Below are 42995 nucleotides of genomic sequence, written 5' to 3'. Positions count from 1 at the left end.
GCCGCTGCGCCCGCCAGCACCGCACGGCGGCGCGGATCGAACGGTCGCGCGCTCACCGTGCGCCTCCGCGTGCCGCGGCCGGCAGCGTCGCGACGAGCGCGCGCCAGTCGTCGCGTTCGACCTTGCCGGGCTTGCGCTCGCCGAACAGCAGCGCGACGTGGTCGCCTTGCCGGTCGAACAGCTCGAGCGACGTGACGATGCCGTCGCTCGTCGGCTTCTTCACGACCCACGCGGCGGCGATCAGGTCCTCGCGCACGTGCAGGTTGAAGCCCGGGTCGAGCACGTTGATCCATGCGCCGACCTCGCACACGTTCGCGACGGGGCCCGTATGGATCTGGATCATCCCCGTGTTGCCGACGAACACCATGATCGGCTGGCCGCTCTGTGCCGCCTGCTGGAGCACGTGGCGCAGCGCGTGCGCGGTTTCGACCGGATACGCGTATTGCGGATCGGCGAGACGCAGCGCCTGCATGCGGCTCACGCCGAAGCGCCGCGTGATGCCGAAGAACTGGTGCGTGTCGGTCATCGCGTCCCACGCGGCGCGGAAGCCCGCGACGTCGATCTCGGTGTCGGCGCGCTCGGGCGTCTTCGGCGCGGCGGGCGCGACCTCGAGCCCCGGCTCCTGCGACGGCGCGCGCCAGCGCTCGACGAACGCGTCGTACGCGGCGTGGTCGCTGTGCGCGCGCAGGTACACCTTGTGGATCGCATGACCCTGCGCGTCGAAGAACTGCAGGCTCTTCAGCGGGCCGTGCGCGGTCTCGTCGCGCACCGCGAACGCCGATACCCAGTGACGATAGAAGATGCGCAGGTCGATATCGCCGAGCGCGAGGCCGACGGGGCCGTCATGGCTCATCTGCGCATACTCGCCGTCCTTCTCGTGGACGGCCGTGTCGTTGCGCGTGAGCGCCATCACGCGGCCGAGGCGCGGCATTTCCTCGAACATCGCCGGAAAGCGCGCGTCGAGCCGCACGACGTGCTCGCCGACGAATGCGGCGAGCGCCTCGCCTTCGCTGACGCCGAGCGCCTGCGCGACGTCGCGGTTGCGCAACTGGCGCTCGGTCTTGAGCTTGATGAATGCGTCGCGCAGCGCGGTGGCCGCGCGGGCCGGCGTGGCCGGTTGACCGGGAAGGGCGGATTGCATCATGTCGGACTCCTTCAAGTAACGGTTGGGGTGGCAGCGCGGGCGGCGCGCATCAGAAATCCACTTTCATGCTGACGGCGACCGTGCGTCCGGACGACGTATACGCATCGAGCACCTGCGAATCGGCCGCGATGCCGCGCACGTCCGACCAGTTCCAGTATTTGCGGTCGAACAGGTTGCGGATGCCGATCGTCGCGCTCACGTGCTTGTTGAAACGGTAGCCGCCGCGCAGGTCGACGACGAACGACGACGGTGGCGAGAAGCACGTCTTGTTCGAACAGTCGGACTTGTCGATGTCCTTGTCGCGTTTCGCGGCCTGGAACAGCAGGTCGGTCTGCACGTACCAGCGCTCGGTCGGCTCGTAGCGCACGCCGAACACGGCCGAGAACGGGTTGACGGTGTTGAGCGGCTGGCTCGCCGCACCGTCGTTCTGCGTCGAGCCCTTCGTGAACGCCATCGCCGTCTTCAGCGTGATGCCGTTCGGCATCACCCATTCGGCGCGGCCTTCGAGGCCGTGGATCCGCGCGTCGGCGAAGTTCACGTACTGGAACACGAACGGGTCGGTTGGCCGGCCGCTGCCGGCGATCGTCGTGCGCGAGATGAAGTTGCGGTAGCGGCCCGTGAACGCGGCCGCGCTATAGCGCACGACGCCGTAGCCGGTGCCGGCCTTGCCGCGCAGGCCGGCTTCGAACGTGTCGCTCGTCTCGGGCTTCAGGTTCGGGTTGCCGATCGACGTGTAGCCGTATACCGGGTTCGAGAAGCTGCTGTTCACCTGGTCGGGTGTCGGCGCGCGGAAGCCGTGCGCGTACTGCACGTACGGAATGACCGCGGGCGTGATCTCGTAGAGCACGGCGACACGCGGCGACAGTTCGTTCGCGCTCGTCGACACGGCCTTGCCGGTGAACAGCGGATCGTTCTCGGTGGGGCTCAGCCGGTAGGTGTCGAAGCGCAGGCCCGGCGTGACGAGCAGGCGGCCGTAGCCGATCTGGTCCTGCACGAACGCGCCGAACAGCGTGTAGTCGGTGTCGGGGAACGCCTTGTTCGGGAACGCTTCGCCGACGCCCGGCACCGTGCCGTCACGCAGGTTCGTCACGCGCGACACGCTGCCGTCGACCCCATACAGCAGCTTGTGCGCGAACGGGCCGGTCGCGAAGCCGCTCTCGGCGAACGCGGAGCCGCCGAACGTGCGCTCCTTGTACTGGTTGTCGCGCGAACGCGAAGGCGCCCTGCCGCGCGTCTCGAACGCGTACTGGTCCTGCTTCGCGTCCTGGTAGTAGAACTGCACGTGCGCGGTCTGGAACCAGCGGAACGCATCGTCGCGGAAATCGTAGTCGACGCTGAAGCGGTTGCGCTCGAGCCGGTCGTAGGTCGTGAGGCCGAGCGTGGTCGGCGGGCTGATCGCCGACAGCACGTCGGTGCTCACGCGGCGTTGCACCGTTTCGGCGGTGAACCTGATCGTGTCGCGCGTGGTCGGCGTCAGCACGAGCTTGCCGAGCAGCGATTCCGAATAGACGTCCTGCGGGTTCGACGTGGTGCGCAGCGTGCTCGCCGAGTTGTTGCTGCCGCGCGTGTCGACCTCGTGGCCGCGCCGCCCGTCGGCGATGATCATCCCCTGGAGGCGGTCGTTGCCGCCCGCGGCCGACACGGTCGCGCCGATGCTGCGGTCGGCCGAGTCGTAGCTCGGCCGGAACGAGAAGTAGTAGGGCTTGTTGTAGATCGACAGCAGGTCGCGCGGATCCTTCGTGATGAAGTTCACCGCGCCGGTCAGGCCGTCGCTGCCGTAAAGTGCCGAGGCCGGCCCGCGCAGGATCTCGATGCGCTTGAGCGTGTCGAGATCGGCGTAGTCGCCGCGCCCCGCTTCGAGCGGGCCGAATGAAAACGCGTTCGGCAGGCGGATGCCGTCTTCCATCAGCAGCACGCGATTGCCTTCGAGGCCGCGGATGTTGATGCTCGAATCGCCGTCGCGGCCGCCGCCGAGCGCGGCGCTGCCGGGCCGGTACGCGGTGCGCCGCACCGTGATGCCCGGTTCGTAGCGCAGCGCGTCCTTGATGTTGGTGGCCTGCTGTTCTTCCAGATCCTCGTCGGTGATCACCGAGACGGACGCCGCCGTGCGGCTCGCGGCCGTGGCGGTGCGGTTGGCGGTGACGGTGACGGGGTCGAGCAGCGCCGCATCGCCGCGCGTGGACGCGGCGACGAGGAGGGTTGAAGGCGGGGTGGCGCCTTGCGGCGACGAATCGGCGTGAGCCGGGGCGGCGGACAGGCCGAACGCGCCGAACAGTGCGGCACAGATCGGCCGCCGCGCCAGCGTATAGCAATGCACAGGTGGTCTCCCATTGACGATGACAAGCCCGAAGGCTGGCTGGGTGACGCGTTCACCTGGCTGGCCCGCCCGCGCACGGAAGGCGGCGAGCGGCGAATTGAAAGGCAACTGATAACTTTACCAGTGTAAATGAGAATTATTATCAATACAAGAACGCAAAGCGGCTCGTGTGGGTGAGCGCTCACCTGCGCGGCTCGGGCGAGCCGCGGCGGGAAATTCGGGAGAAACGCGCCGGTACGCTAGGCCAGCGCTTCGATGCGTATCAGCAGGTTGCGTGCATGCGAGATGAACGCGTCGTGCGTGGCACGATCGCCGTGGCTCTCGAGGCCCGCCTGTTCGGCGAACGCGACCTGTTCGGTGTACAGGTCGACGATCGCACGGCGTGCGTCAGGGGGAAGCGCGCGGATCATCGACACGATCAGCAGTTCCTGCGCGCGAAGCGTGCCGGACAGCGTCTGGACGTTCATGCTGGCCTCCTCGGACGATGCGGCGGCGAGCCGCTCTTTCCATACTAGGCGGTCGGCGTACGCTGCGCAGGCGCGGTGTTCGCGAGGCGGTAGCGGAATGCGATTCGATGCGGCAATCGAGGGTGCCGTTGCGCGACGCGAAACGCGCTGCGCGCGGCGGGGCACCGCGAATCGAAGCGTGCAGGGATTGCAGGGATGCGAATGGAATCAGCCGGCCGTCGTGGCGGCCTGCGCATCGCGCACGACCTGCGCGACGCGTTCGACGAACTCGACGTCGACGCTCGACAGCGCTTCGCGCTTGCCGTCGGGCATCTCGACCATCAGGCGATACGTGACGTCCTGCGTGGTCCACGCGAGATAGCCGACGACGGCGAGCATCACGCCGACGACGAGCGCGGCGCTCGATCCGGCGATGCCGCCGGCGACGGCGGCGGCCGCGCCGATCAGCGAGATCAGCGACGGCACGAGGCGGTTCTTCGGAATCTTGACGACATCGACCTGGCGGATGTCACGCAGCGCGAATACCTGCCCGGCGGCCGACAGGCCGTTGCGCGTGATCGTCACGCCGCGTTCGTTGAATGCGTTTTCCATCGTGTGTTGCGTGGACGAAAACGCGCAGCGTAGCAGGTTTCGTTGCTGCATCAAACGAGACCGACTGCCGCACGGTGCGTGCGGCGCGGCTGAAATGCGGGAAGCGGGTGGAGCGGGAAGGCGTTCAGAACTGCAGCCGGCCGTCGCCGTAAAGCCGGCCCGGCACGTGCGAGGCGACGACCTCGGCGATCTCTTCGTCGGTCGATTCGGCCGGCACGATCTGGCGCCGCGCGGGCGCGTCGAGATGCATCGTCCACTCGACGAGGCGATACGGCCGGCCCCACGGGCGCTGCATTTCGACCGATACGCGGCAGCTCTGGACCGGCATCGAATGTTGGCACGTCAGAATCGCGTGCAGATGGCTGAAAACGGTATCTTCGATCATCATGGCCTCCGATCCTGTCTTGTGGGCAATCGATGGCGGCGCCGTCGGCGGTTCAAAAAAAAAGCCGCCGATGCTCAGGCGGCCAACAGGGGGGGTGAGAGCATCCTCTCAGCCCAGAATTAAGCGAAACTTAAAAGCGCATAAAAAAGCGCCCCGCGTGGAGCGGGGCGCTTCTTGCCGTCGTGATCCGCGAGTTAAGCGGATGCTTTAGAACTTGTGACGGATACCGATACGTGCGGCGATCTGGTTCTTCGAACCCGTGCCCGACGTGTTGAAGTAGCTCGTGCTCGAGCCGATCTGCGCTTGCACGCCCTTGCCCGATGCCTGCTGGTACACGACCAGGCCGTACACGTCCGTACGCTTGCTGAGTGCGTAGTCGGCGATACCGTTGACCTGGTTCCAGTGCCACGAGTTGCCGTTCTGCGTTGCGTTCGTGTACGTGTAGCCGAGGCCGCCCGACAGCGCCGGCGTGAATGCGTACTTCGCGCCTGCTTCATACGCGTTGTAGAACGTGCCGCCCGCGCCCGAAACGGTCGAGAACTGCGTACGCGTCCACAGCAGCCATGCCGTTGCCGGGCCCCAGACGTAGCGGCCGCCGACGCCGTACGTGCGCAGGTCGCGGACGTTGCCGGTGCTGATGTTCGCGATCGTCGTCGAGAAGGCCGGCGTCGACTGGCTCGGGAAGCGGATGTCCGTGTAGGCTGCGCCGACCGACAGCGGGCCGTTCGCGTAGTTCAGGCCGAAGCTGTATGCGCGCGACGAGCCTGCCGTCGTCGTCGTGCCCGACGTCGTGGCCGGTGCGCCGGCGAAGTCCGTCGAGTTCGAGAAGCCGTACAACGCGCCGAACGTGAAGCCCGAGTAGTTCGCGCTCTGGAACTTCACGGCGTTGTTGATGCGGCTCGACGTGAGCTGGTCGATGTCGTTCACGTGGTACGCGTAGTTGCCACCGACCGTGTTGCCGCCCGTCGAGTAGTTCGAGCCGAGGATGTCGGTCGAGAACGAGTACTGGCGACCGAACGTGACCGTGCCGTATTGCGACTGGCTCAGGCCGACGTAAGCCTGGCGGCCGAAGATCGCGCCACCCTGGCCGATCGTGCCGTTACCGCTGTTGAAGCCGTTTTCGAGCACGAAGATCGCCTTCAGGCCGCCACCGAGGTCTTCGGTGCCGCGCAGGCCCCAACGGCTGCCCTGGGCAACGCCGTCGTCGTACTTGAACAGCTTGCCCGAGCCGCCGTTGGCGGTCTTGCTGTGGTTCACGTAGCTGATACCGGCATCGATGACACCGTACAGGGTCACGCTGCTTTGTGCGTGTGCCGTGCCGGCCGTTGCTGCCAGGGCGGCGATGGTCAACAGTTTCTTGTTCAAAGGATTCTCCGAGCGAATAAATGGCGTGTCCAGTTGCGGTTCCGGCGCTCTCTATGGGCGCTTTCACGTACCGGCGGCAACTTTATCGAGGGGCCACGTAATGAATATGACAGCGACTGTCATATGAAGAATGTGTGGCGTCGATGCGACACCGAATCATGCCCGGGTTGTATGGCGGGGGTTATACCGATTTCGGCAGAGAATCGATCCGGATCGGGAATATGCACATGAAATAAGCTTGGTTGGTGGCGTTCCGGCCCCATGCCACGATCCGTGTTCCAACCAACGACACGGGACAAGAGGACACCATGCGACGTTCATTCCTGACCGGCCTCGGCGCACTCGCCGCGGCGCTGGCATTCGCGGCGCCCGGTGCGCACGCCGACTCGCAAACGCTGAAGATCGGCACGATGAGCGGCCCCGACGCGCAGATCTGGACCGAGGTGACGAAGGTCGCCGCGCGCGAAGGCCTCGCGATCAAGGTCATCGAATTCAACGACTACGTGCAGCCGAACGCGGCGCTCGATTCCGGCGATCTCGACGCGAACGGCTTCCAGCACCAGCCGTTCCTCGACAGCCAGATCAAGCAGCGCGGCTACAGGATCGTCAACGTCGGGCTCACGTACACGGCGCCGATGGGCTTCTATTCGAAAAAGCTCAAGTCGCTGAAGGACTTGCCGGCGGGTGCGAAGGTCGGGATCCAGAACGATCCGTCGAACGGCAACCGCGCGCTGCTGCTGCTGCAGAAATACGGCGTGATCAAGCTGAAGGCGGGCGCCGGGACCAACGGCGTGAACGCGACGCCGCTCGACGTCGCCGAGAACCCGAAGAAGATCAAGATCGTCGAACTCGACGCCGCGCAGCTGCCGCGCGCGCTGCCCGATCTCGATGCCGCGTCGATCAACACCGACTACGCGGTGAAGGCCGGGCTCACGCCGGTGAAGGATGCGATCGCGATCGAGGACCTGCGCGGGCCGTACGCGAACCTGATCGCGGTGCGTGCGCAGGACAAGGACAAGCCGTGGGTGAAGAAGCTCGTCGCGGCCTATGAATCGGACGACGTGCGCAAGTTCATCGACCAGAAGTTCGGCGGCGCGATCATACCGGCGTTCTGAACGGTCACGTGTGCCGCCCGCCCGGCCGGAGGGATCGCCGGCATGCCGGAAAGCAAATCGCCCGCGCAAGCGGGCGATTTCGTTGGTGCGGGCGGGGGCGCGCGGGGGGGGCGTGATACGCGCCGCGACCCGGCGCGCGGGCCGGCCGCTCAGGCCGACAGCAGCGAACCGGTGCGGATCGCGGTCGCGCCGGCAATCCGCGCGACTTCCATGCCGGCCGTCGCGAAGCGCACGATCTGGCGCGCGTACAGCACGCCCGACACGCTGCTCTTCAGCGTGACGACGCGATCGGTCAGCGGATCGACGATGTCGGCCACGGCCTGGCCGGCCTCGATCATCGCGCCGACCGGCGTGCGGAACACGATCACGCCCGACACCGGTGCGACGAGCGGATCGGTGCCCGCGAGCGGCGTGGCCGGATGCGCGAGCGGCGGCAGCGGCGCCGGCGTGCCGTCGACGACACCGCGCTCGGTCAGGTATTCGACGATCGCCTGCGCGTCCTTTTCGGCGAATTCGTACGACACGTCGCGCTCGCTGCGCAGCTCGACCGTGACGGAAATCGCGCCGTTCGGGATCGGGAAGCGGTCGCCGAAGCGGTTGCGCAGATCCGACCAGCAGAAGCTGTGGATCTCGTCGAACGGGTTGCCGACCGAATTCAGCGCGAGCAGCGACGCCTGCGCGTCGAGATAGCGCGACAGCGGCTCGACGTCGGGCCACAGATCGGGATTCGTATAGAGGTGCATCACCGCATCGCTGTCGCAATGCAGGTCGAGCACGATATCGGCGTCGAACGACAGCTTCTGCAGTGCGAGGCGCTGCGAATCGAGCTCGGTGCGCGGCGTCTGTTCGTCGAGCGCTTCGCGCATCGCGGCGCGCACGGCGACGAGGTTGTGCTGCGCGTCGTTCGTGAGGCGGCTTTCGACGCGCGGCAGCACGAGCGCGGCGAGATCGTAGAAATTGCGGTTGAAGTTCTGCATCGAGCCGAGCTCGAAGCGGCCGAGGTGATCGCCGAACACGTGTTGCGACAGGCCGATCGGGTTCGGCACGGGCACGATGACGACTTCGCCGCGCAGCTTGCCGGCCGTCTCGAGCGCGGCGATCTTGCGGCGCAGCAGCGTGGCAACCAGCATGCCGGGCAGTTCGTCCGCATGCAGCGACGACTGGATATAGACCTTCTTGCCGCCGCGCGGGCCGTAGTGAAAGCTCGTGATCTGGCGTTCGGTACCGACGGCGGGGGAAATCAGCGGATGGGTCTGCGTTTGCATGATGGGGGAGTGCGGCGCAGCCGCGAATGATCCGGTGTGCGTGGAAGATCGATTGTACGTTGCCTTCCTCACCGCCATCAAACCGGCGCCGGAACGCGCTGATTTTCGTTGAGAATCATCAGGTTGATACGGAAAAAATAACGCTGCCGGCGCCCCGCGCACAAACGAAACGGGCTCCTTGCGGAGCCCGTTCGTGCCGAAGCGCTGCGTGCGCTTGCGTGGCGGCTTACTTGCCGTAGACGTCGAAATCGAAGTATTTCTTCGCGATCTTGTCGTACGTGCCGTCCTTGCGCATGCCGGCGATCGCGCCGTCGATCTTCGCCTTCAGGTCGGTGTCTTCCTTGCGCAGGCCGATGCCGGCGCCGTTGCCGAGCGTCTTCGGATCGTCGATGTCCTTGCCGGCGAAGTCGAAGTTCGCGCCGCGCGGGGTCTTCAGGAAGCCGATTTCAGCCTGCACCGCGTCCTGCAGCGCGCCGTCCAGACGGCCCGAGATCAGGTCGGCGTAGACCTGGTCCTGGTTCTGGTAAGGCACGACGTTCACGCCCTTCGAGGCCCAGTACGTCTTCGCATAGGTTTCCTGGATCGTGCCCTGCTCGACGCCGACCGACTTGCCCTTCAGCGATTCGGCCGTCGGCATCAGGCCGGTGCCCTTCTTCGTGACGAGGCGCGTCGGCGTGTTGAACAGCTTCGCCGAGAACGCGATCTGTTCCTGACGCGCCGGCGTCATCGACATCGACGACAGTACGCCGTCGAACTTGCGGGCCTTCAGCGCCGGAATCATCCCGTCGAAGTCGTTTTCGATCCACACGCACTTCGCGTTCATGCGGCGGCAGATTTCGTTGCCGAGGTCGACGTCGAACCCGACCACCTTGCCGTCAGCGCCTTTCGATTCGAAAGGCGGGTAGCTTGCGTCGACGCCGAACCGCACGGTCGACCAGTCCTTCGCATATGCGCCGCCGGCCGATACGGCGAGCAGGGCTACGGTCACAGCCGCAAGAATCTTTTTCACTCGGTGACTCCTCGTTTTGTTCGATGGGTGCGCGGTTGTGCCGCGCCGTAAGCCTTCGGCCCGCCGCGGCTTCGCGTCAGGCTGTCCGTTTCGCCCACCCGATGCGGGCGCGCGACGTGCGCAAGATTATCAAGACAAAATACCGGCAGGGCGCCTAGGACAAGCCCCGATACCGGGCCCGGCGGCAGCGCGTCACGTGCGCTGCCGTTTCAGACACATGAACGATTCAGCCGAGCGTTTCGTTGACCGCACGCTGCAGGCACGTGACGAATTGCGTGACGGCGGGCGTGGGCAGCAGGTCGCGCCGCGCGATGATCGACAGGTCGAAGCGCGGCATGCTTTCGTCGAGCTCGGCCGTGCGGATGCCGAGCGGCGCCACCATCGCGGCGAGCGGGCGCGTGAAGCAGCCGATCACGTCCGAGCGCGCGACGAGCCCGAGCGTCACCGCGAACGACATCGGCGAGCGCAGCAGGCGCTTCGGCAGCGGCAGCCCGTGCGCCTCGAACATCCCGACCATCACGCTGTGCGGAAACTGCTCGGCGCCGACGGTGACGATCCACTCGGCATCGAGCAATTCCTCTAACCGGCGTGCGTGCGCAAGCGGGTGGCCGTCGCGCATCACGACGGTGAATTCGGTCGACAGCAGCGGCGATTGCGTGAAATCGCGGTCGAGCGCGGGCACATGGTGCATTGCAGCGATGTCGAGCGTGCCGTTGCGCAACTGCGCGAGCGCGTCGGGCACCGTCACTTCCTCAAGATGCAGGCTCACGTTCGGCATCGACTGGCGGAATGCCGTCACCGCGCGCGGCAGCGCCGTCAGCGCGATCGACGGCATCGTGCCGACCGCGACGCGCCCCGACATCTCGCCTTTCACCTGCTCGACGGCCTCGACCGTGCGGCGGATGTCGCCGAGCAGCTGCTCGGCGCGCGGCAGCAGCGCATGGCCGCACGCGGTCAGCTCGACGCCGCGTACGCTGCGCGCGAGCAGCTCCGCATTGAGCGCCGTTTCGAGCTCGCGGATCGTATGCGTGATCGCGGGCTGCGTGACGCCGAGCTCGCGCGCGGCGGCGCGCAGGCTCTTGTGATGCGCGGCGGAGACGAACGCCTGGAGCTGCGCGATGTTCAGGGGATTGCGGATGCGGGTCATCGATCGGGTCCGGTTGGCGCGATGGTGTGGCGGGCGACGTGGTTGAGCAGTATTCGGTAGCGATCCTGACGGTTGCGTGCGCGGGGTTTTGCGCCGCCGGGATGAAGCATCGCGAGCCGACGCGCGGTGGGTGGCGGCGCGGCGACCATCATGCGCCGGTTCGTGCGCGGAACGCCTGACGATACCGCTGCGGCGACGTGCCGACGATGCGCGTGAACCGTTCGCGAAACGCGGTGACCGAACCGAACCCGGCCTCCGTCGCGACATGCTCGATCGACAGCGCCGTGACCTCCAGCAACTGCTGCGCATGCCTGACGCGCGCGGTCTGCAGCCATTGCCGCGGCGACGTGCCCGTCTGCTCCTGGAAGCGCCGCGTCAGCGTGCGCACGCTCGTCGACGCCTTGCGGGCCATCGCGTCGAGCGTGAGCGGCTTGCGCAGGTTGGCCTGCAGCCAGTCCATCAGGCCTTGCAGGCCATCGGTGCCGCTCGGCCATTCCGGCACGATGAACTGCGCCTGCCCGCCCTCGCGGACACGCGGCGCCACTGCGCAGCGCGCCGCGTCGACGGCGACCGCCGCGCCGTAGTCGGCCTGGATCATGTGCAGGCACAGATCGAGGCCGGCCGCCGCGCCGGCCGACGTCAGGATCTGCCCGTTGTCGACGAACAGCACGTTCGGGTCGACCTTCACGCGCGGATAGCGGCGCGCGAGTTCGGCGGCCGCGAGCCAGTGCGTCGTTGCGCGCAGGCCGTCGAGCAGCCCGGCTTCCGCGAGCACGAACGCGCCGCTGCAGATCGACGCGATCCGGCAACCGCGCGCGGCCGCCGCGCGCAGTGCGGCGATCACGTGGCGCGACGTGGGCGCGAGCGGCACGGACGTGCCGGGAACGACGATCGTATCGGCATCGGCGAGCGCGTCGAGGCGAAACGGGGGGCGCAGGTCGAACAGGTCGCCGGCGACACGCGCGTGCTCGCTGCACACGCGCACGCGGTACGGGTGCGCGACGTCGGGCGAGCGCACGCGCGCGAACGTGTCGCACGCCATGCCCAGATCGAACGGGACGACATCGGGCAGGGCGAGTACGGCGACCGTATGCATGGCGTTGAAGGGCGCGTGGCCAGAATCCGTTTAAAGATGTCATTTTAGCCAGTGGCCCGGAGCGGCACCACACGCGACAATCGTCACGGACCAATCTGGAGGCTGCCGATGCAACAAGACGATCGCAATGCGTTGCGGAACCTGCAATACCTGTCGTGGCTGGAGGCGACCACGCTCGTCGTGCTGGTGTGCATCGCCGTACCGCTCAAGCACCTGGCCGGTTATCCGGCCGCGGTATCGATCATGGGCCCGGTGCACGGCATCGCGTTCGCGATGTACGTATGGGCGGTCGTCGGCACCGCGTCGAGCGGGCTGTGGAGCAAGACCGAAGTCGCACGGCTCGTGCTGGCCGCCGTCGTGCCGTTCGTCGGGCTGACGAGTGCCGGATGGATCGCGCGCAGGAGGCACGCACGATGATCTACCTGTGGCTCAAGGCCGTGCATGTCGTTGCCATGGTCACGTTCATCGGCGGCTTGCTGCTGCTGTCCGTCGGCGTGCGTATCGCCAACCTCGCCGTGCATCGTGCGGTGCGGCGCTGGGACCGCACGGTGACGGCACCCGCGCTCGCGCTGGTCTGGATCGCGGGGATCGCGCTGGCGCTGAACGGTCACTGGTTCGGCGCGGCGTGGCTGTGGGGGAAGCTCGTGGTGGTCGTCGCGCTGTCGGCGCTGCACGGGATCCTGGCCGGCACGCTGCGGCGCATGGAACGCGACGATCTCGTCGTCGTGCCGGCGCCCTGGCTCGGGCAGGCCGCGGGCGCGGTCGTGGCCGCGACCGCGATCGTCGTCGGGCTGGTCGTGATCAAGCCGTTCTGACGCGCCGGCCGGCGCGAGCCGGCCATCGGCAGAGGCAGGCCCTACGCCAGCGCCATCTCGACCGCCGCCAGCGTGCGGCGCCGAATCCAGCCGCTCGCGATCCGGATCGTGAGCCAGTACGGCATGAACAGCAGCCGCGTACGGGCGGTCGGGCAATGCACGAAGGTTTCGGTGCGCAGCATGTGCGCCCCCGACGCCAGCCCGACGACCTCGAAGCGCAGCACCAGTTTCGCGTCGCGCGGGTCGTCGTGCTGCACGAACGCCGCTGCGTCGGCGATCGCCAGCACGCCGAGGTCCGGACGCCAGAAGCGGCCGACGAGGCCGAGCGACAGCGACCTGTCGTTGCGATGCAGCGGCGTGAACGCATGGAGGCCGAAGCGTTCGCGTTCGCGTCGCGTGGTGCCGTGGCGCAGCGACGCGGCAAGGGCTGCGGGGAATTCGCGAACGTTGAGCAGCGCATCGACGACCGGATCCGTGCGCATGTCGAGCGCGGTGACCGCGTCGATGATGCGTGCCGGAGCGGCATCGATCGGCCTGGATTCATGCACTTCGTGGAAGCCGAACGACGGGATGAACGGAGGCTTGCGCGCCGAGGTCCGCGTGCTCGATTCGGAGACGATGCCGAGCGCGTGCATGGGGGCTCCTGAAGGCAAAGTGCGATCGTAGCACCGGGCGTGGATTCGTGGCGCGACGCGTGCCCGGTGCACCCCGCGCCGTGACGCATCGACAAAAAAAGCCTGGAAACTAGCGTTCCCAGGCCTGGAGGCCATCAACGATGATGGTGGAGGAGACGATGCCGTCCCGATGCGCGCCGTCCTTCTGCCGGCGACGTCGCGTACGATCCGCGGTCAGATCGCCCAGCCGCCGAGATAGAACGTGACGAGCACGGCTGCGATGAGCACGGTGCCGACGTTGAGCTTGCGGAATTCGCCGCTGGCGAGGCGGCCGATCACGAGCGTCGAGAAACCGAGCATGATGCCCGTCACGATGTTCGCGGTCAGCACGATGAACACCGCGCACACGAGGCCCGACATCGCGTCGACCATGTCGTCCATGTGCAGTTTGCTCACGCTGCCGAGCATCAGCAGGCCGACGTACATCAGCGCCGGTGCCGTGGCGTACGACGGCACGAGGCCCGCGAGCGGCGAGAAGAACATCACGACGAGGAACAGCAGGCCGACCACGGCAGCCGCGAGGCCCGTCTTCGCGCCGGCGGCCACGCCGACGCTCGACTCGATATAGGCCGCCGCCGGCGCGCCGCCGAGGAAGCCGGAGAAGATCGAGCTGATCGAATCGGCGGTCAGCGCGCGGCCGCCGTTGACGATGCGGCCGTTCTCGTCGAGCTGGCCGGCCTGGCCCGCGACCGCGCGGATCGTGCCGGTCGCGTCGAACACGGCGGTCATCACCAGCGCCAGCACGCTCGGCAGCACGGCCATCGACAGCGCGCCCTTGATGTCCATCGCGCCGATCAGCGATGCATGGCCCGGTGCGCTCAGCGACGGCAGCGCGAAGATGCCGCGGTACTTCACGCTCGGATCGAAGATCAGGCCGAACACCGAGATCGCGATCACGACGAGCAGGATGCCGCCCGGCACGCGCCGCTTTTCGAGGCCGAAGATCGCGGCCAGGCCGACGACCGACATGATGACCGGGAACGCGGTGATCTGGCCGAGCGAGACCGGCAGGCCGGCGCCCGGGTTCTTGATCACGAGGCCGACGTCGTTCGATGCGATCAGCAGCAGGAACAGGCCGATGCCGATCCCGGTGCCGTGCGCGACGCCCGCGGGCAGGTTGCGCAGGATCCACGAGCGCACGCCGGTGACCGAGATGCCGGTGAACACGAGGCCCATCAGGAACACGGCGCCGAGCGCGACCGTCGGATGCAGCCCCTTGCCGAGCACGAGGCCGAACGCGGTGAATGCGGTCAGCGAGATCGCGCAGCCGATCGCGATCGGCAGCTTCGCCCACAGGCCCATCAGCAGCGAACCGAACGCGGTCGTGAGGCAGACCGCGACGAACACGGCACTCGTGTCGAAGCCGGCCTTGCCGAACATGCCAGGGACGACGAACACGGAATAGACCATCGCGAGGAAGGTCGTGACGCCGGCAACGATCTCGCGGCGCTGCGTGCTGCCGCGCGACGAAATGTCGAAGTACCGGTCGATGACTCCCTGGGTGCCAAAGTCAGTTTCTTCCGCGCCGACGCCGACCGTCGGCTGCACCGGGGTATCACTCATGAGCTTGCTCCTTTATCAGCATGCTGAAACGGCCCGTAGCGAACCGTCGTCAGGGTGTCTCGTATCTGGTTGGAATGGTCGGCAACGTCGTGGGGACGAATGACGCGTGATCCGTGTCGTTACGTGCGAATCGAAACGATCGCGAGGGTGTCGCGTCGTGCGACGCGTTGTGGTGTCGAGCCCGTCACGTGTGCTTTGCCGTAGCGAAGGTTAGGCGAACGGCCCATCACGTCCCATTGGGGGAAGAGCATGCAGCGCATGTCTCAGCGCTTATATCGGCGTGCAACGGGGCTCCGTCGCGACGGCACGCGTGTATACGCCTAGTTCGAATCCGTTAAGGCGATTATTTGAATGCGGGGCCGACGGGCAGGGGGGAAGCGGGGGATGCATTGAAAATTACAGATGTCTTTCATTGGGGCCGCGCACGCGCATGACGGCGGCGGCGCGCGACGCGAGGCACGGCCGCGCGCCAAGCGGCACCCGGATGATACCGGCGCCGCGCGCGGCCTGCGCTCGCGCGCGTTCCGGCCTTCGCCGTGTCAATCGTGCGCGAGATGCGCGAGGTACGCGCAGAACATGTCGGCCATCGCGGTCGAATAGGCGTCGATTTCCGCCGGCGTGCGTGCGGTTTCGGAGAACACCTTGCCGCCCGACGTGAGCGTCGTCATGATCAGCTCGCAAGCGAGCGCATGCGTGGCGTCGGACACGTCGGGCAGCGCTTCGCGCATGAACGCGCCGAAGGCCCGGTTGCCCTCGGCCCTCGCTGCCTGTGCCTCGGGGGCGTCGCGATAGAGGGGCGCTGCGTCGTCGAGCGCAATGCGCATGTTCGCCTCGTCGCATTCCGAACGGATGAAGGCATGCACGGCGGTGCGCAGCCGCTCGGGCGGCGTCTTCCGCGTGTCTTGCAGTATCCCGCACAGCATCTCGAACGTCTGCCGCCATTCGTCGCGCTGCAGCCGGAACAGCACGGACGCCTTGTTCGGGAAGTACTGGTACAGCGAGCCGACGCTCACGCCGGCGCGCTCGGCGACGCGCGCCATCGTGAAACGCTGCGCGCCTTCGGTGGCCAAAACCTGAATAGCGGCCTGGAGGACGTCTTCGACGAGACGGGTCGAGCGCGCCTGTCGAGGCTGCTTGCGCGTGGCGATCGGGGCGTTTCGGCGGTCGGTCATGGGCGGTCTGCCAATGCGAATAGTAAAACCTGAATAGTTCGTCATATTCTAGTCGGGCGCACTGACGCACTCAACCTGACACCGGAGATCCGCATGACCACCCTGATTCGCGACCCGCTGGCTTCGCTGCTGGCACGCCTGTTCGACGAAGCCGACGCCTCGTCGCCCGCGACGAGCCCGGACTTCGCCCACCTTTCGCGCGACGAGCAAGCGCGGCTGATGCGCAGCAAGACCGGCTACACCGATTTGTATGCGCGCCTGAAGGACTATCCGCTCGCCGTGTCGCGCGAGACGGGCACGCTGCTGTACATGCTCGCGCGCAGTGGCGGCGCGCGGTCGATCGTCGAATTCGGCACGTCGTTCGGCATTTCGACGCTGCATCTCGCGGCCGCATTGCGCGACAACGGCGGCGGCAGGCTGATCACGAGCGAATTCGAGCCGTCGAAGGTCGTGCGTGCGCAGGCGAACCTGGCGGCGGCCGGGCTCGCCGATCTCGTCGAGATCCGCGAGGGCGATGCGTTGCGTACGCTGGCCGCCGATCTTCCGGATTCGGTCGACCTGCTGTTGCTCGACGGCGCGAAGGCGCTGTATCCCGAGGTGCTTGCACGCGTCGAGCACCGGTTGCGGCCCGGCGCGTTCGTCGTTGCGGACAATGCCGATTTCAACCCCGACTATCTCGCTTACGTGCGCGCGCCGGAGAACGGTTATCTGTCGGTGCCGTTCGGCGGCGATGTCGAGCTGTCGATGCGGATCGGCTGAGCGCTGCGCAACCTGAACGGCGGCATGTATCCGCGCATCAAGGATAGGATGACTGATCAATCGGGGCGTCAAGGACAACACTTCGGCGGTGCCTGGTGCTTCGGGCTCGGTCGCGCGTTACTTCAGAAACACGTACCGCGCAAAATACGGAAAGCGCCCGATCGCATGCTCGGTCGAACATGCTGTGTCCGGCGGCGTGCCGCCCGCGGTATCGAGCCGCTGCACGAAGCGCACGCCGGCGAGCGTGCCGGCCGTGGCCTTTGCGTCCGTTGCGGCCGGTGTCGCCGCGAGCAGGAGTTGCGGAATGCTGCCCGGGCGTGCGCTTGGCGCTTCCGCGAGCTTCTTGCCGATGATGCGGCTGCCGTCGGGCGCTTCCCATGACGGCCCCGCGCCGTGCCGGACGACGAGCGTGCCGCCGGCGTCGAACAGCATCGCTTCCGGGTGCTGGAACACCCACGCGAGCTTGTGTCCGGCGTCGTAGTCGCACGTGTAGACCTGTAGGCCAGCCGCAGTCGTCGACAGCACGGGCGTGGCCGGCTGGGGCGGCGCGAGTCCGGCGGAGTCGTCGGCACGGGCGGACGACGCGCAGAAGGCGAGTGCGACGCAGGCCACGGCGGCCGGCAGCATGGGGCGTTTCGGGAAGCGGCTTCGCATGGCGAGGCATCCTTTCAGGTCGGGTGACGGGAATACGTCGACGAACCTGTAAACGCTAGACGCCAATGGCACCGGCTGCAATGCGCAAATGGCAATCGTGGCGATAGCCGTTGCGATTGCGCGCGGCCCGGCATGCGCGGCCGTTGGTTGACGCGGCCGCGCATGCCCGATCAGGCCGCGGCTTGCGCGAGCGTCGGGTAGTCGGTCAGGCCGCGCTCGCCGCCGCCGAACAGCGTGTTGCGGTCGTGCAGCGCGAGTGCCGCGCCGGTGCGCAGGCGCTCGGGCAGGTCGGGGTTCGCGACGAACGGGCGGCCGAACGCGACGAGGTCGGCCCAGCCGGCGGCGATCGCGTCGCGGGCACGCTCGGCGGTGTACGCGCCGGCATAGATCAGCACGCCCGGGAACGCGGCGCGCAGTTGCTGCTTGAACTCGACCGGCATCAGCGGCGCGTCGTCCCAGTCGGCTTCCGCGATATGCAGGTAGCCGACGCCGAGTTCGCCGAGCAGCTTCGCGGCCGCGAGGTAGGTCGTTTCCGGATCGGCGTCGACGCAGCCGTTCAGCGTCGTCAGCGGTGCGAGGCGGATGCCGACGCGCGACGCGTCGCCCGTGCCTTCGATCAGCGCCTGCGTGACTTCGCGCAGGAAGCGCAGCCGGTTTTCCAGCGAGCCGCCGTACGCGTCGGTGCGCGTGTTCGCGTTCGAGTCGATGAACTGGTTGACGAGGTAGCCGTTCGCGCCGTGCAGCTCGACGCCGTCGAAGCCGGCTTCGATTGCGTTGCGTGCGGCGGCGCGGTATTGATCGACGATCTCGCGGATTTCGACGATCGTCAGCGCGCGCGGCTCGGACGCCTGCACGAAGCCCGGCGTGCTGCCGTCTTCACCGGCGATGAACACGTTCACGCCTTTCGCCTGCTGCGGCGACGACGACACGGGTTGTTGTCCGCCGAGCAGGCTCGTGTGGCTCAGCCGGCCGACGTGCCACAGCTGCGCGAAGATCCGGCCGTGCGCGGCATGCACGGCGTCCGTCACCTTGCGCCAGCCGGCGACCTGCGACGGCGTGTCAATGCCGGGCGTCCATGCGTAGCCCTTGCCGAGCGGCGCGATATACGTGCCTTCGCTGATGATCAGGCCCGCGCTCGCGCGCTGCGCGTAATACGCGGCCATCAGTTCGTTGGCTTCGTCGCCGGGCTGGCTGGCGCGCGAGCGCGTCATCGGCGGCATCACGATGCGGTTCGGCAGCGTCAGCGCGCCGAGTTGCAGCGGTTGGAAAAGCGGGTCCTGGGTCATGATGATGTCCTGTCGGTGCCGCGTTTTTCTGGCCGCGGCGAATCGGATGGCAAAGGGCGGGTGGCGCGTTCAGTCCCACTTCGGCGCGAGGCCGGCCGGGTCGACTTCGCGTCCGTTGCGGTCGAGCGCGGCGATCTGCGCCATGTCTTCGTCGGTCAGGCGCAGCGTCTGCGCGAGCAGGTTGCTCGCGAGGTTCTCGCGCTTCGTCGACGACGGGATCACCGAGTAGCCGAGCTGCAGCGCCCACGCGAGCGCGACCTGCGCGGGCGTCGCGTCGTGACGCTGCGCGATCGCGCCGATCACCGGGTCGCCGAGCACCTTGCCGTACGCGAGCGTCATGTACGACGTCACGTGGATGCCTTCGGCGTTCAGGAACTCGACCAGCTTGCGGTTCTGCAGGTACGGGCTCAGCTCGATCTGGTTCGTCGCGATCGCATCCTTGCCGACCGCCGCGATCGCTTGCTTCGTCAGTTCGATGTTGAAGTTCGAGATGCCGATCTGGCGCGTGAGGCCCTTCGCCTTCGCGTCGGCGAGCGCGGTCATGAACGTGTCGAGCGCGACGCCGTTGTCGGGTGCCGGCCAGTGGATCAGCGTCAGGTCGACGTAGTCGGTGCGCAGCTTGCGCAGGCTTTCCTCGAGGCTCGGCACGAGCTTGTCCGGTGCGTAGTTGTCGACCCAGATCTTGGTCGTGAGGAACAGGTCTTCGCGGCGCACGCCCGAGGCGGCGATCGCTTCGCCGACTTCGGCTTCGTTGCCGTAGATCTGCGCGGTGTCGATCGCGCGGTAGCCGACTTCGAGGCCGTTACGGACCGAGTCGGTCACGACCTGGCCTTGCAGGCGGAACGTACCGAGGCCGAATGCGGGAATGGTGCTCATCGTGGGCTCCTGAAAGGGGGCGGTTGCGGTATGGAAGTCATTCTGGCGCTTGAGACTGATGAGATAAACGCCGTCAGAGGTCAAAAATATTTGATTTCAAGTCAAATATTGGTCGGCGATTCGCTTGTTTCTGGCGACCGCCGCCCTTATGCGACGCGGGCCTGCGCGTTCACGTGGAACACCGGCAGCACGTCCGACGCGATCTCCGACATCGTCTCGTCGAGCGGACGCCGATTGCGGCGGAAATGCAGGCCGATGTGCTGCACGCCCGCGTCGCGCATCGCCGCGAGCTCCTCCGTCAGCGCGATGCGTCCGGCGCGCGCACCGAAGCGGTGCCGCTGCAGCGGCGCGTGCGGATCTTCAGCGAGGTCGAGATGGATGAAGCTCACGTACGGCTTGTTGCCGGCCACCGCGCGCCAGTTCGCGACGCGATGCAGGTGATCGTCCGGCGTGCCCGGATACGCGAGGCAGCCGTCCATGTGCTCGCCGATCCATGCGGGCGTTTGCTGCGCGAGACCCGCGACCAGCAGCGGCACCGGCGAGCGCGCGGCCGGCAGCACCTCCAGGCCCGGCGGCAAGTGCCCGCGCGCGCCGTCGCGCAGCAGCGCGATCTGGTCGCGGAAGTTCGCGCCGCGTGACGCGAAGTCGCGGCCGAACAGCGGATATTCGACCGGCCGGTCGCCGCTGGCGACACCGAGCATCAGGCGGCCGCTGCTCAGTTCCTGGATCGTCGCGGCCGATTTCAGCGTCAGCAGCGGCTCGCGCAGCGGCAGCACGACGGCCGCCGTGCCGAGCAGGATCTCGCGCGTGACGCCGGCGAGGTAGCCGAGATACGAGAAGGTTTCGAACACCTGCGCGGCATCGCCGAAAGACGGGTCGTACAGCGGCACGTCGCGCACCCAGAGCGCACGGAAGCCGAGCGTGTCGGCGAGTTGCGCGAGCGTCGCGTGGAGCTCGAGGCTTGGCACGCCGGGCCGGCGGCCGTCGTGCTGGCGCTTCGCGTCGCCGGCCGGCGACCAGTCGTTGTCGAGCGGCAGTTCGATGCCGATGCTGAAGCCGCCGCTGGCGAGCCTGTCGAGTGCAGTGAGTGAAGTGGACATGGCCGGGTTCCGTTCAGACCGCGCGCAGGCTGCCTTCGAGCCGGTAGAAATCGAGCGACGCCGCGGTGAAGAACGTGCGCGACGTGCCGGCGGCGAAATCGTCGATGTGCACGACGGTCGCACGGTCGGCTTCCTGCCACGAGATCGCGTAGGTTTCGCCGGCGACGTGCTGCCACGTGTACGCGACTTCGCCTTTCGCACCCGCGTAGGGGCCTTCGGTGATCTCGTAGCGCATGCGGAGGCCGTCTTCGTCGTACGCGTTGAGCGCGGTGAGGCCGTCGTAGCGCACTTCGAAGGTCTTGCCGGCGAACGGCGGGCGTTGGGTCGATGCGTTCATGCTGGGTAGCTCCTGCAAAAGTGGAATGTTCAATGTGCGAGTTCGACGGGTTCGGCCGTGCGTTCGGGCAGGCCCGCGCCGCGGTCGAGGCGGCCGCTCAGCGCGGTGAGCGCGAATGCGCCGAGCGTGACGGCCGCCGCGATCCACGGCGTATGGCCGAGGCCGGCGTGCGCGACGATCAGGCCACCGAGTGCCGAGCCGCCCGCGACGCCGAGGTTGAACGCGGCGATGTTGAAACCGGAGGCGACGTCGGTGGCATCGGGCGCGAAGTGGCGCGCCTGCTTGACGACGTACACCTGCAGGCCCGGCACGTTGCCGAACGCGACGGCACCCCACGCGAGCATCGTCAGCACGGCGAGCCATTTGACGTGGATCGTGAAGGTCAGCGCGAGCAGCACGATCGCGAGCAGCAGGAAGATCCGCTTGAGCGCCTTCACGGGGCCGACGGCGTCCGCGAGCTTGCCGCCCCACACGTTGCCGAACGCGACCGACACGCCGTAGCCGACGAGCACGAGGCTGACCTGCGACGGCGTGAAGCCGGCGATCTGCTCGAGCAGCGGCGCCATGTACGTGAACGCGATCAGCGAGCCGCCGTAGCCGACGGCCGTCATCGCGTAGACCAGCAGCAGGCGCGGCTGCGCGAGCACGCGGAACTGGCGGGCAAGCGGCGCGGGCGGCGTTTGCGGCAGCCCGCGCGGCACGAACACGACCGCGCCGACGAACGCGACGAGGCCGAACAGCGCGACGACCAGGAACGTCGCGCGCCAGCCGAAGTGCTGGCCGATGAAGGTGCCGAGCGGAATGCCGGCGACGAACGCGACGGTCATCCCGCTGAACATCGTCGCGATCGCGCTGGCGGCCTTCTCCTTCGGCACGAGCGTGGTCGCGATGATCGAGCCGACCGAGAAGAACACGCCGTGCGCGAGGCCGGTGAGGATGCGCGCGACGATCAGCGATTCGTAGCCGGGCGCCTGCCACGCGACGAGGTTGCCGACGGTGAACAGCGCCATCAGCGCGGCGAGCAGCGTCTTGCGCGGCACGCGGCCGGTGAGCGCGGTGAGGAGCGGCGCACCGATCGCGACGCTCAGCGCGTAGAGGCTGACGAGCAGGCCGGCGGACGGCAGGCTGACGCCGAGGTCGGCGCCGATCGTCGGGATCAGGCCGACGATCACGAATTCGGTGGTGCCGATGGCAAATGCGCTGATCGTCAGTGCAAGCAGGGCGAGTGGCATGGTGAGATCCCGGTTCCAGTAAGGATGGATCGCAGTGTGCCGGCTTTACTTTTGCGGAAAAATGCGTCTATAAATCAAATTGTTTTGATTTGAGATCAACAATGAAAATCACGCTCGACGAACTCCAGGCCTTTGCGGCCGTGGTCGACACCGGATCGATCACTGCCGCCGCGCAGCAGCTCGACCTCACCGTGTCGGCTGCGAGCCGCACGCTCGCGCGGCTCGAGGAGAAGCTGAAGACCACGCTGCTGCGCCGGACCACGCGCCGGCTGGAGTTGACGGAAGAAGGGCGCGCGTTCCTGGAGAACGCGCGTGCGATCATCGAGTCGGTCGAGAATGCCGAGGAGCAGATGCTCGCGCGGCGCGAGACGCCGTCGGGGCGGCTGCGCGTCGACGCCGCGACGCCGTTCATGCTGCACGTGATCGTGCCGCTCGTGCGCGGCTACCGAGAACGCTTCCCGAAGGTCGAGCTGGAGCTGAACAGCAACGAGGGCATCATCGATCTGCTGGAGCGACGCACCGACGTCGCGATCCGGATCGGCCGGCTGAAGGATTCGACGTTGCACAGCCGGCGCATCGGCAACAGCCGGGTGCGCATGCTCGCGAGCCCGGCGTACATAGAAGCGCACGGCCAGCCGCGCAAGGTGGAGGATCTCGACAAGCACGCGCTGCTCGGCTTCACGCAGCCCGAATCGCTGAACGTCTGGCCGATCCTTGGCACGGACGGCGAAGCGTACCGCATCGAGCCGGACGTGTATTCGTCGAGCGGTGAAACGTTGCGGCAGCTTGCGCTGGAGGGCACGGGCGTCGTCTGCCTGTCCGATTTCGTGACCGCGCAGGATCGCGATGCGGGGCGGCTGGTGCAGGTGCTCGCGCGCCACACGCTCGATGTCCAGCAGCCGATTCACGCGGTGTACTACCGCAATACCGCGATCTCGTCGCGGATCGCGTCGTTCGTCGACTACCTGATCGAGGTGCTGGCCGGCGGTGGCAACGATGCGCCGGGGCGGCGCAAGGCTGCGTCGTGGATGGAGCCGCGGTAGGCGGCAGGCGCGACGGGGCGGGCCGCGCCCCGTGATGGGACGTGCGATCCGGCGTGCCGCATGACGGCACGCCGTCGTGCGGCGGTTACGCCTCTTCCGACCAGGACATCCCGTCGCGCGCGAGCAGCGCCGACGAAGCCGCGGGCCCGAACGTGCCGGCCGTGTACAGGCGCGGCCGGTCGCCGAGCTGCTTCCAGCCGTCGAGGATCGGCTCGACCCACGACCACGCGGCTTCGAGCTCGTCGCGGCGCATGAAGTGCGTGAGGCGGCCACGAATCACGTCGATCAGCAAACGCTCGTACGCTTCCGCGCGCCGCTCCGGAATCGCCTGCTGCAGGTCGAGGTTCAGGCTCACCGGCACCATGTTCATCCCGCTGCCCGGCTCCTTCGCGAGCATCTGCAGCTGGATCGACTCTTCCGGCTGGAGCTGGATCACGAGGCGGTTGCCGTAATTGCGCGGGCCGGTCGGGATGATCGAGAACGGCATGTCCGCGAACTCGATCACGATTTCCGACTGGCGGCGCTGCAGCCGCTTGCCGGTGCGCAGGAAGAACGGCACGTTCGCCCAGCGCCAGTTGTTGATGTGCGCGCGCAGCGCGACGAAGGTTTCCGCGCGGCTGTCCGCCGGCACGTTGTCTTCCTCGAGATAGCCCTTGACCGGCTGGCCGTCGACCGCACCGGCCGTGTACTGGCCGCGCACCGTGTCGCGCGCGACGTCCGACAGCGACATCGGCCGCAGCGAGCGCAGCACCTTCAGCTTCTCGTCGCGCACCGCGTCCGGGTCGAGCGACACGGGCGGCTCCATCGCGACGATGCACAGCAACTGCAGCAGGTGGTTCTGCACCATGTCGCGCAGCGCGCCGGTATGGTCGTAGAAGCCCGCGCGGCTGCCGACGCCCACCGTCTCCGCGACCGTGATCTGCACGCTGCGGATATTCGGCGCCTGCCACAGCGGCCCGAAGATCGGGTTGCCGAAGCGCAGCACCATCAGGTTCTGCACGGTTTCCTTGCCGAGATAGTGGTCGATCCGGTAGATCTGCGATTCCTCGAAGTGCTTGCCGACCGCGTTGTTGATCGCCTTCGCGGAAGCGAGATCGTGGCCCAGCGGCTTTTCGAGGACGACGCGCGAGTGTGCGTCGACGAGGTGCGCGGCCGACAGGTTGTCGCAGATCGTCGTGAACAGCTCCGGCGACGTCGACAGGTAGAACACGCGGATCGCGTCGCCGCGCGCCGCTTCCGCGAGCCGCAGGTAGTCGTCCGGCGCGTTCACGTCGATCAGCACGTACTTGAACAGGTCGAGGAAACGGCTCCAGGCCGCGGGATCGAACGCCTTTTCGTCGATGAACGGGCGCGACTGCTCGTCCATGAACTTGCGATAGCCGTCGATGCCCCAGTCGCGGCGGCCGACCGCGATGATGCGCGTCTCGGGCGGAAGGTTGCAGTGCAGGTGCGCCATGTACAGCGCGGGCAACAGCTTGCGGGCGGCCAGGTCGCCGCCGCCGCCGAAGATGATCATGTCGACGGGCCGGTCGGCTCCGGTCTGGATAGGCTGATTCGTCATGGGAGGTTCGCGGTTTGAAACGGTGAACGTGAAACGAACGTCGAGGCACCGGGCGCCGATACGTTAACGCACCAGTACGTGAAAACGCTAATAGTGCACGGTTTTGATGGATTGCGTGTGGGTTCCCCCGGATGTAACAGGGCTTGCGTTCCGCACGATCGCTTGATTATGATTGAGCGCTCACTCATTAAAGGAATCGAACGTGGCCCGACCGCGCAGTCCCGACAAGCACGAAGCCATCCTCGCCGCAGCCGCACGCGCGCTCGCCGAGGACGGTGCGACCGCGACGACCGCGCGCATCGCGCGGCTCGCCGGGGTGGCGGAAGGCACGGTGTTCACGTACTTCGAGACCAAGGACGCGTTGCTGAACGCGCTGTACGTGAGCCTGAAGGCAGGCATGCGCAACGTGATGATGACGGGTTTCCCGGAAGGCGCGCCGGCCGAGCAGGCGCTGCGGCACGCGTGGAACGGCTATGTGTCGTGGGGCGTCGCGAATCCGGACGGGCGGCGCGCGCTGCAGCAACTGGGCGTGAGCGGGCGCGTCGACGACACGCACCGTGCGGCGGGGGCCGAAGGTTTCGGCACGATCCGTTCGTTGCTGGAGGCGCAGGTCGCGGCGTCGGGCGGGCTGAAGCCGGACGAGGCGCACGCGTTCTGCGCGGCGTTGTTCACGTCGATCGCCGAAACGGCGATGGATTCGGTCGCGCGCGATCCGGCGCGGGCCGATGCGTACCGGGAGGCCGGGTTTCGCGCGTTGTGGGCCGTGTTGCACGCGGTGTAAGGCAAGGGTTGCCGTCGTGGCGGCGCGGGTGGTTTCACGCGCTGCGACGCTGACGGGCAGCGGGTTTCAGGCAGGGTGATGGCGGTCGTGAACGACCGATATATCGCCATTATTAATGAGTGAGTAATCATTCATTTTATGATTTCACCACGATCAAGGAGTGGAAAAATGTCGAAAGTCTGGCTGGTAACAGGGGCCGCACGCGGCCTGGGGCGAGCGATTTCGGAAGCCGTGCTGGCGGCGGGCGACCGGCTGGTGGCCGGCGCGCGGGATCCCGCGCGGCTGGCCGATCTGGCCGAGCGTCATGGCGACCGTTTGCTGCCGGTCGCGCTCGACGTCACCGACGAAGCGGCGGCTGCACAGGCCGTCGCGGCGGCGCGGGATGCGTTCGGCCGCATCGACGTGCTGGTGAACAACGCGGGCTACGGCCATACGGCGCCGTTCGAGCAGATGGGCGCCGACGATTTCCGCGACCAGGTCGAGACGAACCTGTTCGGCGTGATCAACCTGACGCGTGCGGTGCTGCCGACGATGCGCGCGCAGCGTGCAGGGCACATCTTTCAGGTGTCGTCGGTCGGCGGGCGGACGTCGACGCCCGGGTTGTCCGCGTATCAGGCCGCGAAGTGGGCGGTCGGCGGGTTCAGCGACGTGCTCGCGAAGGAAGTCGCGCCGTTCGGCGTGCGCGTCTGCACGCTCGAGCCGGGCGGGATGCGTACCGACTGGGCCGCGCAGGCGAAGCGCAGCGTCGACGGTCTGCTGCCCGACTATCAGCCGTCGGTCGGGAAGATTCTCGAGCTGCTCGGCGCGTACGGCGGCCATGAAGTCGGCGATCCGGCGCGGATCGCGGCGCTGATCGTCGAACTGTCGCGCCGCGAGGAGCTGCCGATGCGCCTGCTGCTCGGTGGCGATGCGCTGTTCGTGTGCGAGCAGGCAGAGAAGCGGCGCGCGGAAGAGGCCGCGCGGTGGCGCGACACGACGCTGTCGACGCAGTTTCCGGACGCGAAGCTGCCGGACGGGCTGGAGGCGTTGAAGGGGCTGGAGTGAGCGCTGACATTCGCACCGCCGCCCGGGCAACGTGAGCGGCCGACCGATGCCGGCGCGTGCGCGCAGGCATCGGTCGGCCCGCGCCCCGTGATCGACGGGCGCTGCCGTTGTCTCAACCGGCCTGATCCACCAGCGCCTGCAATTCCTGCCCGGCCTTCTCGATCGCCGCTTGCACCGCATCGGCACCCAATACGGTGCCTTCCATGCGGACTTCGTGGATGTCGGTCATGCCGATGAACCCGAGCAGGTGCTTCAGATAGCCGGACTGATAGTCGAAGGGCGCATACGGGCCTTCGGAAAAGACGCCGCCGCTGGCGGTGACCAGATAGACCGTCTTGCCTTCCAGCGTGCCGGCGACACCGCTTTCGCCATAGCGAAACGTGACTTGCGGCCAGATCACGCGGTCGAACCACGCGCGCAGTTGCGTGGACGGGCCGAAGTTGGTCATCGCGGAGCCGATCACGACGATGTCGGCGGCGCGCAGTTCGTCGACCAGCGTTTCCGCGAGCCCGACGGCCTGGGCCTGTTCCGCGCTGCGCGCCTCCGGCGGCAGCATGCGGCCGACGATGTACGCGTCGTCGACATGCGGCAGCGGATCGGTGGACAGGTCGCGCAGGGTCACGGTGCCGGTTGTATCGCGCGCCGCGAGTTGCCGCGCGAGGTCGTGCGCGAAGCGCGTGGACAGGCTGTCGGTGCTGCGGGGGCTGGATGTGATCAGCAGGATGCGGCTCATGAGCGTTCCTTTCGGGATAAGATGAGAACCTGGTAACTTTTGATAACTCGGTTACCAAAAAGCATGTGGAATGCTAGGGTTCGCGCCCGGGCACCACAAGAACGCACAGGGCTGTGCCCCAGTCACATCGATGTTCCCGCCACCATGCCCCGACCCAGCGACAACGACTGCCAGGCGACACGCCAGATCCTCGATCGCATTGGCGACAAATGGAGTCTCTACATCATCGCGACGCTGGACGACGGTTCGCACCGTTTCAACGAGCTGAAACGCGAAATCGAAGGGATTTCGCAGCGCATGCTGACGCTGACGTTGCGCGGGCTGGAGCGCGACGGGCTGGTCACGCGGACGGTGTTCCCGACGATTCCGCCGCGCGTCGACTACGCGCTGACACCGCTCGGCGAAACGCTGCTGGAGCCCGTGATGGCGCTCGTTGCGTGGGCGGAGAAAAACAAGCAGCCGATCGCGCAAGCGCACGAGCGCTTCGACGAGGCAGCCGATGCTTCGCCGGCGCCGGGCGAGGGCGTTGTTTACCGCAGTCGGTAGGCGGGCGCGACGAGACCGCCGCGTCCCGCCCGCGCGGCCGAGCGGCGCGGGGGCTCAGCGCCCCAGCGCGTAGAACTCCGCATTCGGCCGCATGTTCGTTACGTTCGCGATGCGGTTGGACATGCCGAAGAAAGCCGAGATCGCCATGATGTCCCACACGTCTTCTTCGACGAAACCATGCGACTTGAGCGTGTCGAAATCGGCTTCGCCGACCTGGTGCGCAGCCTGCGACACCTTCATCGCGAAGTCGAGCATCGCCTTCTGCCGGACGGTGATGTCGGCCTTGCGGTAGTTGGCGGCGACCTGGTCGGCGATCAGCGGATCCTTCGCGCGAATGCGCAGGATCGTGCCGTGCGCGATCACGCAATACTGGTCTCCTGGATAAAGTGGCGCGGGCGATCCCGATGCGCGAGTCGGCGGCCTGAAAAAGAAACGCCGGTGGCGGTCAGCGGTGTCACGCGTTGACGTCGACGACGATGCGGCCGCGAACCTTGCCGTTGATCAACTCGTCGGCAAGCGGGATGACGTCGCGCAGGCCGACCTGGTGGCTGATCGCGCCCAGCTTCCCGACGTCGAGGTCGGACGCGAGCCGGCGCCACGCATCCAGGCGGTCGGCGCGCGGGCACATGACACTGTCGATCCCGACGAGCGTCACGCCGCGCAGGATGAATGGCGCGACGGTGGCGGGGAAATCCATGCCGGCGGCCAGGCCGCACGCCGTCACGACGCCGCGGTACCGCGTGGTCGCACACACGTTGGCGAGCACGTGGCTGCCTGCCACGTCGACCGCGCCGGCCCAGCGTTCCTTGCCCAGCGGCCTGCCGGGCTCGCTGAACTGCGATCGCTCCAGGATCTCCGCCGCGCCGAGCTGCCGCAGGTAGTCGGCATCGGCGGGGCGGCCGGTCACGGCAACGACGCGGTATCCGAGCCGCGCGAGGAGGGCCGTGGCGACGCTGCCCACCCCGCCTGCCGCGCCGGTCACCACGATCTCGCCGTCGTCCGGGCGTACGCCATGCCGTTCCAGCGCCATCACGCACAGCATCGCGGTGTACCCCGCCGTGCCGATGGCCATCGCCTGCTGCGGCGAAAACGCGGACGGCAGCGGCACCAGCCAGTCGCCATCGACACGGGCTTTCTGCGCGAGGCCGCCCCAGTGGGTTTCGCCGACGCCCCAGCCGTTGAGCACGACCTGGTCGCCGGGTCGATAGTCCGGATGCGTGCTTGCTTCGACTTCGCCGACCAGATCGATTCCGGGCACCATCGGGAACTTGCGGACCACCGGGCTCTTGCCGGTGATCGCCAGCCCGTCCTTGTAGTTCAGCGTCGAATAGCCCACACGTACCGTCACGTTGCCCGCGGGCAACTGCGCGTCGTCCAGCGTCTGCAGCCGCGCGTGCTGGCCGGTTTCGTCCTTGTCGATCACGATGCCCTGGAACATCCGTCCTCCTTTTTAGACCGATCGTCTAGTTAATGGCAAAAAAATTCAGCGGTGAGGCAATCCATTGAAGAAAAACTGCGCGAACAGCGCAAGCGGGGCGTCGCTGCGTTCGAGCTTCGCGCGCAGCACGGCGCCTTCCCAGCCGATCCAGAAGCATGCGGCCAGCTCGGCGGGGTCTGCCGAATCGGCGAGCTCGCCCGCTTGCTGGGCGGCGGCCAGACACGCGGCCAGCCGGCGTTGCCAGTCCTCGAACGTCGCGCGCAGACGCGCACGGAAACTCTCGGGCAGTGCGCCCATTTCCTGGCCGAGGTTGCCGATCAGGCAGCCTCGGCTGTATTCATGGCGCGCCATGCCGTCGCGCGCATCGTCGACGAACGCGCGCACGCGTGCCAGCGGCGACGGCTCGAGCTGGCCGAAATGACGGTCCAGCTTGCGGGCGAAGAAGTCCGCGTAGCGATCGATCAGTTCGAGGCCGAACGCCTCCTTGCTGTCGAAGTAGTGATAGAACGAGCCCTTCGGCACGCCGGCGCGCCCGAGGATCTCGTCGAGCCCGGTGGCCGAAAAGCCCTTCTCGGTGAGCACTTCCAGCCCGGTGCGCAACAGCATGTCGCGCGTCGCGACGAGGTCTTCGTGCTGCTTCGGTGGCCTGCCGCGGCGGCGAGGCGGATCAGTTCGAACGTCCATCAGCGAATAATAGACCGTTCGTCTCAAAAATCAATGACCCGAGTGTCGATCGCGTCGCTGGCGGTCCGTGTCAGGGTTCAACCTGCTGCTGGGCGACGACCTTGAGCATGTTGCCTAAACAGAAACCGGAGAGGTCGTACACCGCACAGAGGAGTCGGTGCGGGAGCACCAAGGACATCGATCGGCAAAGCTCGATAAACCCGAGTCAGATGGCGAGGTCGGCTCGCAGTGATGCTGCTGCTTGGGTTGAAAAAGACGTCGCGAGAGCTAGGAACTGCCCTAGCTCTCGCTCGATGCATTGACAAACATGACCGTGAGGTGGAGTTAGATCAAAGGTGCTGTCCTCTCCTGGTCATTTTGTCGATCTACTTGTATTAAAGGATCTGTCGACTTCTAATTTTGTGTCAGCCAAACTTCGAGCTGTCCCGTAGGCGCGGGCAAGCCGACGTATCGGACAGTTGCGTCAGGATTGGTCTGCCGCACCAAAGCCAATACCGCCTTGGCTTTGTCTGCGTCCTTCGCATTGAAGTACCGCACCTGAGTTTGACGTGGCATCTTTGCCGAAGGAATTTTCTCTATCCCGTTGGCTACGTCAAAACTTGTTTTAAGTACTGACTCCAGATTTTTGGCTCGGTTGGACTTGTCCGTTGCATCGATCTGGATATAAATCTTTCCGGCGATATCGGGCTGTGGTCCTTGCTGTGTCGATGATACGACAATCAGTGAGTTCTCACCGTTCTGAGAGGGAACGACATTGATCTCTGATGTAATTTGAAGGAATTTGAATGGGGATGAATCGTCTAGTGTCAGGGTTTGAGTCCCATTGTCAAAGCTGGCATCAAAATTTGCGATTTTTGAAACCCCGACCTTCAGACTGCCGTTTCTATCGACGTGTGCGGTGAATGATCTTTTGGCTTGTATATAACCTCTCACCATAATAAGTCTTTGGCCCGCAATTTTTGCGGTGCATTTTTTGTCTTTGAGTAAATTTTGTAGATCTGCGATAGATAGTTGTTGAATTGATGCATCACTCAGGCCGAGGGTTATTTTTCTTTTTGCATTGAGCGTTGCATCGGCAGATGCAATTGGCCCAAGAGCTTCCGCCAGTCCCGCAGCGACGGCAACTCCTTGCGTGAGATCAAGTGTCGTGTTGAGGCCGCCAAAGGGGTAAAAATCTGGTTGCCTGGTTTCACAAATGTCTTGTATCTCTATCGTGTGACCAATCGGCATGAGGGTGCCAATAGGATAAACTCCGACGTCTAGCGTTGGGGTAATCGTGAATTGATTGTTTTGACCGACTTTCTGAGCAATTTTTTGTGCTAGCTCTTTCTGAAATGGATCAAATTCATCATTGTCAATCGTGATGCTTGCTCCGCGATCAACTTTGCAATCATTTGAATTGAAGGTGCAGCATGCGGATAGCGATAGTGCGGCAATTAAAATAACTCCGCTGCTGCGTCCATGGTTTATGAGTTTCGCAAAGCCACGTAGATTCATGATTGCCCCCGTTGCATGTGAAATATTTCGACTATTGTAGCGGCACCAAATTGGTATTGCCGCCAGGTGATCATACGCTTAAGGTGCGGGTGGAGTATTTCAACATCAGCTTGAAGTTGCGGAAATTCATAGGTATTTACCCTGGATGCGTCCGGTTAAAGGTATATTAAGTTCCATAATTGGAATTTTCTTCGCATTTGTTCCGCGCACTGATATCGGAGCGGTGGTGTATTCAATGAGTCTGCCTGGATCAGTCCAGGGTAACGGGGCTTCGTGGGCAACATCACCGTGAAGATTGACACGGGGCGGATTGAATGCAGAGCCGATACATAGCGCAGCGACATCGGCCGCTGGACGCGGACTTCGGCACCGCTTTCCGTACTAACCCTGATTAAAAAATCTTATCGCGGTGAAAAATTCCGCATCTTATTGAGCCGATATCGGCTCGCTATAGTGGCTCGCTTTCCCGCACGCAACCCTCCGCGTGCGGCTGACACGCTGACGATCAGCAGGAGCCGCTTGATGACCACCGACATCCGATTCACCGAAATCGAGGATCTGATGCCCGCCGCCGGCGGGTTGCGCGAGATCCGCCACCACATCCACCACCATCCCGAACTCGCGTACGAAGAGCACGACACGGCCGCGCTCGTCGCCGAGAAGCTGGAGCAATGGGGCTGGCAGGTGACGCGCGGGGTCGGCAAGACGGGCGTGGTCGGCACGCTGAGCGTGGGCGACGGCACGCGCAGCATCGGCATCCGCGCGGACATGGATGCGCTGCCGATCGTCGAAGCGACGGGCCTGCCGTATGCGAGCGGCACGCACGGCAAGATGCACGCATGCGGCCACGACGGCCACACGACGATGCTGCTCGGCGCCGCGCAGCATCTCGCGAAGACCCGCCACTTCTCCGGCACCGTGCACCTGTATTTCCAGCCGGCGGAAGAGCACGGCGTCGACAGCGGCGCGAAGAAGATGATCGACGACGGCCTGTTCGAGCGCTTTCCGTGCGATGCGGTGTTCGGCATGCACAACCATCCGGGCGCGGCGCCCGGCGTGTTCCTCACGCGGCGCGGCCCGTTCATGTCGGCCGGCGACAAGGCGATCATCACGATCGAAGGCGTCGGCGGCCACGCGGCGCGGCCGCACCTGACGATCGATCCGGTGGTCGTCGCGGCGAGCATCGTGATGGCGCTGCAGACGATCGTCGCGCGCAACGTCGACCCGTCGCAGCCGGCGGTCGTCACGGTCGGCTCGATGCATGCGGGCACCGCGAACAACGTGATTCCGAACGGCGCGCGCCTCGAACTCAGCGTGCGGTCGTTCAGCCCCGACGTGCGCGCGCTGCTCAAGCGCCGCATCGTCGAGCTGGCCGAAACGCAGGCTGCGAGCTATGGCGCAACCGCGAACGTCGAGTACATCGAAGGCTATCCGGTCGTCGTCAATACGGATGCCGAAACGGATTTCGCCGCGCAGGTCGCGCGCGAGCTGGTCGGTGACGCGCACGTCGTCGAGCAGGCCGACCTGCTGATGGGCAGCGAGGATTTCGCGTTCATGCTTCAGCAGCGGCCCGGCTCGTTCGTGCGGCTCGGCAACGGCGAAGGGGAAGACGGCTGCATGGTGCACAACCCGAAGTACGACTTCAACGATCGCAATCTGCCGATCGGCGCGGCGTTCTGGACGCGCCTCGTGGAGCGTTACCTCGGGCAGTAATCCCGGCGGCGGCGCGTGGCCGGCGCTTCCGGCCGCATTGAGAGGAGAGACGAACGATGCAGAAAGACCATCTCGCGCTGCACCCCGCGTCGACGGGCGCCGCCGGAACCGATACGCGCGGCGCACCCGCCGTCACGAAGCGCGGCGCGATCGCGGCGGCCGTGATCGGAAACTGGCTGGAGTTCTTCGATTTCACCGTGTACGGCTTTTTCGCAGTACTGATCGGCAAGCTGTTCTTCCCGTCGAACGACCCGACCACGTCGCTGCTGCTGTCGGTCGCGACGTTCGCCGCCGGCTTCTTCACGCGGCCGCTCGGCAGCGTCGTGCTCGGCGTCTATGCGGACCGCCGCGGCCGCAAGGCCGCGCTGAACCTGACGATCATGCTGATGGCGCTCGGCACCGGCCTGATCGCGATCGCGCCGACCTACGCACAGGCCGGCGTGGCCGCGCCGCTGCTGGTCGTGTGCGCGCGGCTGATGCAGGGCTTCTCGCAGGGCGGCGAGTTCGGGGCCGCGACGTCCACGCTGATCGAGCAGGGCGGCACGTCGCACCGGGCATTCCGCGCGAGCTGGCAGCTCGCGACGCAGGGCGGCGCTGCGCTGATGGGTTCGGGGTTCGCGGCACTGCTGTCGAACACGATGACGAAAGACGCGCTCGAAGGCTGGGGCTGGCGGCTGCCGTTCCTCGTCGGCGTGCTGATCGCGCCGGTTGGGATGGTTCTGCGTCGCCGGCTTGCGGACGATGCGCCCGGCGACAGCCACCACGGCATCGAACGCGGCGTGCTGCGCGAGCTATTCTCGAAGCACACGCGCACGGTGCTGCTGCTGATGCTCACGGTGATGGGCGGCACGGTGTCGACCTACATCCTGACGTTCTACATGCCGACCTACGCGATCCACACGCTTGGCCTGCCGATGAAGCTGTCGATGTTCGTCGGCGTCGCGTCGGGCTGCGTGATGCTGGTCACGTGCCCGCTGTTCGGCTGGCTGTCGGACAGGCTCGGCAGCCGGCGCCTGCCGATCTTCGTCGGCCGGGGCGTGCTGGTCGTGTTGCTGTTCCCGGCGTTCTGGCTGATGAACCATCATCCGACGCTGTCGGTGATCCTGCCGCTGACCGCGCTGATGCTGCTGTTCTATTCGCTCGGGTCGGCATCGGAAATGGCGCTGATGTGCGAGTCGCTGCCGCGCCACGTGCGTGCGACCGGCATCTCGATCGCGTATGCGCTCGCGGTGACGACCTTCGGCGGCACCGCGCAGCTGATCGCGACCTGGCTCGTGAAGACGACCGGCAGCAAGCTCGCGCCGGCCGGCTACGTGGCCGCGTGCGTGGTGCTGTCGCTGATCGCGGTGGCGATGCTGCGCGAGACGGCGCAGGATTCGATCGACTGAAGCAAAGCACGGCACGGCACGTCGGGCGGCAAGTGGCAATACGCGCTTATCGCCCGCGCACCACCCTCAGGTACGACGCGAGCATCGTCGCGAGTTCCTGCGCGGCCGGCGTCAGCGGCACGGCCGCGCGCTGCAGCAGGCAGATGTCCTGCGATTCGGCCTGTTCGCGCACGGGCACCTTCGCGAGCGCGCCGGCAAACGGCCCGTGCCGCGTCACGGCTTCGGTTTCGAGCGACAGGCAATCGGTCTGCGTGACGAGCTGCAGCGTCTCGAACATCCCTTCGACGGTTGCGAGGATCTTCGGCGGCGGCAGGCCGTGCGCGTCGAAGTACGCGAGCAACCGGTTGACGACGGGATCGGCGCTCAGGTTCGGCGAGCGTACGCCGCTGCCGCCGCTCGCCGCGCCGGCCACGCCGCTCGCGGGGAGCGAGCAGTTCCATGCGCCGGTGAGCGGGATACTCGTGCATCGCGCGGCGATCGGCGCGACGATCCGCGCCGGCGATCCGCTGTTCGACATCGTCGATCCGCTGACGGATGCGATCACGACGATCTCGAGCGGCACCGATGGGGTGTTCTATATGCGCCGCGCGATTCGTTTCGTGACGGCCGGCGCCCCGCTCGGTCGCGTGACGGGCACGGTGCCGGTGCGCAAGGGGATGTTGCTCGGCGCATGAGCGGCGCGGTGTCCTACAGGCTCGCCGCGCTGTTTCGTTCTTGTCAAATTGACCGCGTTGCCACGCATCACTAGATTGTGCAGCGCGGAGTTCGCTCCGTGTTCCGTGAGAAGAACGTTGCAACCGAGTGGAGTTGGTGCGGGCAGCCCTGGGCTGTCCGTTTTTTTGCGAATTGTCGTATCGCCGATACGACAATCGAGCCGCATGCGTTGTTGCCCCGGATGTCCGGGAAGGCACGGGTCAGAGCGGCGCATGGAGCCGTCGCGCCGGCCCGATCCGTGGTTCACCCGCGCCGCGCCACCAGCTCCGACACCGTCTGCGCGGCCTGCTGCAGCGGCCCGAGAAACTCCTTCACCATCTGCTTCGCGGTATGCCGCTGCGCGTTGCCGCTGATGTTCATCGCCGCGATGATCTGCCCGCGCCGGTTGCGGATCGGCGCGGACAACGACATCAGGCCTTCTTCGAGTTCCTGGTCGACCACGGCCCAGCCCTGCTGCCGCACTTGGGCGATCGCCGCCTTCAGTTCGCCGAGGTCGGTGATCGTGCGCGGCGTGTGTGCGCGGATGCCGCTTTGCGCGAGCGTTTCGTCGAGCTCGGCATCGCCGAGCGCGGACAGCAGCACGCGGCCCATCGATGTGCAGTACGCGGGCAGCCGGCTGCCGATCGACAGGTTGATCGTCATGATCTTGCGGGTCGGCACACGCAGTACGTAGACGATCTCGGTGCGGTCGAGCACGGCCGCCGAGCAGCTTTCGTGGATCTGCTCGGACAGCTGCTCCATCACGGGATCGGCGAGATTCCAGAACGGCATCGACGTGAGGTACGCGAAGCCGAGCTCGAGGATCTTCGGCGTGAGCCGGAACAGCCGGCCGTCGGCCTCGACGTAGCCGAGCGTCTGCAGCGTGAGCAGGATCCGGCGCGCGCCCGCGCGCGTGAGCCCGGTGGCCGAGGCGACCTCGGTAAGCGTCTGCTCCGGACGGGCCGCGTCGAATGCGCGGATCACCGCGAGGCCGCGCGCGAACGACTGGACATAGGAGTCGCCGGGTTTCGTCTGAGTGTCTTCGGTTGTCATGAGCGATGGGAATATCGTGCAGCGGAGAAGATAGCGCATGGGGCCTGACACGCCAACCGCGCGGCGGGCCGGGCGCTTGACAGGTCGTCCCCGCACTCCCTATGATGCGTTGAACGTTCGATACACGATCTTATGTTCGTATATAGAACATTTAAGCGCATCCCGGCGGGCAATGCAAGGGGCGCGCGCCCTGTTCATTCCCCAGCCTGTCCTGGGACCGGAGACACTGATGACCGAAGCTTTTCTGTGTGATGCGATCCGTACGCCGATCGGGCGTTACGGCGGTGCACTGTCCGGCGTGCGCGCCGACGACCTGGGCGCGGTGCCGCTCAAGGCGCTCGTCGAGCGCAACCGCGACGTCGACTGGACGGCGATCGACGACGTGATCTACGGCTGCGCGAACCAGGCCGGCGAGGACAACCGCAACGTCGCGCGCATGTCCGCACTGCTCGCGGGGCTGCCGCAGGGTGTGCCGGGTTCGACGATCAACCGCCTGTGCGGTTCCGGGATGGACGCGGTCGGCGTAGCCGCGCGCGCGATCAAGTCCGGCGAGGCCGCGCTGATGGTCGCGGGCGGCGTCGAGAGCATGACGCGCGCGCCGTTCGTGATGGGCAAGGCCGCAAGCGCGTTCGCGCGTCAGGCCGACATCTACGACACGACGATCGGCTGGCGCTTCGTCAATCCGCTGATGAAACAGCTGCACGGTGTCGATTCGATGCCGGAGACGGCCGAGAACGTCGCGGTCGACTACAACATCAGCCGCGCCGATCAGGACCTGTTCGCGCTGCGCAGCCAGCAGAAGGCCGCGCGGGCGCAGCAGGACGGCACGCTCGCCGAGGAAATCGTCGCGGTCACGATTGCCCAGAAGAAGGGCGATCCGCTGGTCGTGTCGCGCGACGAGCATCCGCGCGAGACGTCGCTCGAGACGCTCGCGAAGCTGAAGGGCGTCGTGCGCCCGGACGGCTCGGTCACGGCCGGCAACGCGTCGGGCGTCAACGACGGCGCCGCTGCGCTGCTGCTCGCGAACGAAGAAACCGCGAAGCGCTTCGGCCTGACGCCGCGCGCACGCGTGCTCGGGATCGCAACGGCCGGCGTCGCGCCGCGCGTGATGGGCATCGGCCCCGCGCCGGCCACGCAGAAGCTGCTTGCGCGGCTCGGGATGACGATCGACCAGTTCGACGTGATCGAGCTGAACGAGGCGTTCGCATCGCAAGGTCTCGCGGTGCTGCGCATGCTCGGCGTCGCCGACGACGATCCGCGCGTGAACCCGAACGGCGGCGCGATCGCACTGGGCCATCCGCTCGGCGCATCGGGTGCGCGTCTCGTGACGACCGCGATGTATCAGCTGCATCGCACGAACGGCCGCTTCGCGCTGTGCACGATGTGCATCGGCGTCGGCCAGGGCATCGCGATCGCTATCGAGCGTGTCTGACCTGCGGCTCGCGGCGCAGCGGCAGGGCATGAGCCGTTTCGCCGCGTGACCGCTTTGCGGTTTTCCAAACGATGCGCGGCACGAGGATTCTCGTGCCGCGCATTGTCGTTAACCGGCCTGCGACACCTGCTTGAGGCGCGCATCGAGCGCGTCGATCTCGGTGTCCGCGAACACTTCGATCCCGTGCTCGCGCAGCAACGCCGCCGTGACACCGGCGCCCGCGTGCCGCCGGTTCTCGAAACTCCCGTCGTAAATGAACGTGCTGCCGCACGACGGACTGCCGTCGGCCAGGATCGCGAAGCGGCAATCGTGCGTACGTGCGAGGGCCAGCGCGGTTTGCGCGCCCGATACGAACGGTGCCGTCACGTCCGTTCCGTTTACGTCGACGATGCGCGCGGCGCCCGACAGCACCTGCTGCCCCGATTCGCCGCCGGCGATTTCGGCGGGCGGGCGCGGCACGCTGAAGCCGCCGGCCAGTTCGGGGCAGACGGGCACGAGGCGCCCTTCGCGCTGCCACCGTTCGAGCGCCTCGTGTGCGGTGGTCTTGGCCGAGCCGTTGTAACGGACCGGATGACCGACCACGCACATGCTGACGAGGATCTTCGGCAGGGCTTGCGGCTGCGCTTCGTTCTGCAATTTCGCTCTCCGTGATGCCGCGATGGCCGAGGGCGGCCGTGGCAAAGCCGGAAATTCTACGCTTTGCCCGCTTGCCGGTGCGTCAGGCCGCCGGCCCTTCCAGATGAATGTCTTCCGGCTCGAGCGCGTAAAGCGCCGGGTCGGGCGATGCGCTGACCGTGAAGCCGAGCCGCAGGTAGAAGTCGATCGTGCGTTGCGACGGTGTTGCCGACACATACAGGCGGGCGGCACCCATCGCGCGCGCCTGCTCACGGGCCGCGCGGGCAAGTTGCTCGCCGAGCCCGCAGCCGCGCCAGTCGCGGCTCACGTGCAGGAATTTCAGCTGCAGCATGTCGCGGTGCGGGCCGAGCGGCAGGCTGTCGACGACGACCGCCGCGACGAGCCGTGCACCGTCGAACATGCCGAGGCACCAGCCGCCGCGATCGTGACAGTCGAGCAGGATCGGTGTGTAGTGGTCGGCTTCGCCGTCCGGCCAGCCGCCGACGTCGTAGAACTCGGGCACGAGATGCAGCGCGCCGTCGCGCAGCACATACAGGTGCTCGATGATCTCGCGCCGGTCGATGGTCCACACGAGCGGCACCTCGTCGCGTGCGAGCGGGCGGGCGGACAGCGCGTCGCGTTCGGCGGCGGTGCGGCGCGTCATGCGGCCTCCCGATGCGCGGCGATCGCATACATCAGCGGCAGGCGCGGCATGCCGTCGGGCGGCGCCATCCGGTGGCCGTCCAGCTCGCGCATCCCGTCGAAGCCCTTCCAGCCGTTCGCATACGGATATTCGGTCAGGCGATCGATTGCCAGCCCGGCCGACACGAGCGCGTTCACGACCTCGCCGATGCCCCACATGAACTCGAAGCTCGGATGCGGGTTCGCGAAATCGACGACACCCGGATGGTCGTGCCGCGCGCCGAGCCCCGTGCCGGAGGCCGCGACGTAATCGCCGACGCCCGACGGCTCCTCGGTCGCGTCGGGCTTGAAATAGTCGTAGCGCGGCTTCCAGTGTTCGTCGAAATACAGCGCGAACGGATGGAACTCGACCATCGCGAAACGACCGCCCGGCGCGAGCAGCGCGGCGATCCCGTGTGCCCACGCGTTCAGGTCGGATAGCCAGCAGATCGCACCGTACGACGTGAACACGCGATCGAAGCGCTCGCCGCGCGCGGCGGCTTCGGGCATCCAGTCGAGCACGTCGGCGCGCTCGAAACGCGCGGGCAGGCCCGCGTCGGCCGACAGTTGCCGTGCGAAGGCGATCGCTTCGTCGGAGATGTCGACGCCCGTCGCCTTCGCGCCGTCGCGCACGAGGCTCAGCGTGTCCTGCCCTGCGTTGCATTGCAGGTGCAGGAGCCGCAGCCCGGCGATGTCGCCGAGCAGTTCGCGTTCTTCGGGAAAGAGCGTCGAGCGGCCTTCGCGGAACAATGCGGCCTGATCGCCTTTATGGCTGTTATGCGCGACTGTCGCTGTATTCCAGGACAGCCGATTCAGCTCGTGCAATGCCTTTTTCATTGAATTCGAATGCCGGTTGAATGGAGCAGGATAGACGGAATCGTTTCGCTGTGTGCAACGGCCGACGGCATTGACATGCTGTGCGGCGTGGTCGGGCCGCGTGGCGTGAATTACAGATGAACGCGCGCGGCGATTATTGCTGGATTATTTGATCGAAATCATGGCGGCTGCCGAATTGAGGATTTTATCTGAAGAAAGGGTAAGGTTTTTCCCCAATATGCCGACAGTAAAGATGAAGACCGTCGTAAAGCGATCAACCGTTTTTCGGCTACTGAGCGTGATTTCAGCGCGGCGCGGACGACAGATCCGCCTTTCGGAGCCTTGCATGCGCAATAACCAGCCCGTTACCCAACAGGAATTCGATTTTCCCGACGACGTCACGCTGATGTCGACGACCGATGCAGACAGCATCATCACCTACGCCAACACGACGTTCGCACAGGTGAGCGGCTTCGCGAACGAGGAACTCGTCGGCCAGCCGCACAACGTGGTGCGCCACCCGGACATGCCGCGCGAAGCGTTTGCCGACATGTGGGCGACGCTCAGGCGCGGCGAGCCGTGGACCGCGCTCGTGAAGAACCGCCGCAAGAACGGCGACCACTACTGGGTGCGTGCGAACGCGATTCCCGTGATGCGCAACGGCGAGCCGCACGGCTACATGTCGGTCCGCACGAAGGCGCCGCACGACGAGACCGAGGCCACCGATGCGCTGTATCGCGCGTTTCGCGAAGGCAAGGCCGGCCAGCGCCGGTTCCACAAGGGGCTGGTGATCCGCACGGGGCTGCTGCGCATCGCGTCGCTGTCGCAGACGATGTCGGTGCGCGCGCGCGTGCATTCGGCGCTGTGCGTGCTCGCGCCCGCGGTTGTCGGCACGGGCTGGGCATGCGGGCTGGCCGGCGGTGCGCTCGCGGCGTTTGCCGGCGTGACGGTCGGCGTGGCGGCGGCGGCCGGCCTGTGGCTCGATGCGCAGATCGTGCGTCCGCTGAAGCGGCTGCACGACCAGGCGCTGAACGTCGCGACCGGCGAAAGCCGGCGCGGCGTGCGGATGAACCGCGTCGACGAGATCGGGATGACGCTGCGCACGATCAACCAGCTCGGGCTGATGTTCCGCTGGCTCGTCGACGACGTCAGCGAGCAGGTGCACAACGTGCAGCGCGCGAGCAACGAGATCGCGCAGGGCAACAACGACCTGAGCGCGCGTACCGAGCAGGCTGCGTCGAGCGTGCAGGAGACGGCCGCGTCGATGGCCGAGATGACGGCGACCGTCGACAGCAACGCGGAGACCGCGCTGCAGGCAAACCGGCTCGCGATGTCGGCGAGCGAAGCGGCCGGGCGCGGCGGGCAGGCGGTGGGCGAGGTCGTCACGACGATGAGCGACATCACCGCCAGCTCGCGCAAGATCGCCGACATCATCGGCGTGATCGACGGCATCGCGTTCCAGACCAACATCCTTGCGCTGAATGCGGCCGTGGAAGCGGCACGCGCGGGCGAACAGGGCCGCGGCTTCGCGGTGGTCGCCGGCGAGGTGCGTGCGCTCGCGCAGCGCAGCGCGAACGCCGCGAAGGAGATCAAGACGCTGATCGGCGCGAGCGTCGACCGCGTCGAGTCGGGCGCGCGGCGCGTGGACGAGGCGGGCAAGACGATGGAGGACATCGTCGCGCAGGTGAAGCGCGTGTCGGACCTGATCGCGGAGATCAGCTCGTCGACGGCCGAACAGAGCACCGGCGTGTCGCAGGTCGACCAGGCGGTCGTACACCTGGACAACATCACGCAGCAGAACGCGGCGCTGGTCGAGCAGAGCACGGCGGCGTCGGAGAGCCTGAAGCAGCAGGCGACGCGTCTCGTGGACGCGGTGAACGTGTTCCGGTGATCGTCGGGGCGCGCACGCGATGTGCGCGCCTAATCGATGCATCGTGATTGACGCGCGCAATGCGCATTCAGGTTTTTCGATTCAATCAAAATGCGCCAAACGAGAAATATTCGTATTTAATGTTTTGCATTTATGCATTGAATCGATTCGGATAATTTATGTTTAATGGTCAGACGAATGGCCGTCAAACCGTTGCCTGGTCTGGTGTTTGGTTTTATCCATAAACAAATTGTTTGGTGGAAACACGATCATGTATTTTTAATGAATATTTCCCGAATACACCATAATGTTTTCGGGAAATTTGCCGAAAGCGCAGGAGTCAGACCAACGCGCATGCGGATCGGCCGCAATGCGCGGGGTTTCGAATCAATCGACAAGCGGACGCAAGATCCGTTACCCGGAGCTCCACACCATGCGCAACAACCAGCCCGTCACGCAACGCGAATACGATTTTCCCGATGACGCGACGTTGATGTCGACCACCGACGCGAACAGCTACATTACCTACGCGAACGCGGCATTCATCCAGGTCAGCGGATTTTCCCCCGAAGAGATCGAAGGCCAGCCGCACAACGTGGTGCGGCATCCGGACATGCCGAAGGAGGCGTTCGCCGACATGTGGGCGACGCTCAAGGGCGGCGAGCCGTGGACCGCGCTCGTGAAGAACCGCCGCAAGAACGGCGATCATTACTGGGTGCGCGCGAATGCGATTCCGGTGATGCGCAACGGCGAGCCGAAGGGCTACATGTCGGTGCGCACGAAGGCGACGCGCGACGAGATCGCGGCCGCGGAGGCGCTCTACAAGGAATTCCGCGAAGGGCGCGCCGGCAACCGGCATTTTCACAAGGGGCTGATCGTCCGCAAGGGCGTGGCCGGTTTCACGTCGCTGTTCCAGACGATGTCGGTGCGCGCGCGGCTCCACGCGTCGCTGTGCGTGCTCGCGCCGGTCGTGGTGGCGGGTGGCTGGGCGTGCGGGCTGGCCGGCGGCGGGCTCGCCGCGTTCGCGGCGGTGACGGC

At 66.4% G+C, this 42995-nt stretch carries 42 protein-coding genes and 3 pseudogenes; 14 read left to right on the top strand and 31 right to left on the bottom strand.

What is annotated here, in order from left to right; genetic code table 11:
* Positions 1–52: 52 nt before the first annotated feature.
* The 6 genes from G3N64_RS22470 to G3N64_RS22445 all read right to left on the bottom strand — a co-directional run bounded on the left by G3N64_RS22470 (position 53) and on the right by G3N64_RS22445 (position 6269).
* Positions 53–1144 (bottom strand): ChuX/HutX family heme-like substrate-binding protein, encoded by a 1092-nt coding sequence (locus G3N64_RS22470; RefSeq protein ID WP_205785878.1) that lies wholly within the window; start codon positions 1142–1144, stop codon positions 53–55.
* Between the two features lie 49 nt (positions 1145–1193).
* Positions 1194–3461, bottom strand: a complete 2268-nt coding sequence (locus tag G3N64_RS22465; protein WP_205785877.1) for a TonB-dependent hemoglobin/transferrin/lactoferrin family receptor — start codon at positions 3459–3461, stop codon at positions 1194–1196.
* 239 nt (positions 3462–3700) lie between these two features.
* Positions 3701–3928, bottom strand: a complete 228-nt coding sequence (locus G3N64_RS22460) for a hypothetical protein (RefSeq protein WP_205785876.1) — start codon at positions 3926–3928, stop codon at positions 3701–3703.
* Positions 3929–4135: 207 nt separating this feature from the next.
* On the bottom strand, positions 4136–4519 hold the full coding sequence (locus G3N64_RS22455; RefSeq protein ID WP_205785875.1) for a DUF6232 family protein: 384 nt from the start codon (positions 4517–4519) through the stop codon (positions 4136–4138).
* 124 nt (positions 4520–4643) lie between these two features.
* The gene (locus G3N64_RS22450) at positions 4644–4904 is read right to left on the bottom strand and encodes a DUF2866 domain-containing protein (protein WP_011353838.1); all 261 of its coding nucleotides are present in this window, start codon (positions 4902–4904) and stop codon (positions 4644–4646) included.
* A gap of 207 nt (positions 4905–5111) precedes the next feature.
* Entirely contained in the window at positions 5112–6269 is a 1158-nt protein-coding gene (locus tag G3N64_RS22445) for a porin (protein ID WP_205785874.1), read from the bottom strand.
* A gap of 308 nt (positions 6270–6577) precedes the next feature.
* On the opposite strand from G3N64_RS22445, the gene G3N64_RS22440 reads away from it, so the two are divergent.
* The gene (locus tag G3N64_RS22440; RefSeq protein ID WP_205785873.1) at positions 6578–7384 is read left to right on the top strand and encodes a MetQ/NlpA family lipoprotein; all 807 of its coding nucleotides are present in this window, start codon (positions 6578–6580) and stop codon (positions 7382–7384) included.
* A 149-nt stretch (positions 7385–7533) separates the two neighbouring features.
* Here G3N64_RS22440 and G3N64_RS22435 read toward each other — a convergent pair whose 3' ends face one another.
* From G3N64_RS22435 to G3N64_RS22420, 4 genes are all read right to left on the bottom strand, one after another.
* Positions 7534–8649: a succinylglutamate desuccinylase/aspartoacylase family protein gene (locus G3N64_RS22435; RefSeq protein ID WP_205785872.1), complete on the bottom strand. Its 1116-nt coding sequence runs from the start codon at positions 8647–8649 to the stop codon at positions 7534–7536.
* Between the two features lie 226 nt (positions 8650–8875).
* A complete protein-coding gene (locus G3N64_RS22430) occupies positions 8876–9658 on the bottom strand; it encodes an ABC transporter substrate-binding protein (RefSeq protein WP_069252628.1) in 783 nt (260 codons plus the stop codon).
* A 226-nt stretch (positions 9659–9884) separates the two neighbouring features.
* Positions 9885–10805, bottom strand: coding sequence for a LysR substrate-binding domain-containing protein (locus tag G3N64_RS22425; protein ID WP_205785871.1), 921 nt, complete (start codon positions 10803–10805; stop codon positions 9885–9887).
* A 148-nt stretch (positions 10806–10953) separates the two neighbouring features.
* Positions 10954–11901, bottom strand: a complete 948-nt coding sequence (locus tag G3N64_RS22420) for a helix-turn-helix domain-containing protein (protein ID WP_205785870.1) — start codon at positions 11899–11901, stop codon at positions 10954–10956.
* Positions 11902–12009: 108 nt separating this feature from the next.
* Here G3N64_RS22420 and G3N64_RS22415 point away from each other — a divergent pair, with 108 nt between their 5' ends.
* Positions 12010–12318, top strand: a complete 309-nt coding sequence (locus G3N64_RS22415) for a DUF3817 domain-containing protein (protein WP_205785869.1) — start codon at positions 12010–12012, stop codon at positions 12316–12318.
* On the top strand, positions 12315–12716 hold the full coding sequence (locus G3N64_RS22410; protein ID WP_205785880.1) for a CopD family protein: 402 nt from the start codon (positions 12315–12317) through the stop codon (positions 12714–12716). The genes G3N64_RS22415 and G3N64_RS22410 overlap by 4 nt, the downstream gene beginning before the upstream one ends.
* Before the next feature lie 41 nt (positions 12717–12757).
* Here G3N64_RS22410 and G3N64_RS22405 read toward each other — a convergent pair whose 3' ends face one another.
* The 3 genes from G3N64_RS22405 to G3N64_RS22395 all read right to left on the bottom strand — a co-directional run bounded on the left by G3N64_RS22405 (position 12758) and on the right by G3N64_RS22395 (position 16170).
* Entirely contained in the window at positions 12758–13351 is a 594-nt protein-coding gene (locus G3N64_RS22405; RefSeq protein ID WP_205785868.1) for a hypothetical protein, read from the bottom strand.
* A gap of 213 nt (positions 13352–13564) precedes the next feature.
* Positions 13565–14953 carry an NCS2 family permease gene (locus tag G3N64_RS22400; protein ID WP_205785867.1) on the bottom strand — a complete coding sequence of 463 codons (1389 nt, stop codon included), beginning with the start codon at positions 14951–14953 and terminating at the stop codon, positions 13565–13567.
* A 539-nt stretch (positions 14954–15492) separates the two neighbouring features.
* Positions 15493–16170, bottom strand: a complete 678-nt coding sequence (locus tag G3N64_RS22395) for a TetR family transcriptional regulator (protein WP_205785866.1) — start codon at positions 16168–16170, stop codon at positions 15493–15495.
* A 48-nt stretch (positions 16171–16218) separates the two neighbouring features.
* On the opposite strand from G3N64_RS22395, the gene G3N64_RS22390 reads away from it, so the two are divergent.
* Positions 16219–16884, top strand: coding sequence for an O-methyltransferase (locus tag G3N64_RS22390; protein ID WP_205785865.1), 666 nt, complete (start codon positions 16219–16221; stop codon positions 16882–16884).
* A gap of 117 nt (positions 16885–17001) precedes the next feature.
* On the opposite strand, the gene G3N64_RS22385 is transcribed toward G3N64_RS22390, so the two are convergent.
* The 6 genes from G3N64_RS22385 to G3N64_RS22360 all read right to left on the bottom strand — a co-directional run bounded on the left by G3N64_RS22385 (position 17002) and on the right by G3N64_RS22360 (position 22369).
* A complete protein-coding gene (locus tag G3N64_RS22385; protein ID WP_205785864.1) occupies positions 17002–17538 on the bottom strand; it encodes a DUF3455 domain-containing protein in 537 nt (178 codons plus the stop codon).
* Positions 17539–17708: 170 nt separating this feature from the next.
* Positions 17709–18824 carry an alkene reductase gene (locus G3N64_RS22380; protein WP_205785863.1) on the bottom strand — a complete coding sequence of 372 codons (1116 nt, stop codon included), beginning with the start codon at positions 18822–18824 and terminating at the stop codon, positions 17709–17711.
* Positions 18825–18893: 69 nt separating this feature from the next.
* A complete protein-coding gene (gene dkgB / locus G3N64_RS22375; RefSeq protein WP_205785862.1) occupies positions 18894–19700 on the bottom strand; it encodes a 2,5-didehydrogluconate reductase DkgB in 807 nt (268 codons plus the stop codon).
* A 146-nt stretch (positions 19701–19846) separates the two neighbouring features.
* Positions 19847–20800 (bottom strand): TIGR03571 family LLM class oxidoreductase, encoded by a 954-nt coding sequence (locus G3N64_RS22370; RefSeq protein ID WP_205785861.1) that lies wholly within the window; start codon positions 20798–20800, stop codon positions 19847–19849.
* A 13-nt stretch (positions 20801–20813) separates the two neighbouring features.
* Positions 20814–21137 (bottom strand): adenylate cyclase, encoded by a 324-nt coding sequence (locus G3N64_RS22365; RefSeq protein ID WP_205785860.1) that lies wholly within the window; start codon positions 21135–21137, stop codon positions 20814–20816.
* Positions 21138–21166: 29 nt separating this feature from the next.
* Entirely contained in the window at positions 21167–22369 is a 1203-nt protein-coding gene (locus G3N64_RS22360) for an MFS transporter (RefSeq protein WP_205785859.1), read from the bottom strand.
* A gap of 101 nt (positions 22370–22470) precedes the next feature.
* Here G3N64_RS22360 and G3N64_RS22355 point away from each other — a divergent pair, with 101 nt between their 5' ends.
* On the top strand, positions 22471–23412 hold the full coding sequence (locus G3N64_RS22355) for a LysR family transcriptional regulator (protein WP_205785858.1): 942 nt from the start codon (positions 22471–22473) through the stop codon (positions 23410–23412).
* 85 nt (positions 23413–23497) lie between these two features.
* Here G3N64_RS22355 and zwf read toward each other — a convergent pair whose 3' ends face one another.
* The gene (gene zwf, locus G3N64_RS22350) at positions 23498–24973 is read right to left on the bottom strand and encodes a glucose-6-phosphate dehydrogenase (RefSeq protein WP_205785857.1); all 1476 of its coding nucleotides are present in this window, start codon (positions 24971–24973) and stop codon (positions 23498–23500) included.
* A 202-nt stretch (positions 24974–25175) separates the two neighbouring features.
* Here zwf and G3N64_RS22345 point away from each other — a divergent pair, with 202 nt between their 5' ends.
* Together G3N64_RS22345 and G3N64_RS22340 are read left to right on the top strand one after the other, a co-directional pair.
* Entirely contained in the window at positions 25176–25754 is a 579-nt protein-coding gene (locus G3N64_RS22345; RefSeq protein WP_205785856.1) for a TetR/AcrR family transcriptional regulator, read from the top strand.
* Positions 25755–25922: 168 nt separating this feature from the next.
* Positions 25923–26798 carry an SDR family NAD(P)-dependent oxidoreductase gene (locus G3N64_RS22340; protein ID WP_205785855.1) on the top strand — a complete coding sequence of 292 codons (876 nt, stop codon included), beginning with the start codon at positions 25923–25925 and terminating at the stop codon, positions 26796–26798.
* Positions 26799–26910: 112 nt separating this feature from the next.
* Here G3N64_RS22340 and G3N64_RS22335 read toward each other — a convergent pair whose 3' ends face one another.
* Complete coding sequence (locus G3N64_RS22335) at positions 26911–27531, bottom strand: NAD(P)H-dependent oxidoreductase (protein WP_205785854.1); 621 nt, start codon at positions 27529–27531, stop codon at positions 26911–26913.
* Positions 27532–27675: 144 nt separating this feature from the next.
* On the opposite strand from G3N64_RS22335, the gene G3N64_RS22330 reads away from it, so the two are divergent.
* Positions 27676–28077, top strand: a complete 402-nt coding sequence (locus tag G3N64_RS22330; protein ID WP_241021149.1) for a helix-turn-helix domain-containing protein — start codon at positions 27676–27678, stop codon at positions 28075–28077.
* 54 nt (positions 28078–28131) lie between these two features.
* Here G3N64_RS22330 and G3N64_RS22325 read toward each other — a convergent pair.
* The 4 genes and pseudogenes from G3N64_RS22325 to G3N64_RS22310 form a co-directional block, all read right to left on the bottom strand.
* Positions 28132–28449: pseudogene (locus G3N64_RS22325) on the bottom strand (peroxidase-related enzyme); the annotation flags it as partial.
* Between the two features lie 82 nt (positions 28450–28531).
* Positions 28532–29515: an MDR family oxidoreductase gene (locus G3N64_RS22320; RefSeq protein ID WP_205785853.1), complete on the bottom strand. Its 984-nt coding sequence runs from the start codon at positions 29513–29515 to the stop codon at positions 28532–28534.
* A 45-nt stretch (positions 29516–29560) separates the two neighbouring features.
* Positions 29561–30199: a TetR/AcrR family transcriptional regulator gene (locus G3N64_RS22315; protein ID WP_205785852.1), complete on the bottom strand. Its 639-nt coding sequence runs from the start codon at positions 30197–30199 to the stop codon at positions 29561–29563.
* A gap of 393 nt (positions 30200–30592) precedes the next feature.
* On the bottom strand, positions 30593–31696 hold the full coding sequence (locus G3N64_RS22310) for a hypothetical protein (protein WP_205785851.1): 1104 nt from the start codon (positions 31694–31696) through the stop codon (positions 30593–30595).
* A 522-nt stretch (positions 31697–32218) separates the two neighbouring features.
* Between G3N64_RS22310 and G3N64_RS22305 the strand changes: the two genes are divergently transcribed.
* Positions 32219–33409 (top strand): M20 aminoacylase family protein, encoded by a 1191-nt coding sequence (locus G3N64_RS22305; protein ID WP_205785850.1) that lies wholly within the window; start codon positions 32219–32221, stop codon positions 33407–33409.
* A 56-nt stretch (positions 33410–33465) separates the two neighbouring features.
* A complete protein-coding gene (locus G3N64_RS22300) occupies positions 33466–34797 on the top strand; it encodes an MFS transporter (RefSeq protein WP_205785849.1) in 1332 nt (443 codons plus the stop codon).
* A 46-nt stretch (positions 34798–34843) separates the two neighbouring features.
* Here the strand turns inward: G3N64_RS22300 and G3N64_RS22295 are convergent.
* Positions 34844–35176 (bottom strand): annotated as a pseudogene (locus G3N64_RS22295) (LysR family transcriptional regulator); the annotation flags it as partial.
* Here G3N64_RS22295 and G3N64_RS22290 point away from each other — a divergent pair.
* A pseudogene (locus G3N64_RS22290) lies at positions 35157–35471 on the top strand (succinylglutamate desuccinylase); the annotation flags it as partial. The pseudogenes G3N64_RS22295 and G3N64_RS22290 overlap by 20 nt on opposite strands.
* A 283-nt stretch (positions 35472–35754) precedes the next feature.
* On the opposite strand, the gene G3N64_RS22285 reads toward G3N64_RS22290, so the two are convergent.
* Entirely contained in the window at positions 35755–36543 is a 789-nt protein-coding gene (locus G3N64_RS22285; RefSeq protein ID WP_205785848.1) for an IclR family transcriptional regulator, read from the bottom strand.
* Positions 36544–36772: 229 nt separating this feature from the next.
* Here G3N64_RS22285 and pcaF point away from each other — a divergent pair, with 229 nt between their 5' ends.
* Entirely contained in the window at positions 36773–37975 is a 1203-nt protein-coding gene (pcaF, locus tag G3N64_RS22280) for a 3-oxoadipyl-CoA thiolase (protein ID WP_071331902.1), read from the top strand.
* Positions 37976–38083: 108 nt separating this feature from the next.
* On the opposite strand, the gene G3N64_RS22275 is transcribed toward pcaF, so the two are convergent.
* The 4 genes from G3N64_RS22275 to G3N64_RS22260 form a co-directional block, all read right to left on the bottom strand.
* On the bottom strand, positions 38084–38611 hold the full coding sequence (locus G3N64_RS22275) for a DUF523 domain-containing protein (protein WP_205785847.1): 528 nt from the start codon (positions 38609–38611) through the stop codon (positions 38084–38086).
* Positions 38612–38693: 82 nt separating this feature from the next.
* Positions 38694–39254 (bottom strand): GNAT family N-acetyltransferase, encoded by a 561-nt coding sequence (locus G3N64_RS22270; RefSeq protein ID WP_205785846.1) that lies wholly within the window; start codon positions 39252–39254, stop codon positions 38694–38696.
* Positions 39251–40108 carry a class I SAM-dependent methyltransferase gene (locus tag G3N64_RS22265; protein WP_205785845.1) on the bottom strand — a complete coding sequence of 286 codons (858 nt, stop codon included), beginning with the start codon at positions 40106–40108 and terminating at the stop codon, positions 39251–39253. Before G3N64_RS22265 ends, G3N64_RS22270 begins: the two co-directional genes overlap by 4 nt.
* A gap of 144 nt (positions 40109–40252) precedes the next feature.
* Entirely contained in the window at positions 40253–40435 is a 183-nt protein-coding gene (locus tag G3N64_RS22260) for a hypothetical protein (RefSeq protein WP_205785844.1), read from the bottom strand.
* Here G3N64_RS22260 and G3N64_RS22255 point away from each other — a divergent pair.
* A complete protein-coding gene (locus tag G3N64_RS22255; RefSeq protein ID WP_205785843.1) occupies positions 40434–41978 on the top strand; it encodes a PAS domain-containing methyl-accepting chemotaxis protein in 1545 nt (514 codons plus the stop codon). The two genes, G3N64_RS22260 and G3N64_RS22255, sit on opposite strands and share 2 nt — an antisense overlap.
* Before the next feature lie 412 nt (positions 41979–42390).
* Positions 42391–42995, top strand: a 605-nt coding sequence (locus tag G3N64_RS22250; RefSeq protein ID WP_205785842.1) for a PAS domain-containing protein, incomplete at its 3' end; no start/stop codon positions are given.

The sequence above is a fragment of the Burkholderia sp. Ac-20344 genome (genome assembly GCF_017104975.1).
Lineage (GTDB): Bacteria > Pseudomonadota > Gammaproteobacteria > Burkholderiales > Burkholderiaceae > Burkholderia.
The sequence above is the reverse complement of the archived record's forward strand: the minus strand, read 5'-3'. Positions and strand labels throughout refer to the sequence as shown.

Bases quoted from the DNA above. Each gene is read 5' to 3' on its own strand.
- G3N64_RS22385 (WP_205785864.1), bottom strand. From the start codon at position 17,538: ATGCGAAGCCGCTTCCCGAAACGCCCCATGCTGCCGGCCGCCGTGGCC.
- pcaF (WP_071331902.1), top strand. From the start codon at position 36,773: ATGACCGAAGCTTTTCTGTGTGATGCGATCCGTACGCCGATCGGGCGT.
- G3N64_RS22270 (WP_205785846.1), bottom strand. From the start codon at position 39,254: ATGACGCGCCGCACCGCCGCCGAACGCGACGCGCTGTCCGCCCGCCCG.
- G3N64_RS22460 (WP_205785876.1), bottom strand. From the start codon at position 3,928: ATGAACGTCCAGACGCTGTCCGGCACGCTTCGCGCGCAGGAACTGCTG.
- G3N64_RS22390 (WP_205785865.1), top strand. From the start codon at position 16,219: ATGACCACCCTGATTCGCGACCCGCTGGCTTCGCTGCTGGCACGCCTG.
- G3N64_RS22355 (WP_205785858.1), top strand. From the start codon at position 22,471: ATGAAAATCACGCTCGACGAACTCCAGGCCTTTGCGGCCGTGGTCGAC.
- G3N64_RS22305 (WP_205785850.1), top strand. From the start codon at position 32,219: ATGACCACCGACATCCGATTCACCGAAATCGAGGATCTGATGCCCGCC.
- G3N64_RS22440 (WP_205785873.1), top strand. From the start codon at position 6,578: ATGCGACGTTCATTCCTGACCGGCCTCGGCGCACTCGCCGCGGCGCTG.
- G3N64_RS22435 (WP_205785872.1), bottom strand. From the start codon at position 8,649: ATGCAAACGCAGACCCATCCGCTGATTTCCCCCGCCGTCGGTACCGAA.
- G3N64_RS22380 (WP_205785863.1), bottom strand. From the start codon at position 18,824: ATGACCCAGGACCCGCTTTTCCAACCGCTGCAACTCGGCGCGCTGACG.
- G3N64_RS22470 (WP_205785878.1), bottom strand. From the start codon at position 1,144: ATGATGCAATCCGCCCTTCCCGGTCAACCGGCCACGCCGGCCCGCGCG.
- G3N64_RS22365 (WP_205785860.1), bottom strand. From the start codon at position 21,137: ATGAACGCATCGACCCAACGCCCGCCGTTCGCCGGCAAGACCTTCGAA.
- G3N64_RS22455 (WP_205785875.1), bottom strand. From the start codon at position 4,519: ATGGAAAACGCATTCAACGAACGCGGCGTGACGATCACGCGCAACGGC.
- G3N64_RS22255 (WP_205785843.1), top strand. From the start codon at position 40,434: ATGCGCAATAACCAGCCCGTTACCCAACAGGAATTCGATTTTCCCGAC.
- G3N64_RS22265 (WP_205785845.1), bottom strand. From the start codon at position 40,108: ATGAAAAAGGCATTGCACGAGCTGAATCGGCTGTCCTGGAATACAGCG.
- G3N64_RS22335 (WP_205785854.1), bottom strand. From the start codon at position 27,531: ATGAGCCGCATCCTGCTGATCACATCCAGCCCCCGCAGCACCGACAGC.
- G3N64_RS22315 (WP_205785852.1), bottom strand. From the start codon at position 30,199: ATGGACGTTCGAACTGATCCGCCTCGCCGCCGCGGCAGGCCACCGAAG.
- G3N64_RS22395 (WP_205785866.1), bottom strand. From the start codon at position 16,170: ATGACGAACTATTCAGGTTTTACTATTCGCATTGGCAGACCGCCCATG.
- G3N64_RS22410 (WP_205785880.1), top strand. From the start codon at position 12,315: ATGATCTACCTGTGGCTCAAGGCCGTGCATGTCGTTGCCATGGTCACG.
- G3N64_RS22420 (WP_205785870.1), bottom strand. From the start codon at position 11,901: ATGCATACGGTCGCCGTACTCGCCCTGCCCGATGTCGTCCCGTTCGAT.
- G3N64_RS22405 (WP_205785868.1), bottom strand. From the start codon at position 13,351: ATGCACGCGCTCGGCATCGTCTCCGAATCGAGCACGCGGACCTCGGCG.
- G3N64_RS22450 (WP_011353838.1), bottom strand. From the start codon at position 4,904: ATGATCGAAGATACCGTTTTCAGCCATCTGCACGCGATTCTGACGTGC.
- G3N64_RS22415 (WP_205785869.1), top strand. From the start codon at position 12,010: ATGCAACAAGACGATCGCAATGCGTTGCGGAACCTGCAATACCTGTCG.
- dkgB (WP_205785862.1), bottom strand. From the start codon at position 19,700: ATGAGCACCATTCCCGCATTCGGCCTCGGTACGTTCCGCCTGCAAGGC.
- G3N64_RS22310 (WP_205785851.1), bottom strand. From the start codon at position 31,696: ATGAATCTACGTGGCTTTGCGAAACTCATAAACCATGGACGCAGCAGC.
- G3N64_RS22425 (WP_205785871.1), bottom strand. From the start codon at position 10,805: ATGACCCGCATCCGCAATCCCCTGAACATCGCGCAGCTCCAGGCGTTC.
- G3N64_RS22330 (WP_241021149.1), top strand. From the start codon at position 27,676: ATGCCCCGACCCAGCGACAACGACTGCCAGGCGACACGCCAGATCCTC.
- G3N64_RS22360 (WP_205785859.1), bottom strand. From the start codon at position 22,369: ATGCCACTCGCCCTGCTTGCACTGACGATCAGCGCATTTGCCATCGGC.
- G3N64_RS22370 (WP_205785861.1), bottom strand. From the start codon at position 20,800: ATGTCCACTTCACTCACTGCACTCGACAGGCTCGCCAGCGGCGGCTTC.
- G3N64_RS22260 (WP_205785844.1), bottom strand. From the start codon at position 40,435: ATGCAAGGCTCCGAAAGGCGGATCTGTCGTCCGCGCCGCGCTGAAATC.
- G3N64_RS22340 (WP_205785855.1), top strand. From the start codon at position 25,923: ATGTCGAAAGTCTGGCTGGTAACAGGGGCCGCACGCGGCCTGGGGCGA.
- G3N64_RS22400 (WP_205785867.1), bottom strand. From the start codon at position 14,953: ATGAGTGATACCCCGGTGCAGCCGACGGTCGGCGTCGGCGCGGAAGAA.
- G3N64_RS22320 (WP_205785853.1), bottom strand. From the start codon at position 29,515: ATGTTCCAGGGCATCGTGATCGACAAGGACGAAACCGGCCAGCACGCG.
- G3N64_RS22285 (WP_205785848.1), bottom strand. From the start codon at position 36,543: ATGACAACCGAAGACACTCAGACGAAACCCGGCGACTCCTATGTCCAG.
- G3N64_RS22300 (WP_205785849.1), top strand. From the start codon at position 33,466: ATGCAGAAAGACCATCTCGCGCTGCACCCCGCGTCGACGGGCGCCGCC.
- zwf (WP_205785857.1), bottom strand. From the start codon at position 24,973: ATGACGAATCAGCCTATCCAGACCGGAGCCGACCGGCCCGTCGACATG.